The following is a 57,671-nucleotide window of genomic DNA, read 5'->3' as shown; positions in this document are numbered from 1 at the left end:
CTGCGCCTGTCGGCGGCGCAGGGCGACCTGCTCGACGCCCGGCTGACCCGGCTGGGCGCCCTGATGGGCCGCGACTTCCAGGACAACGCCGTGCCGGTGCAGGCGGCGCGCGAGGGGGTGACGCTCGCCGGCTGGATCGGCCTGCCCACCCTGCACCGCCCCACCGCCCGCCATCAGCATCTGTTCGTCAACGGCCGCCCGGTGCGGGACAAGCTGATGGTCGGCGCGGTGCGGGCGGCCTACGCCGATTTCCTGCCGCGCGACCGCCACCCCATGCTGGCTCTGTTCCTCGAGCTCGACCCGCAGGAGGTGGACGTGAACGTCCATCCCGCCAAGGCGGAGGTGCGGTTCCGCGACCAGGGCCTGGTGCGCGGGCTGATCGTCGGCGCGTTGAAGCACGCGCTGGCCGAGGCCGGGCACCGCGCCTCGACCACCGTGGGGCTGGCGACGCTGGGCGCGCTGCGCCCGGAGAGCGGGGTGGACACCGACGGAACCATCCCGCCGCCCTCCCCCCTGCCCTACCGCAGCCCGGGGCACCAGCCGGCGCAGTCCTGGGGCGGAAGCTACGGCTCCGTCGTGCCGCGCGGGCTGGCCGACCGGGCGAGCGCCTTCCAGGCGCCCCATCAGGCGCCGCTGCCCCCCTTGCAGGGCCGCCTCGCCGGCTGGCAGGCGGCTCCCGCCGCGCGCCCGCCGGACTACGCGGCGCAGGCCGCCGCCGTTCCGCCGCTGGACAGCCACCCGCTGGGGGCGGCCCGCGCCCAGGTCCACAACACCTACATCGTCGCCCAGACCACCGAGGGCATCGTCATCGTCGACCAGCACGCCGCCCACGAGCGGCTGGTCTATGAGCGGATGAAGGCTGCCCTTCTGGAAGGCGGCGTGAAGCGGCAGGCCCTGCTGATCCCCGAGCTGGTGGAGCTGGACGAGCCGTCCGCCAACCGCCTTCTGGGCCGCGCCGCAGAACTGGCGGAGCTGGGCCTTGTGGTCGAAGGCTTCGGCCCGGGCTGCGTCCTGGTGCGCGAGGTCCCGGCCCTGCTGGGGCAGAGCGACGTCAAGAGCCTCGTCCGCGACCTCGCCGAGGAGTTGGCGGAGCTGGGTGACGCGCTTTCGTTGAAGGAGCGTCTGGAGCATGTGTGCGGCACCATGGCCTGTCACGGCTCCGTCCGCGCCGGGCGCAGCTTGAGCGTGGAGGAGATGAACGCCCTGCTGCGCCAGATGGAGGCTACCCCCCACAGCGGCCAGTGCAACCACGGCCGCCCCACCTACGTGGAACTGAAGCTGTCCGACATCGAACGGCTGTTCGGGCGCCGGTGAATTTGCCGCCCGCCGGACGCATCAACCTCGGCAGCCACCAACCCGTCGCTCCGAAGAACCGTTGTCTTTCACCCCTTCCTGACCGGCAAGCATGCGACGCACGACGAAGGCGACGGCAATCAGCATCAGGGCGGCCGTGCCGACGACACCAATGAAGGCTTGGTCGAAGGCCACCCGGGCCACACCGATCACCTGCTCGGCCTGGTATGGTGCCAGCCCTTCCGATAGGGCAAGGGCCTCATCAATGCTGTCGCGCGCCTCGGGAGCGATCGCAATCCCGGGCGGCACGAGCATGGCCCGCGTGTAAAGCAGCGACATCAGGCTGCCCAGCAGCGCGATGCCGAGCGTTCCTCCCAGCTCGTAGGAAACCTCCTCGACCGACGCCGCCATTCCGGCCCGGTCCTCGGGGGCCGAGAGCATGATGGCCGAGGACGCCGCCGTCATCGCGGCGCCGCTGCCAAGCCCCATCACCGTGAGGGCCGCGATCCACAGCCCGGCCGGGCCGTCGTGGCTGGCGAGGAAGGCCAGCAGGGCCAAGCCGGTCAACAGGAGTGCGCCCCAAAGCACGCGCGCGGGTCCGAGCCGCGACAGCGCCGCCCCGGTCAGCGGTGCCGCGACCAGAGCGGCAAGCGGGATCGGCAGGATCAGCAGTCCGGCCTCGAGCGGTGAAAGCCCCAGCACAAGCTGGAGACGTTGGCTGAACACCAGCTCCACCCCGATCAGCGCCGCCGCCGCCGCCAGGGCGGTCGCCACGCCCGCGGAAAAGCGCGGATCGGCGAAGAGTGAAAAGTCGATCAGGGGAAAGCGGCTGCGGCGCTGCCGGCGCGTGAACTGCGCCATGGCGAGCAGACCGACGAGCAGCGTCAGCCCGGCCATTCCCCACGAGGGGTCGCGCTTGGCGGTTTCCTTCAGCGCATAGATCAGGCCGCCGAGGCCGATCATGACCTGAACCGAACCGATCAGGTCCCAGGGACGCCCGGCGTCTCCGGGACGGTTGGTCAGCAAAAGGGTGCTGGCGGCGAACGCGGCCACAACCACCGGCACGTTGATCAGGAAGACCGAGCCCCACCAGAAATGCTCCAGCAGCGCCCCTCCCATCACCGGACCGGCCGCGGCGCCGCCGGAGGCGACGGCGGCCCAGATGCCGATGGCGAGCGACCGCTCCTCCGCGTCCGTAAAGGTGAGGCGGATCAGGGACAGCGTCGCCGGCATCATCATCGCCGCGCCGACCGCCAGCACCGTCCGCGCGGCGATCAGGGTTGCCGGCGAAGGCGCGAAGGCAGCGCCGAACGACGCCGCGCCGAACACGAGGAGGCCGGCCGTGAACATCAGCTTGTGCCCGACCCGGTCACCCAGCGTGCCCAACCCGGGCAACAGCCCCGCCATCACCAGGGGGTAGGCGTTCACAATCCAGAGCTTCTGGGAAGCGGTGGCCCCCAGCTCACGGGTGAGCGTCGGCAAGGCGGTGTAGAGCACCGTCATGTCGACGACGATCAGGAACAGGGCGCTGGAAACGGTGGCCAGGATCAGCCATCGCGTGCCGGGGAACATGGGAAGAGTCCTTGGTGGTTACGAGTGTGGAGCGCCGGCGGAAACGACCCAGGTTTTCCCTCAGAGCCCATCATCGAGGAGCGCGCGCAGGTCGCGCCCGAGGCCGCTCCAGTCCTCGTCGCGGAAGTCCATGAAGCCGAAGGCGCGCAGGAGGAAGGCCCCTTCGGTGGCCAGAAGCGCGATCCTGGCCCGGCGCCCTTCCGTGGAACGGGGGTCCAAGCCGCCGAACCGCTCCTCGTACCAGGCCTTGGTGCTGTCGATGTGCCGTTTGGCCTCGATCAACGCCGCCATCATGCCGGCGGCCCGGGCGTGGCCGTCGGCGTCCATCGCCATGGTGGCTTCGACGTGGCCGCGCACCGCCTCGACAGGCGTCGGCGCCGGTCCGACGGCGGCGGTGATCTGGGCGTCGTACTCGCACGCCCAGCGTTCGATCATCGCGGCGATCAGGTCGTCCTTGCTGCCGAAGCGCGACTGCACGCCGCCTTTCGAGACGCCGGCGGCCTTGGCGACGGCATCCATCGTCAAGCCGCTGGTGCCCGCCGTCAGCACGAGGCTTTCAGCGATGTCGAGAACCCTGTTCCGGTCGATCGTCGGCAGACGCCCCACGAAAACCTCCCCAACCAAATATCAATCCATACGGATGAATTGATATAGCAAAGCGCCGATGCGGGCAAGCCGTTCAGGCATGGCGACCCTCCACCCTTCCCGTCAGCCGTCGGTTGCTTCTCGTTTCGGGTGTTTCGCGTTCGCTCCCTGATTGCTTGTCAGGGACGGCTCGATGGAGACACGGTGCCAAGGGTCGGAGTGGCGGGCTCGTCGTCCATCGCGCCGCCCAGCGCCTTGTAAAGCGCAACCGCGTTGCCCAACTCGTCGCGGCGCAGGTCCAGCAAGGCCTGTCGCGCCGTATAAAGCTGGCGTTGGGAATCCAGCAGTTCCAGCCGCCCTTCAACACCCGCGCGGTAGCGCCGGCTGGAAAGCTCGACACGGCGCTCCGCGCTGGTGACCACGCGCGTCTGTGCTTCGATTTGGCGACCGAAAGTCGCCTGCCCCGCCAGACCATCGGCAACCTCGCGAAACGCGATCTGGATGGCGCGCTCGTACTCGGCGACGGCGGCGGACTTGCGAAGTTCGGCCAAACGCAGTTCGGCGTTCAGCCGTCCGCCTTGGAACAAAGGCAGGGTGATCTGCGGCGCGAAGGTCCACGTCCCATGATCGGCACCGAACAGGCCGGCCATGGCCGGGCTGACGTAGCCCAGCGAGGTGGTCAGCGACAGGCGCGGGAAGAACGCCGCCCGCGCCGCGCCAATGTCGGCGTTGGCCGCGATCAGAGCCTGCTCCGCCTGGAGAATGTCAGGCCGGCGAAGCAACAGGTCCGATGACAGGCCCGCCGGAGGGCGAAGCGTGACCGCCTGTCCTTCAAGCGGCAGGGCGTCCGGCAGGTCGGCGGGCGGTTCGGCACCGATCAGGAGTTGCAGCGCGTTGCGAGCTTGCGCCACGGCTCGTGTCCGCGCCTCCAGATCGGCCTGGGCCGTGGCCAACTGCCCTTCGGCCTGGGCCACGTCCAACCCACTGTTCTGGCTGCGCTCCCGCAATCGCTGCGCCAGGTCGAGCGACCGCTGCCAGTCGGCCAGGGTGCGTTCGGCCAGCTGCCGCTGTTCCTGAGCCAGCCGCTCGGCAAAATGAGCGTCCGCAACCGCACCGATCAAAGCGATCCGTGCGGATCGTCGCCCCTGGTCGCTGGCGAGGTAGCGAGCCAGGGCGGCGTCGGACAGCGACCGCACCCGGCCGAACAGATCAATCTCGAACGCGCTCAGCCCGACGGTGAGCCCGTATTGATTTTGTGTGGTTGCCGGCACGGCCGGGCTGGTCTTGGCATTGGCGGCCGTCCGCTGGCGGGTGACGCCACCGGTCGCGTCGATGGCGGGCAGACGTGCGGCGCGCTGGATCCCGTACTGGGCTTGGACCGTCTCGGTGTTCAGGGCCGCCAGCCGCAGGTCGCGGTTGTTGGCAAGCGCCAGTTCGACCAGCCGCCGCAGACGGCGATCACCGAACAGCGTGCGCCATTCAAACTCGACCGCAAGTGCGTGTGTCTCGACCCCGGCGACGGTCGGCAAGGCCGCCGGCACCGGCGGGGCCGGTTTGTCGAGGGCCGGGGTGAGGGAGCAAGCGGACAGCGCGAGGAGGAAGGGGATGGCGAGCGGTCTCATCGTTTTCATTTCTCTTCCACCTGGCGGGGCGCAGGGGCGGCTCGGCGGGCCATCCGCCAGGCTTCAAGGCGTTCCCTCCCGCCCATCACGAACACGAAGAAAACGGGCACGAAGATGATGGCCAGCACGGTTGCGCTGACCATGCCGCCGAACACGCCGGTGCCGATGGCGTGCTGGGTCTCGGCACTGGCGCCCATGGCGATCATCAGCGGCACGACGCCGAGACCGAAGGCCAGGGAGGTCATCAGGATCGGGCGCAGGCGCAGGCGGGCCGCGGCCACGGCGGCCTCCGCAAGACCCATGCCCTCGTCGCGCAGTTGCTTGGCGAACTCGACGATCAGGATGGCGTTCTTGGCCGACAAGCCGATCACGGTGATCATGCCGACCTTGAAGTACACGTCGTTGGGCAGGCCGCGCAGCGTCACCGCGAGCACCGCGCCGAGGAGGCCGAGCGGCACCACCAGCATGACCGACAGCGGAATGGCCCAACTCTCGTACAACGCGGCAAGCACGAGGAACACCACCAGCATCGACAGCGCCATCAGCATCGGGGCCTGGGCGGCGGACTGCCGCTCCTCCAGCGATTGTCCGGTCCAGGCGATGGCGAAGCCGGACGGCAGCTGCGCGGCCAGCCGCTCCATCTCGGCCATGGCGGTGCCGCTGGAAACGCCGGGGGCGGCGCTGCCGGAGATGCGCGCGGCCGGAAAGCCCTGATAGCGAACAAGTTGCAGCGGCGTCTCGCTCCAGACCGGACGGACAATCTCCGACAACGGCACCATCCCGCCGGCCGCGTTGCGCACAAACAGCTTGAGCACGTCGTCGATCTGCATGCGCGCCGATGCGTCGGCCTGGATGATGACCTGCTGCATGCGTCCGGCGTTGGGAAAGTCATTGACGTACGTCGACCCCATCGCCGTGGACAGCGTGTCGCTGACGCTGGTGAACGCCACGCCCAGCGCTTCGGCCTTCTCGCGGTCGATGTCCAGGCGGACGCTGGTCCCGGCGGGCAAACCGTCGGGATAGACGCCGGTCACGGCCCCGCTCTTGGCCGCCAGTTCCAGCAGGCGTGCTTCGGCGGCCTTGAGCGCGGCATACCCCTGGTTGGCGCGGTCCTGCAGACGCAGTGTGAAGCCTGAGCTGGTGCCCAGCTCCTCGATGGCGGGCGGCAGCAGAGTCATCACCGTGCCTTCCGTCGTGCCGGCCATGGCCTGCTGCGCAAGGTCCGCCTCGCTCCGGGGCGTGGCGCCATCGCGCTCGCCCCGGTCCTTGAGCATGGTGAACCCCATCGCGGCGTTCGTGCCGGACCCCGAAAAGCCGAACCCCACGATGGACAGGTTGGACGCGACCGATGGGCGCGAGGCGACATGCTCCTCGAACGTCTTGACGATCTTGAGCGTGCGGTCGGTCGTGGCCTCGGCGGGAAGCTGGATGGAGGTCATGAAGTAGCCCTGATCCTCCTCGGGCAGGAAGGATGACGGCAGTTGCCGGAAGGCCAGCACCAGGACCGCGACGAGTGCCGCGAAGACCAGCATGACGCGCCCGGTGCGCGTCACCAACCCGGCGACACGCCGCTCATATCGCTGCGTCAGGCGGTCGAAACCACGATTGAACCAGCCGAAGAAGCCGCGCTTTTCGTGATGCGCGGGGTCGACCGGCTGGAGGAGCGTCGCGCAGAGTGCCGGCGTCAGGGTGAGCGCCAGGAAGGCGGAGAACAGAATCGCCACCGCCATCGACAGCGTGAACTGCTGGTAGATCACACCGACGGAACCGCTGGCCAGCGCCATGGGAATGAACACGGCGGTCAGGACCAAGGTGATGCCGATCACCGCACCGGTGATCTCCTTCATCGCCTTGACCGTCGCGTCCTTCGGCGCCAGCCCTTCCCGGGCCATGATGCGCTCGACGTTCTCGACCACGACGATGGCGTCGTCGACGATGATGCCGATGGCGAGCACCATCCCGAACATGGTCAGGACGTTGATCGAAAAGCCCGAGACCAGCATCACGGCGAAGGTGCCGAGCAGCGCGATCGGCGCGACGATGGCGGGGATGAGCGTGTAGCGCACGTTCTGGAGGAACAGGTACATCACCAGGAAAACCAGCAGCATCGCCTCGGCCAGCGTCTGGATGACCTTCTCGATCGACATCTTCACGAAGGGTGCGGTGTTGAAGGGAATCGAATGGCTCATGCCCGTGGGCAGGGTCCTGCTCAGCTCCTCCAGGCGGGCCTGCACGCCCTCGGCGGTCCTCACCGCGTTGCCGCCGGGCGTGAGCTGCACGGACGCGGCGGTGGTGGGCTTTCCGTTCTCCCGGTTGATGAAGCTGTACGACTGGGCCCCGAGTTCGACGCGCGCGACATCGCCGAGCGTCACCTTCGAGCCGTCGGAGGCCGCACGGAGCACGACGCCGGCGAATTCCGCCGATGTGGTCAGCTGTCCCTGGATCGTGAGCGGAACGGTCACGGTCTGGCCCGGCAGCGTCGGCGACGCACCGACACTGCCGGGAGCGATCTGGACGTTCTGCTGGCTGATCGCCGCCGTCAGGTCGCTCATGGACAGGCCATGGGCCATCAGCTTGGCCGGATCGACCCAGACGCGCATCGCCTGCTCGGAACCGAACAGCTGGACCCGACCGACGCCGTCGATGCGCCGCAGCTCCTCGACGATGTTGCGCGCCATGTAGTCGCTGAGCGCGGTTTCATCGAAACGGCCGTCATCGGACTTCAGCCCGACGATCATCAGGAAGCCCGACGACGCGGATTCCACGGTCAGGCCATTCTGGCGCACGACCTGCGGCAGCCGCGGCTCAATGGACTTGAGCTTGTTCTGCACATCGACCTGGGCCATCTCCGGGTCGGTGCCGGGTGTGAAGGTGGCGGTGACGGTCGCCGATCCGGAGGCATCCGACGCCGATTCGAAGGTGAGCAGGTTCTTGACGCTCGACAGCTCGCGCTCGATGAGGCTGATCACCCCGTCGTTCATCGTCTGCGGGCTGGCCCCGGGGTAGGTTGCCAAGATGCTGACGGTCGGCGGCGCCACCGAGGGGTAACGGGCGATCGGCAGCTGTGGAATGGCGATCACACCGAACAGGATGATGAACAGGGCGATGACCCAGGCGAACACCGGGCGTTCGATGAAGAATTGAGGCATGATGGAATTGTCCTGTCCGCTCAGCGCATGGTGGTGGCGGTCGGTTTGGAAACCGGCCAGTCACGCGCAGTCACCGGGACACCCTCGGACAGACGTTCCATGCCCTCGACCACGACCCTCCGCCCGGCTTCGAGGCCGGCAGTGACGCGATAGCGGCGGTCCACCAGTTCGCCGAGTTCCACCGGCGTGAGGAAAGCCTGATCGTTCCCGTCGAGCGTCCACACCTGCGGCTGGCCGCCGACGCGCACCACCGCCTGCTGAGGAAGGGTCAGGGCATCGGCGTAGCTCACGCGCGGCACCCGCGCACGAACGAACATCCCCGGAAGCAGGTCGCGCCGCGGGTTGTCGACGAGGATGCGGAGCAGCACGTCGCCCGTGCCGGGATCGACGGAAATGCCCGAGAACAGCACGCGCCCGGTCGCCTCGTACGGTTCGCCGTCGCCGCGCAGAATGGCGACCGGCAGACCATCCCCGGAGTCCGCTTTCCGCAGGGCCATGGCCTTGCGCAGGGGAGCGAGCGAGGACGCCGGCTGACGCACATCCACATAGACCTGATCGATCTGCTGGATGCGCGCCATCGGGTTGCCATCGCTGCCGCCGACCAGCGCCCCCTCGGTCACCAGCGCCTGGTCGATGCGTCCCGGGATCGGCGCCTCCACCGTGGCGAATTTCAGGTCGAGTTCGCGGCGGGCCAGGGTCGCGCGGGCCTGCGCCACGTCGGCCACGGCCTGGTCGCGCTGGAACACCGCATCGTCGTAGACTTGGCGGCTGACGGCATCGGCCTTGACCAGCGGCTGCAGCCTCGCCACCTGCACCCTGGCACGCTCCAGCCCCACCGTTGCCCGCTGCAGCGCGGCGGCGGCCATGTCCATCTCGGACTTGAACGGCGCCGGGTCGATCTGGAACAGCGGCTGGCCGGCAGCCACCTCGCTGCCCTGCTCAAAGCGTCGGCGCAGCACGATGCCGCTCACCTGCGGTCGTATCTCGGCAACCCGCAACGCGGCGACGCGGCCCGGCAGATCGTCGGTCAGCTCCAGCCGGGATGGCGCAACGGTGAGAACGGAAACCTGCGGGGCCGGATTATCCGTAACCGGTTCGGATTGCTCACACCCCATCAGCATCACCGCCACCAGGGCACAGGCGCCACCATGACGGCGCAACTGGTCGATCCTCATCCGCTTTCCTTCAGGCGCAGGCCGATATCGGCAAAAACGCCGGCAATCTGAAGGCGCCTGATTGCGTTTCGTTCGAGGTCGTGTGGAGATTTGATGGAGAGGGAAAAATTGTTGCGAGCCGCCGCGATGCCCATGACGCCTGCGCCCGCACCCTCAGACGCCGGCCCCCGCTCTGCCAAGGCGGCACAGGCGGGTCGTCCGACGTCGAACCCGCCGATGGCTGGACAGCATGCTTGCGGCTTATGGTGCGATTTTCGGCAGCCGGATCTCGAACGTCACACCTTGCGGTTCCGACGCCATCGCCACCGCGACGCCGCCATGGGCCTGCGCGATGGCCTGCACCACCGCCAAGCCCAAACCGCTGCCGCCGCTCTCCCGCGAACGAGACGCGTCGCTCCGCCAGAAGGGATCGAAAATTTTGCTCTCCGCACCGTCCGGCAGGCCGGGGCCATGGTCGCAGACCCGCAAAATGGCATGATCGCGCGTCGCCCTGGTTTCGATGCGCACCTCGCAGGGCGCGGCGTAGCGCCGGACGTTGTCGAGCAGCGCCGTCAGGACCTGACGGATGCGCGCACCGTCGCCGTGGATCATCACGGCCCCCAGATCCGCGTGGATCGACACGCCGGCCTGCTGAAGCATCGGCTTGGTGATCGCCACCACGGAGGCGACTTCACCCGCAAGATCAATCGTTTCGAGCCTCAACTCGAGACGCCCGTTCTGCGCCAGCGTCAAAATCTTCAAATCGTCGACGATCCGGCTCAACCCCTCGACCTGGACGAGAAGGACCTGAAGCGACGGCGTGTCGGGAATGAAGACGCCATCGACGTACCCCTGTATCTGGCCGCGCAGGATGGTCAAGGGCGTGCGCAACTCGTGTGCGATCGCGGCGTGCCAGGCCCGCATCTCCGTTTCGGCCCGGCTCAACTGTCCGGCCATGTGGTTGAAATCCTCGATCAGTTGGCGCGTTTCGGCAAACGACGCCTTCGTCGGCATGGCCCGCGCGCCGAGATCGCCGGCCGCAATCCGCCGGGCCGCCGTCGCGACCGCGTCCAGGGGATGGATGAGCCGACGGGCGAAGCGCATCGCCGCAACGATCGCCCCACCCAATCCGATGGCCCACAGCACGAGGAAGGCGGTCCATTCCGGCGTCGTCGGCCAGTAGCTGTCCGGTTCGGGAACGCCCTCGAACCCCTCGGGTGCCCAGAACCGGAAGAAGACGAGCTCGTAGAACAGGAAGGACCCGGCGCACATGATGATGAGCGCCAGCCCGGTCACGCCCGCCATGGACGCAACCAGCTGCCGGTTCAATGACTTGGCCGATTTCATGAAACGGACGACAGCCGATAGCCGACGCCCCTGATGCTCTCGAAGAAATCCTCGGTTCCGGCGGCGTGAAGCTTGCGCCGGATGTTGCTGGCATGCGTATCGATGGTCCGCTCCAGCGTGTTGCCTTCCGGCAGGCAGGCGTCGATCAGGTCGGCGCGGCTGAAAACGCGCGTGGGCTGCCGCGCCATATGCGCGAGGATGCGGAACTCCGTCGCCGTGAAGTCGATGCGGACCCGGCCGTCGGCGCCTTCGACGGCGACGGCATGAGCCGTCAAGTCGATTTCCAGCGGACCGACCCGCAGCACCGTGACGTCGCTCCGGCCCATCGCCCGCCGCAGAACGGCCTTGACCCTGGCGACCACCTCCAGCGGGTTGAACGGCTTGACGATGTAGTCGTCGGCACCGATCCGCAGCGCCTGAAGCTTGTCGAGATCCTCGTCGAGCGCCGTGATCATGATCACCGGCGTATCGCCGCGACGCCGAATGGCCGCCAGAACCTCGTAGCCGTCGAGCTTGGGGATCTTGACGTCGAGGAGCACGATGTCGGGCCGGAGCTGCTGATGCAGATCCAGCGCGATCTGACCGTTCTCCGCACGGACGGTGCGCAGCCCTTCACGATCGAGATACCCCGTGATGATCCGCGCGACGTCGGGCTCATCCTCCACAACCAAAGCCAGCACGCTCATTCCACTCTCCAAATTCCGACCACTCTGCGATTGCCGGCAAGGCTCATGATAGCGCCGCTTCATGGACGTTCCGTGGAGATCGTGAGGACATCCCCCCTGTCCGCACGCCCATACCCGCACACCCCTGGACCGGGCTCATCCGGATGTCGAAGGACAGCCGCCCAGGGCACGGTAGAGAGCGGCGGCGTTCTCCAGCCGCGCCCTCCTGGCGTCCAGCAGAGTCTGGTCGGCGGCGAACAGGCTGCGTTCGGCGTCCAGAACCTCGAGGTAGCCGACCGCTGAGCCTCCTCCGGATCGGTGGACACCTTTGTTAAGCTCCCGTTGGGAGCGGAGAGGTGGACATGACAACGACACGGCGCTTTTTCACGGACGAGTTCAAGCGAGAGGCCGTGGCCCTGCTGGAAAGCAGTGGCCGGCCCCTGGAACACGTCGCCAAGGCGTTGGGCATCCAGCCGTCGATGCTGCGCACCTAGCGGCGGCGCGTATCCGGGCCAGCGGGGCCGGCGCAGCTCCCCACCAAAAAACTGTGAGCATTTTCTCGGGGCCTCTGAAATGAGGTTCCGGATCATTGAGGACTGCCGCGACGAGTGCTTCACACGGCGATGATCGCGTCGATTTCGACCTGGGCGCCTTTCGGAAGGGCCGAAACTTCGTAGCAGGCACGGGCCGGCTTATGCGTGGAAAACACTTTCGCATATTCATCGTTCAGGGCGGCGAAGGTGGACAGGTCGGTGACCAGAATGGTGAGTTTCAGGGATTTGGCGATGTCCGTGCCGGCAGCCTCGGCAATCGCGGCGATGTTGGCAAGGCATTGGGCCATCTGTTCGACGGGGTCTTCCGACACAAAAGCCCCGGTCGCCGGAACGATGGGAAGCTGGCCCGAAACAAACAGCAGGTCGCCGTGGCGCATGGCTTGACAATAGGGGCCGATGGCAGCCGGGGCGGAGTCGGTATGAATGGGGGTCACGGTCTGTCTCCTTATGGCTCGTTATGGCTCGGGGGCGGGGAAGTGAGATCAGCCATCGCCGCGGCGAATCAGGGACTCGGCGAAAGCGACGAGCTGGTCGACGTCCGCCTCGGTGTTGAAGTAGTGCGGGGCCGCGCGAACCAGCGTGGGCAGATGCCGGCGTTCGGCGTCCAGGCGGGTGCTTTCCGGCGACGAGGTGCTGATGGCGATGCCACGGGCTGCAGCTCTGGAGACGATGCTCTGCGGAGCCAAGGCATCGGAACTGAAGCTGACGATGGCACTGGGGCACTCGCCCAGGTCATGGGTCCGGAAGCTGGGCACGCTTGCCAAGCCATCTCGAAGCCGCTGTGCCAGCCGGCGGCAGCGGCGCCAGATGCGGTCGATGCCGATTCCCATCGCATAATCGGCGGCCTCGCCCATGCCGAGCCGCGCCATGTGGTTGCTTTCCCAGCTTTCGTAGCGCCGGGCGTCGTCGCGCAGCTCATAGCGGTTGCGCTCCACCCACCGGGCGCCGATGTGATCGATGAAGGGGGGCTCGCACCGATCCAGCATCGCGCGGCGGACATACAGGAAGCCCGCGCCACGCGGTCCCCGCAGGAACTTGCGCGACGTCGCGGCCAGAAAGTCGCAGCCGAGTGTCTGGACGTCGATCGGCATCTGACCGACCGCCTGGCAGGCATCCAGAAGATAGGGAATGCCGTGCGCGCGGGCGATCTGGCCGACGGCCGCCGCCGGATTGTTCAATCCGCCATTGGTCGGCACCCACGTCAGCGAAATCAGGCGAACCTTCGGATCGATCATCCGCTCAAGCGCCGCCAGATCGACGACGCCTTGCTCATCCGACGGACACACGCGGATGACGACTCCCCGGCGCCGCTGCATCTGGAGCAGGGTCACATAATTGGCGCCGTATTCCGCCTCGGCGGTGATGACCACATCGCCGGGGGTGAAGTCGAGGGAATGGAAAGCCAGCTGCCACGCGACCGTGGCGTTCTCGACGAGAGCGATCTCGGAGGGTGCTGCGTTGATCAACCGGGCAATCGACCCATAAACACGCTCCAGTCGCTCCTCGGAAGCCGCGAAGGCACCGTATCCGCCCAGCCGGGCTTCCAGGTCCAGGTAGTCGTGCATCCGCTCGACCACGGGGCGTGGCATCAGCGACGCGCCGCAACTCAGGAGGAAGGTTTGCCCGGCGAGCCCTGGCGTCTCGGCGCGGAGCGCGTCCAGTTCCTCGTCTAGGATGTCGGCAGGCAAAGGGGATGCGCCGGCCGGACGGAGATCGTTTCCGGTCATAGTCATTGGACTGCTTTGTAACGGCCGCCGGGGAAAGGCACCGCCCTCCCCCGGTGGTCTTGAACATGTGCCGCACCCGCCCGTGGGCGGCCTTAGCGAACCTCGGCCCAGATGTGCTCACGGACCACGGCGTCCTTCAGGGTGACGCCGTAACCCGGCCCGTCCGGAATCTGCAGAGCGCCGTTCTTCAGGCGGCCCTCGAAGGGCTCCGTCGCCACTTCGATCCAGCCGGGAATGCGGGCCCAGTAGGGGAAGTGTTCCTGCACGTAGAAGTTCGGGATCACGGCGCTGAGATGGGTGGCGATGCTGGCCGCAACGGAACTGCCGCAGACATGGGGTTGCACCTTGACGCCGTAGGCATCGGCCATGGCGGCAATCTTATGGGTTTCAGCGAACCCGCCGGTGTTGCCGATGTCCGGCTGCAGAATGCCGACGGCCCGACGCTCCAGCAGATCGCGGAAGCCGTACCGCAGATATTGCCGCTCGCCGGTGGCGATCGGAATGTTCGTCTTGGCGGCGACCTGTTCCAGCGCACCCAGGTCTCCCGGATCGCAGATCTCCTCGATGAAGGCGATATCCAGGTCTTCCAGACCATGGACGAAGCGGATGGTGTCGCTCACCGAGAAACCACCGGCCAGATCGAGCATGAGCGTGACGTCGGCGCCCACGGTGCCCCGGACCTGCGCGACGATATCCAGGGCGGTGTTTACCGCTTCGCGGTCATCCGCGTAGCGGTTGACCGTGTGCCGAAGGGTCCCGTTGGGCTGAATCCGCGCCAAGGGGTACATTTTCAGGGCCTTGTGCCCGTCCTTCACGGCCGCTTCCGCTTGGCGCAGCAGATCGGTAACGGAGGTCGCGCCGAAGTACCAGCCATTGGCGTAGTAGGCGAGCGTGTCACGCATCCGTCCGCCGAACAGCTCGTGGACCGGAACGTTCAGCGCCCGCGCCCGAATGTCCCACAGAGCCTGCTCGATGGCACTGAGGCCGGCTCCGGCAATGCCCCCCGGATTCTTCAGCCAGAAGGACTGATCGTACATCTCGCCGATCAGGCTGTTGATGCGGGTCGGATCGGCGCCGATCACGAACCGTGCGCACAGGTCCTGGATCATGCCCGCGGCGCCGGTCCGGCCGCAGCCATAAGCCGTGGCGACCTCGCCGAGGCCGGATATTCCCTCATCGGTATCGAGCTTGACGATGACGGGTTTGAGGCCCTCGCTGTTGATGACGTAGATCGTGGCTTTGGTGATCTTCATGATGACGCTGTCCGGTGAATGGGATGGGATAAAGGCTCAGGCGCCGAGTTCATCGCGCAGGGACCGGTGGAGCGCGGAAGCCTCCTCCAGCCATCCGAGGCGCATTTCGGCAACCGAGGAGCGCAGCAGCCGGGTGTAGGGATGACGGGGAGCCCCGAGGACCTGCGCCGTGGGGCCTTGTTCGACGACTTCGCCGTTGCGCAGGACCATGATCTTGTCCGACATCGCCGCCACGGCGGAAAGGTCGTGGCTGATGAACAGGATGCCGATGTTCAGCTCGCGCTTGAGTTCGTTGATCAGGTCGAGGACCGATGCCGCGACGATGTTGTCGAGCGCCGAGGTGATTTCGTCGCAGATCAGCACGTCCGGTCGGGCGGCGAGAGAGCGGGCCAGGTTGACGCGCTGCTTTTCACCGCCGGACATCTGGCTCGGCTTGCGGTCGACGTAGTCGGCGGGCAGATGGACCTGTTCCAGAAGTTCGCGTATCCGCTCGGCGCGGCGCTCTTTGGAACGTTCTCCGAAGAACGTCAACACCTGCCCGAGGATGCGGCCCACGGTGTGGTGGCGGTTCAGGGACGTGTCGGCCGACTGGAAGGTGATCTGGACGGCCCGGCGCATGGGGAGTGGACGCTTGAGCACATCCCGTTCCATAAGCCGCCCGTTGACCAGGACGTCGCCCTGGCTGGGTTGGACCAAGCCGGCGATGGCACGGGCCATGGTGCTCTTGCCCGACCCGGACTCGCCGACCACCGCCATCATCTCGCCGCCGTTCAGGGTCAGCGACGCACCGCTGAGCGCCTTCACCGCAAAACCGCCGGTGCCGTAGCACACGGCCAGATCGCGAACCTCCAGAAGCGGCGGCCGGTCGGTCCTGTCGGACGGGGACACCGCTGCCGCGGTGGTGGCGGCGGCGGCGGTGTCCGCCATGGTCCCGGATCCGGCATCGAAACCGCGATGCATCTCCAGGAGCCGCTGCGTGTAGGGGTGTTGGGGATGATGGAGGATTTGCTCGACCGTGCCGCGCTCGACCACCTCGCCGTTGCGCATCACCAGGATGTGGGTGGCGACCTGGACCACCTGGGCGATGTCGTGGCCGACCAGGATGGCGGCGGTCCCGCTGGCGCGGATCCCGGTGTCCAGGGCCTTCAGCACCTCCACCTGGGTGGTGGCGTCAAGGGCGCTGGTCGGTTCGTCGCAGACCAGAATCTCGGGCATTTCATGCAGGCCCATGGCGATCATGAACCGCTGCAATTGCCCGCCGGAAACCTCATGGGGAAATCGGTTGTAAAAGGCTTCGCCGGTGGGCAGGTCAAGCGTCCGATAGACTTCCCGTGCGCGGGCGTGGGCCGCGTCGGGGGACATGGTGTGATGGATGCGGCTGCTTTCCGTGACCTGGCGGTCCAGCCGGATGCGCGGGTTGAAGGAGACCGCGGCGCTCTGGGCGATGTAGGCCAGCTTGCGGCCGCGCAGGCGCGCCAGTGCCCGCCGGCTCATCCGCAGCAGATCCTGGCCTTGGAAGAGCACCTGTCCGGAGACGTGGCGGACGCCCGGCCGCATGTGCCCCAGGGCGGTCAGCGCCAGGGTCGTTTTCCCGGACCCGGATGCCCCGATGAGCGCCAGGATCTGGCCATGTTCCAGGGTCAGCGAGACGTCCCGCAGAATGGGTTTCCCGCTGTCCGCGGACAGGTTCAGGTTCTGTATACGGAGAAGCGTCATACCCCGCCTCCCTTCTTTTCACGTTCCTGCAGGCCGTCGACGAACAGGTTCAACAGGACGGAGACGACCGCGATGGAGAGAGCCGGATAGATCGGTGCCCAGGAACCAATCTGCAGGCCGTCCAGATTTTCGCGGACCAGCCCGCCCCAGTCCGCCATCGGCGGTTGCACGCCAAGGCCAAGGAAGCTCAGGCCGCTCATGAAGAGGATCGCGAAGCTCAGCCGCAGGGCGAAATCCGCGGTCAATGGCATGACCACATGCGGCAGCATCTCGCCGAACAGAAGCCACCGATTGCCCTCGCCGCGGGCACGGGCCACGGTGATGAAGTCCTGTGCGATCAGATCTTGCCCAAGCGCACGGGAGATCCGGAACACACCGGCCGCATAGACCACGGCCGTCAGCACCACGATGGCGACGAGGGACGGGCCGGTCACGGCGAGCACGACGAGACCGGCAATGATCTTGGGAACGGACAGAACCACGTCGACGATGCGGCTGACGACCGCATCGAACCATCCGCCGCGCAGCGCCGCCAGCAGACCCAGCGTGTCGCCGATCAGGTGGGCAAGAATGGTGCTGAGCAAGGCCATGCCAAGGGTGACGCGGCCCGAGCTGAGCAGCCGCGCCAGCAGATCGCGGCCGAGGAAGTCGGTGCCCAACCAGTACTCGCCGGACGGCGGAACGAAGCCGTCGCTGCTCAGGAAGGCGTTGGGGTCGTGCAGCGGCAACAGCGGTGCCGCCAGAACGACGAAGGCGACCAGCAGCAGGAGAGCGACGACAACCGACAGCAGCGTCGGCCGGAACAGGCTTTTGAGCCGGGAGGGTGTCTGGTGCGGCATCATGAGGAAGCCCCCGATTCCTTGCGGCTGTCGAACAGCTTGGCGACGATGTCGGCGACCATGATCAGGCCGATGTAGGCGGCCGAGAAAATCATTGCGCAGGCCTGGACCACCGGCAGGTCGCGCGCCTGAACCGAATCCGCCATGAGCCGGGCGAGGCCGGGGAAGGCGAAGATGGTTTCGACGATCACCACGCCGCTGATGAGGTAGGCGACATTCATCGCGATGATGTTGATCAGCGGTCCGATGGCGTTGCGCAAGGCGTGCACCGTGATCACGCGGACCGATCCGGCGCCTTTCAGCCGGGCCGTCTCGACATAAGGCTGCGTCAGGATGTTGCCGACCACGGCGCGGGTCATCCGGGCGAGCTGCGCGGTGACGATGATGGTCATGGTGGCCAACGGCAACAGCATGGATTTGATCAGGGTCAGGACCCCCGAGCCGGGCGTCACGTAGGAGATCGCCGGTAGCCAGCGCAGATGGATCGAGAAGACGAGCACACCCAGCGTGGCGACCAGGAATTCCGGCGTCGCGCACAGGCCGACGATGACGATGGTTCCGACCCGGTCCAGACGGGTGCCCTTGTGGACAGCCAGGACCATGCCGATCAGCAAAGCCAGAGGAACCGAGACCAGCGTGGTCAGCCCGGCCAGCGTCAACGTGTTGGACAGGCGTTCGGACAACATCACGCTGACGGGTTGGCGGGAGGTCATCGAAACGCCCCAGTCGCCCTGAAATATGCCCCACAGCCAAGCCAGATAGCGAACCGGCGCGGGCTGATCCAATCCCAGCTCGGCCCGCAACGCAGCCACGTTCTCGGGGCTGGCCGACTGTCCGAGCATGATTTGCGCCACATCGCCGGGCAACATCTCGCAGCCGACGAAAATGAGCAGGGAGATGACCAGCAGCAGGACGAAGCCTGCTGCCAGCCGCTTGACGATGAATCTGATCACGGCGAGACCTAGTGCTTACGAAAGCCAGACCTGATCGGAGAACCGGAAGCCGGAGAAGTTTCCGATCTGGTTGGGTGTAAGCCCCTGGATACGGCTTGAAACACCGTCGAGATAGCTCAGGAAGACCGGCATCGTCACCGCACCGCAGCTGTGCAGGATCTCCTGGATCTCATGGTACATGGCGATGCGCTTGTCCACATCCAGAGTGGTCCGAACCCCGTCGATGAGAGAGTCCAGCCGCGGATTGCCGTAGTGGGAGAAGTTCCACTGCGAGCCGCTCTTCCAGGTCACGTTGAGCAGCAGATGCGGCGTCGGACGAGGGAAGAAGTTGGTTGCGAAAAAGCGGCGCTTGCCGGCGACGGCGGTCCAGTAGCTCTCCGACGGCTCGCGCCGCAGGGTCAGGTTGAGGCCTGCCTGGGCGGCGGAGCGCTGCAGAAGCTGGGCGATTTCGACGCTGTAGACCACCCCGTCGCTGACCGAAAGTTCGAGCGGGGTCCTCCCGATGCCCGATTTCTTCAAGTAATGCTTGGCTTTGTCGAGGTCCAGTTCACGCTGTGGCAGGTTGGCGTTGTAATAGGGGCTCATCTTGCCGATCGGATGATCATTGGCGACGGAGCCGTGGCCCTTGAGCACGGTTTCGACGATCTTCGGGCGGTCGAACATGTTGGCGATGGCCAACCCGAGGTTGGGGTCGAAGTTGGTGGCGGCGTCAAACTGATACCCGGCGTAGCGGGTGCTCGGCGTCTCGAAGATCTTCGTGGACGGGTTTGCCGCGACTTGATCGATGCCCGCGCCTTTCAGGTCCGCGGCCATGTCGATGTCGCCGGACAGCAAGGCGCTGACCCGTGCGTTGGCATCGGTGATCGAGATCATCTCGATCTCGTCCAGGTAAGGCTGACCGTCCTTCCAGAAGTTGGTGTTGCGAGTCAGCACGGTGCGAATGCCGGGCTGGAACTCCGCCATGACGAAGGGGCCCGTGCCGATCGGCTTGGAAAAGTCCTCGGTGCCGTCCTTCACCACGCAGAACTGCAGCAGGCCGAGCAGAACGGGCAACTCGACATCCGCCTCAGCCAGGCGGACCAGAATGGTGTCGTCACCTTCCGCGGTCACCGCGGCGATGTTGGCGACCAGGGGCTTCGCCGACGAGGCCTTGGCTTCGTTCTTGTGGCGCATGATGGAGAACGCAATGTCCTGAAGCGACAGGGGCTGGCCATCGCTGAATTCCACGCCCTTGCGGATCTTGAAGCGCCATTCGGTGGCCGACGGGTTGGCTTCCCAGGACAAGGCCAGTTCCGGTTGCGCCTGGCCCGAGCCATCGACGCGGGTCAGCGTGTTGAAGACGGCGGACCCGCGGATGTAGTCGTTGGCGTTGGTGAAACGCGCGCTGTCGAAGGTATCGTTGGTGCTCTGCTGGGCAAGGGCCAGCCGGACGCGGCCACCCTTCTTCGGCACCATCGCGGAGGGGCTGTTCGTTGTCCCGGCCGCTTGGGCGATGACGGGAATCCCCCCGAGCACGGCTGTCCCCATAGCGGTTCCGAACAAGGTGTGGAAATCACGCCGGCTGATTTTTGAAAAATTCATTCTCTGTTCTCCCTGTTACTTCCTCCGTGTATGGAACAGGGCGACAAGCGTGGGAAGCGAGTTCGTAACAGACTGATAATAAATGATTTGTTTGCTTTGGTGGGGTGCTGTATACCGGCTGCATGGGGGTAATCATAACCAAGGCGCATGATATGAAGAGGGTTTTGCCGCCAACGAACCTCTTTCTGGCTTTTGAGGCGGCTGCGCGGCACCGGAATTTTTCGCGCGCAGCGGAAGAATTGGGAATTAGCCAACCTGCTGTCAGCCGGGCTGTGGCGTCCCTGGAGGAGGCCATCGGTGTGAAGCTGTTCTTGCGGTCAGGGCCGCGCGTGCGTCTGACCACGCGCGGCGCCGAGCTGAGCGGGTTGATGTCCAACAGCTTCGACGCCATCGAAAAACTGATTGCGTCGTGGAAGGACAAGGAGGGCGGGCGGAAGCCGGTGCTCTTGTCCATCTCTTCATCGATGGCCGCACACTGGCTGATTCCGCGGCTGTTCGACTTCCGGCTGGCGTTCCCCGACGTGGACCTGCGCTTCGAGCTGATCGCCGGAGGTGTTGGGCAGAGTCCGGTTCGGGCTGATCTGGGCTTGCGCCGCTTTCCAGAAACGGCCAAGGCTCCTCCGGAGAGTCACTTCCTGGATGAGATCATCCAGCCGGTGGCCGCGTTGGACTACATAAAGCGCATGGGAACGCTCGACCAACCGCGGCGCAACCGGACGCACACCTTGATCACCCTCAGCGATCACTGGTGCGACTGGGATACGTTCGCCCGCCTCGCTGGCTTGGAATTGCCTCCGAACCACAAGACGATGGTTTTCTCCGATTATTCGGTGGCCCTTCAGTCGGCCTTGAACGGGCAAGGGATCGTCCTGGGATGGCTGTCGGTGACGTCCCGATTGCTTCGCTACCGCTCACTTCTGGCGGCGTCGGACAAGGGTCTCAACACCCGCGCGACCTTCAACTTCATACTTGGTGATCAAACGCCGGCGGGTGGTGTTGCGGGAGATGTGCGCGAGTGGTTGTGCGCAGAGGTCGGGAAGGACGTAGCGAAGATCGGTAAAGGAGGACGGCTGCACTCCTTCGAGTGCCATGTTCTAGCCTCCTGATGGGAGTTCTATGCGGGAGATTGAACCGCGCCGGGTTTTTCGGACCTTATGAGGGTCGCGACAGACCAAGTAAACGTCTCTCCACCAGCCCGCAGCGTTGGCGGCGGACCAACCGCCATGCGCATTCCGCGTCCCGCACGAGCCCTTGCTCCCTGGCGCGGTCGAGCAGATGCTTCACTGACGAGCGGCTCCAGCCCCGCCACCATCTGCACGAGGTCGTCGCTGTCGACCCGCTTGGGCGCCGGGTCGAGGACATCCTGACGGACCAGCCCCACCGCGGCCAGCCGGCGCACGGCGCGGATCAGGCTGTTGGACGTCCATGGCATGCGATCCCACGGTCGCGTTCCGTCCCTGCCCCGTCAGCGTCCGCGCGACTTGGTCCCACGGTGCCTTCGGCCGCAAGGCTTCGACAGTCGGCAGGAACTCCTGAGCCCGGGCAATGACCAGCTCGTCGCGGGCGGTCTCGCGGCCCTGCCGCGCCTTTTCCAGCGCCGCAGGGTCCCGTCGGCGCAGGCCAGGATTGCCAGGTTCCTTGCCCTTGGCCACCGCGGCCTTGAGCCCGGCGATCCAACGCTCGCGGATCAGCGCCCGCTCCAGTTCGGCGGCAGCCCCCGACGGCGCGAGAGCGCGCGTCCCCCATCACTGTGGATCGAGTGACGTCCAGCCGCCGATACGCGCGTAAACGGAATCGCGCAGTTGCGCGATCTCACGGTTGAGCTTTGCCAGGGCCGCGGGTGACTCCCCGGAAGCGCGGAGCAACGCATCGCCCAGGCAACCGGCCTTGGAGCGCAGATCCATTCCTTTGGCCGTCAGCGACACGATCACCTGCCTCTCGTTGGTCGGGTTGCGCGTGCGATGGATCAGATCCGCAGCCTCGAGGCGTTTGAGCAGAGGCGTCAGCGTGCTGGATTCAAGAGCAAGCTGCTGCGCGATGCCCCCCACCGTCTGTCCGTCCTCCCGCCACAGGACGTTGAGGACGAGATATTGCGGATAGGTGAGGCCAAGGGCGTCCAGCAGCGGCTTGTAGGCCCGCTGGATGGCGATGCCGGCCGAGTAGATCGCGAAGCAGAGCTGCTCCTCCAGCGGCACCGGCGGGTTGTTCTCGTCCGACATAGGCTGGCTCCCTTCGCAACGCGTCCTCCGCCGACATATATCGCGATAAATTTTTCTGGACAAGAGCGGGGCACCAGCGATACAAACACTTATCGCGATAACTGTTATCGCCATCAAGCGGAGGCAAACATGAGGAACACGCTTCAGGCCCTGATCCTGGCCGCTTCGGTCGTCACCCTGCCGCTGTCTGCCGCGCAGGCGCAGCCGACCGGCCATTCCGTCGAACGGGCGGTTGTCAGGAACATCGTCCTTGTCCATGGCGCCTTTGCCGACGGATCGGGATGGCGGAAGGTCTATGAGGATCTGACCAACCGCGGATACCGGGTCACGGTTGTCCAGAATCCGCTCACCTCCTTCGAAGACGATGTGGCGGCCACGCGGCGGGCGCTCGACAGGCAGGACGGTCCCGCCGTTCTGGTCGGCCACAGCTGGGGCGGTACCGTCATCACCGAAGCCGGTGTCCATCCCAAGGTGCGTGGTCTGGTCTATGTCTCCGCCCTGTCGCCCGACGCCGGCGAGACCACCGCGCAGCAATATGACGGCTATACGACACCGCCCGAGTTCGTCATCGAGACGAGCGAGGACGGCTTCGGCTTCATCAAGCCCGACACTTTCGCCGCCGGCTTTGCGGCGGACGCGACGAAGGCCGACGTCGATTTCCTGACGGCGTCGCAAGTTCCGATCAATATGGCGAGCTTCGGCGTGACGCTCCGGCACGCCGCCTGGCGGACCAAGCCCAGCTGGGCGGTGATCGCGACGGAGGACAAGGCGTTCGATCAGCGGATGCTCCAGGACATGGCGCGACGCATCGGTGCGAAGGTCACGAACGTCCCGGCCAGCCATGCCGTCTACGTCACGCAGGCGGAGGTCGTCGCGACGGTGATCGACGAAGCGGCCCAGCAGTCGGGCGCGGTTTCGCCCTAGGCCCCGGTCCCGTCGGACCATTTTCTCCGCTCACCACAAGGTCCATGCCATGAACCATTCCATCTCCGGCGGTTCCGAGGAGTTCAACCGGCGCGTCCGTGACAACCGGACGCAACGACTCGCCAACCTCAAGCCGGCCTATGACTTCATCGTCTGCGGTGCCGGCGCATCGGGATCCGTGATCGCACGCCGCTTGGCTGAGAATGCCGGCTGTTCCGTCCTCCTCATCGAAGCGGGGGGCAGCGACGAGGATGAGGCGGTGCTGAATCCGTCGTTGTGGCCCACCAACCTCGGCAGCCGGCGCGACTGGGGGTTCCAGGCGGAGCCGAACCCGCATCTGAACGGCCGCGCGCTTCCCATGTCCATGGGGAAGGGGCTCGGCGGCGGGTCGAGCATCAACGTCATGGTGTGGGCAAGGGGCCATCGCGCCGACTGGGATTATTTCGCGGAACGATCCGGCGATGCCGGCTGGAACCATGAGGCGGTTCTCGGCATCTACCGACGCATCGAGAACTGGCAGGGTGCGCCGGACCCGCGTTACCGCGGCAGTTCCGGGCCGGTGTGGGTGCAGCCCGCACAGAACCCGAGTCCGATCGCCGACGCCCTGCTCAGCGCGGCCGGGTCCCTCGGCATCCCGCGCTACGACAGCCCCAATGGCCGGATGATGGAAACCGCGGGGGGCGTGGCCTACACCGACATGCTCGTGCGGGACGGACGGCGCAACTCGCTCTACCGCGCCTATGTCCACCCTGTGGCCGATCGACCGAACCTCACGATCCTGACCGATGCGCTCGTGCGCCGCGTGCTCCTCGACGGGACGAAGGCGGCCGGCGTCGAGGTCGAACGGGGCGGCGCGATTCTGTCGTTCACGGCAGGCTCGGAGGTCATCCTGTCCACCGGCGCCATCAACACGCCCAAGCTGCTCATGCTGTCGGGGATCGGCGACCGGAGCCAACTTGAACGGCACGGCATTCCGGTTGTACGCCACCTGCCTGGTGTCGGCCGTGGCCTGCAGGATCATGTGTCGTTCGGCTGCACCTGGGAGTATCGGGAGCCGATCGCCCCACGCGCCAGCGGCAGCGAGGCGACCCTCTACTGGAAAAGCCGCCCCGACCTGGAAGCGCCGGACCTTCTGTTCTGCCAGGTCGAGTTCCCCGTTCCCAGCGAGCGCACGGCGGCGCGCGGCGTCCCCGCCCATGGGTGGACGATGTTCGCAGGGCTGGCGCAGCCCCACAGCCGTGGCGAGGTGCGGCTGCGGTCGGCGGACCCGGCCGCAGCACCTCTGGTCGATCCCAACATGCTGTCCGATCCGCGGGACCTGGAGACGGCACGCGCCTGCGTGCGGCTGTGCCGCGAGATCGGGAACGATGCGGCTTTCGCGCCCTATGTCCGGCGCGAGGCCATCCCCGGGGCGGGAGCGGCGATCGACGATCAATTCCTCCGGGACGCGGCGGTGACCTATTGGCACCAATGTGGGACGGCTCGGATGGGCATGGATGACCGGTCGGTCGTCGACGCGTCGCTGGCGGTTCACGGCATCGACCGGCTGCGCGTCGCAGACGGCTCGATCCTCCCGAGGGTGACGACGGGCAACACGCAAGCGCCGTGCGCGATCGTGGGCGAGCGAGCGACTGACATCTTGCGACGGCGGCACAGCTTGTAGACGCTTTCCATCAAACCGGGGGGTGCTGGACAGCGCGCAGAGTGCCGGTTCGGCGGCAGGTCAGGGCCGCCTTCGTCCGGCGCATGGGATGCGGCCTGCCGGTCTCTGGGGCGAGACCGATCTTCGTTGACCCAACGATCAACCAAAGCGGGCATGTTGGCGCATTCGCCGACTGAAGGCGGATACGGTTATCAAGAGCATCACGCCTTCCAGGAGCCGAGCAGCACCTCCAGAAAGCGCGCCGCCATCGGTGAGAGGATGGCGCCGTGTCGTCGGACGACGCCGATCGTCCGGGAAATCCTCGGGTGGCTCAGCGGGATGGTCCGGATGATCGGGTGGCCGGAGGCCGGGGTGGCGAGCTTGGGCAGCACCGCGACGCCGAGGCCCGCCTCCACGAGCCCGAGCGAACTGGCGAGATGCGTGATCTCGTAGGACCAGCTGAGCTTCAGGCCGTGCTGCGCCAGGGCGTTGTCGATCAGCGCCCGGTTGCCGCTGGTGCGGCCCACGGTGATGACCCGATGGGCGGTCAGCTCCTCCCACGTGGCGGCTTCCTGGGAGGCCAGCGGATGATCGTGCCGGCAGGCGACGACGAACGGGTCCTCGGCCAGCGGCGTGAAGTCGATGTCCGGGTGTGACGTGCCGATGAAGTTGATGCCGAAATCGGCCTCGCCGCGGGCCACCGCCTCCAGCCCCTCGTTGGCGCCGAGGTCGAGGATGCGGATGCGGATGCGCGGGAAGGCCACGCTGAAGCGGCTGATCGCGTTCGGCAGGAAGTAGAACACCGCCGTCGGGACGGAGGCGATGGTGATCTGCCCGCCGCTCCGCGCCCCCAGGTCGCTGATCCCCAGCAGCGATGTTTCGAACTCGTCCAGGAAGCGCCGGACCTTGGGGATGAAGTCGCGCCCGACCATGGTCAGGGCGACGTGGCGGGTCGAGCGCTCGAACAGGGCGACGCCCAGCGTGTCCTCCAGCTTCTGGATGCGGCGGCTGAGCGCCGGCTGCGAGAGGTTCAGCAATTCGGCGGCGCGGTTGAAGCTGCCCAGTTCGGCCACCGCCACGAAGGCTTTCAGATCGACCAGTTCGAAGTTCATGCTCCCCTCCCCGCGACGGTACCAATTGATGCGTGAAACGCAATAATACCCCGAATCATTGCATTTAACAAATACGGTTCCGAGGCTGAATATCTGTCCATCGGCTTTCTTCGCCGCGACGGCGAGACCAAGAGACAGCAAGCGCCATGAACCACCTGACCAGCCGCCAGATCGGCATTCCCTGCGTGATGATGCGCGGCGGGACCTCCCGCGGGCCCTTCTTCCTGGCATCCGACCTTCCGGCGGCGCCGGCCGAGCGCGACGCCCTTCTGCTCTCCGTCATGGGGGCGGGGAACGACCTGGGAATCGACGGAATCGGCGGCGGCAATCCCTTGACCAGCAAGGTCGCCATCGTCGGCCCCACCACCCTGGCCGGCGCGGACGTGGACTATCTGTTCGCCCAGGTGCGGGTGCAGGAAGGGATCGTCGACACCTCGCCCAACTGCGGCAACATGCTCGCCGCCGTCGCCCCCTTCGCCATCGAGGCCGGGCTGGTTCCGGCGACGGACGGCGTGACGGTGGTGCGCATCCACAACGTCAACACCGGCAAGCTGATCGAAGCGCGCGTCCAGACCCCCGACGCCCGGGTGACCTACGAGGGCGAGGCCGCCATCGACGGCGTGCCCGGCACCGCGGCGCCCATCCATCTCGCCTTCCTCGACGCGGCGGGCGCCAACACCGGCCGGCTGCTGCCCACCGGGGCGCCGGTCGACCGGATCATCGGGATCGATGGGATCGGCGGGATCGGCGGGATCGATGGAATCGACGGAATTGGCGGGGTCGAGGTTTCCTGCATCGACGCCGCCATCCCGGTGATGCTGGTCCGCGCCGCCGACCTCGGCAAGACGGGGCATGAGCCGATGGACAGCTACCGGCTCGATCGCGGCTTCATGGCCCGGCTGGAGGCGCTGCGCGTCGAGGCGGGCCGCCGCATGGGCTTCGCCAACGCCGCCGGCATGGTGATCCCCAAGCCGGTCCTGCTGGCGCCGCCGACGCGCGGCGGCACACTGGCCGTGCGCTATTTCATGCCGCACGACTGCCATCGGGCGATGGCCATCACCGGGGCCGTCGCCACCGCGACCGCCTGCACGATCCCGGGAACCGTGGCCTCCGCGCTGGCCGGCGCATCGGCTGGACGGCTGGCCCTGCCCGGCGACGTCACCTTCGAGCATCCGGCCGGCCGGCTGACCGTCCACCTCGATCCGGGCGCCGGTCGATCCGCCCCCACCGCCAGCATCCTGCGCACGTCACGACGCCTGTTCGAAGGAACCGTGTTCGCCCGGCCATTGGACCCGCCGCGGGCCGCCATGGCCGCCTGACCCATAACGCACCGAGGAGGAAACGCCATGCGCCTACAAACGGGAGAACAAACCCCGGCGCCGACCGAGCCCAAAGCCATCCACCCCAAAGCCATCTACCCCAAAGCCATCTACCCCAAAGCCATCTACAAGGCCCTCTACTTCCAGGTCGTCGTCGGCCTGACCCTGGGCATTCTGGCCGGTCACTTCTGGCCGGACTTCGGCGCCTCGCTGAAGCCGCTCGGCGACGGGTTCGTCAAGCTGGTCAAGATGATGATCGCGCCCGTCGTCTTCTGCACCATCGTCAGCGGCATCACCAGCCTCAACGACACCCGCGAGATCGGCAAGACGCTGGTCAAGTCGATGGCGCTGTTCTACGCGCTGACGGTGGCGGCGCTGCTCATCGGGCTGGCCGCGGTGATGATCATCGAACCCGGCGTCGGCATGCACGTCTCGCCGTCGTCGCTCGACCCCGCGGTGGCGGCGCGCTACGCCAAGCAGGCGGCTCCGGTCGGCTTCACCGACTTCGTGCTGCACATCATCCCGCATTCCTTCTTCGGCGCCTTCGCCGAGGGCGAGGTGCTGCCGGTTCTGCTCATCTCCGTCCTGGTCGGCTTCGGGCTGACGCGGGTCGGCAAGGCCGGCGAGCCGGTGGTCCAGGGCATCGAATCCTTCTCCCACGTCCTGTTCGCCGCCTTCGGCTTCATCATGAAGCTGGCCCCGATCGGCGCCTTCGGCGCGATGGCCTTCACCGTCGGCAAATACGGCATCGACTCCATCGGCTCGCTCGGCTTGCTGATCCTCACCTTCTACGTCGCCTGCGGCTTCTTCCTGGTGGTCGTCATCGGCACGCTGGCGCGGCTGCATGGGTTCAGCCTGTGGAAGGTGCTGCGCTACTTCCGTGAAGAACTGCTGATCGTGCTCGGCACCTCCTCCTCCGAACCGGTCCTGCCGCGCGTGCTGCAGAAGCTGGAGGCGCTGGGTTGCAAGAAGGGCGTCTCCGGCCTCGTGCTGCCCATGGGCTATTCCTTCAACCTGGACGGCACGGCGATCTACCTGACGCTGGCCTCCTTGTTCATCGCCCAGGCCTGCGACATCCACCTGTCGGCCGGCCAGATCGTCGCCATGCTCGGCGTCATGCTGCTGACCTCGAAGGGTGCGGCGGGCGTCACCGGCAGCGGCTTCGTCGCCCTGGTCGCCACGCTGACGGTGATGCCGGACCTTCCCGTGGCGGGCGTCGCGCTGCTCGTCGGCATCGACCGCTTCATGTCCGAGGCCCGCGCCCTGACCAGCATCATCAGCAACTGCGTCGCCAGCATCGTCGTCTCGATCTGGGAGAACGCCTGCGACCGCGAGGTTCTGCAGCGGGAGCTGAACCAGAGCTACGCCAGCACCGAGCGGACCCTGGAGGAGAAGGGCGACATCGCCGTCCTGCCGCTGAACGTCCGGACCCCCGCCCAGCCGTCGCACTGATCCGCCGCAGGCCGCTCCCACGCATCGAGGACGCCACCATGACCGCCCCCGCCATGACCCTTTCCGCCATGACCGTTTCCACCACGGACGCGAAGGACTGGATCGGCCGGACCGAGACCGTGTCCGACACCGTCACCCCGACCCCCTACGCCGCGCTGTCGGCCACGCTGGACCGGCCCGCCGAGCGCCCCGCCGCCGGCACCCCGCTCCCGCCGCTGTGGCACTGGCTGTACTTCCTGCCGCTTCACCGCCAGTCGGAGATCGGACCGGACGGTCATGCCAGGCGCGGCGGCTTCCTGCCCCCGGTGCCGCTGCCCCGCCGGATGTGGGCCGGCAGCCAGTTCGAGTTCCACAGCCCCCTGCGCGTCGGCGACGCCCTGACCCGGACCTCGACCATCCATGACGTGACCGAGAAGTCCGGGCGCACCGGTCCGCTGGTCTTCGTCAAGGTCCGCCACGAGATCCGCCGCGCCGGCGAGACCGCGGTCGCGCTGACCGAGTTCCACGACATCGTCTACCGTGAGGCGGCCAATCCGGACGACGCGCCGCCCGAGCCCCGGCCGGCGCCGGCCGACGCGGCCTGGGAGACGCGCTGGGTTCCCGACGACGTGCTGCTGTTCCGCTACTCGGCGCTGACCTTCAACGGCCACCGCATCCACTACGACCGGCGCTACGTGACGGGGGTGGAGGGCTATCCCGGGCTGATCGTGCATGGCCCGCTGATCGCCACCCTGCTGCTCGACCTGCTGCGCCACCGGCTGCCGGAGGCCGAGGTCGCCTCCTTCCGCTTCAAGGCGGTGCGGCCGACCTTCGACATCAACCCCTTCTCGGTGTGCGGCACGCCCCAAGACCATGGACGGGGTCCCGACGGCGGAACGGTCCACCTCTGGGCCAAGGACCATGACGGCTGGCTGACCATGGACGCCACCGCGGTCCTGAAGTGAGGGAGAGCATCATGAAACCCCTGGCCGGCATCACCGTCGTCACCCTGGAACACGCCATCGCCGCCCCCTTCGCGACGCGGCAGCTCGCCGATCTCGGCGCCCGCGTCATCAAGGTGGAGCGCCCCGGCGTCGGCGACTTCGCCCGCGGCTACGACGAGCGGGTGCGCGGCGTCGCCTCGCACTTCGTGTGGACCAACCGCTCGAAGGAAAGCCTGACGCTCGACGTCAAGCATCCGGAGGCGCAGGCGATCCTCAAGCGCCTGATCCGCGAGCAGGCCGACGTGGTGGTGCAGAACCTCGCGCCCGGCGCGGCCGCCCGCCTCGGCCTGTCCTACGAGGCGCTGTCCATCGGGAAGCCGGACATCATCGTCTGCGACATCTCCGGCTACGGCGGCGACGGCCCCTACCGCGACAAGAAGGCCTACGACCTGCTGATCCAGGGCGAGTCCGGATTCCTGTCGGTGACCGGCACGCCGGAGACGCCCGCCAAGGCCGGCCCGTCCATCGCCGACATCTCCGCCGGCATGTACGCCTACAGCAACATTCTGGCCGCGCTCCTGCAACGCCTGCAGACGGGGCGCGGCTGCCGCATCGACGTCTCCATGCTGGAATCGCTGGTGGAGTGGATGAGCTACCCGCTCTACTACGCCTTCGACGGCGCGCCGCCGCCCGCCCGCACCGGCGCCAGCCACGCCACCATCTACCCCTACGGCCCGTTTCCGGCCGGCGACGGCAAGACGGTGCTGCTCGGCCTGCAGAACGAGCGCGAATGGGTGGCCTTCTGCGAGACGGTGCTGCAACGCCCCGAACTGGCGGAGGAGGAGCGCTTCTCAAGCAACTCCCGCCGCAACGCGGCGCGCGACGAGCTGCGCGGGATCATCGTGGCGGCCTTCGCCGGCCTGACCGCCGAGCAGGTGGTCGCCCGGCTGGATCAGGCCGCCATCGCCAACGCCCAGGCCAACGCCATGCAGGACGTCTGGAACCACCCGCAACTGGCGGCCCGCGACCGCTGGCGCACGGTGGAGACCCAGAACGGGCCGGTGCCGGCCCTGCTGCCGCCGGGCATGGCAAGCAACGGGGATGCGCGCATGGACCCGGTGCCGGCGCTCGGCCAGCACACCGACCGCATCCTTGCCGAGCTGGGTTACGCGCCCGGCGACATCGCCCGGCTGCGCGACGCGAAGGCGGTCTGAGCCGGGACCCGAACGCAAAACCATTTTTGGGAGGACCAGCACCATGCCGTCCACGATCATCGACTCCGCCATCTTCGGCGACATCTTCAGCACCCCGGCCATGCGCGCCGTCTGGTCGGACGAGAACCGAACCCGCAAGTACCTGGACATCGAGGCCGCACTCGCCCGCGTCCAGGGCCGCCTGGGCATCATCCCGCAGGAGGCCGCCGACGAGATCGTCGCCAACTGTTCGCTCGACAGGATCGACACGGCGACGCTGAAGGCGCAGACGGAGCGCATCGGCTACCCCGTGCTGGGCGTCGTCTCGCAGCTCAACGCGCTCTGCCGCGACCGGCTCGGCGAATTCTGCCACTGGGGCGCCACCACGCAGGACATCACCGACACCGCCACGGTCCTGCAGATGCGCGAAGCGCTGGCCATCGTGGACGAGGACCTTGCGGGCCTGTCGGCGGCCCTGGCGACCCTCGCCAAGCGCCACCGGGACACGCCGATGATCGGCCGCAGCAACCTCCAGCAGGCGGTGCCGGTGACCTTCGGCTACAAGATGGCCGGGCTGCTGTCGGCGGTCGAACGCCATCGGGAGCGGCTGGCGCAGCTCCGCCCGCGCGTGCTGATGGGCGAGTTCGCCGGAGCGTCCGGCACGCTGGCCTCCCTGGAGCACGGCGCCATGGAGACCCAGGCCGGGCTGATGGAGGAGCTGGGCCTCGCCCAGCCGGTGATCGCCTGGCACACCATCCGCGACACCATCGCCGAGGTGGGCTGCTTCCTGGGTCTGGTCGGCGGCACGCTCGGCAAGCTGTCGATGGACGTGAAGCTGATGATGCAGACGGAGGTCGGCGAGGTTTACGAGCCCTTCGCCCATGGCCGCGGGTCGAGCAGCACCATGCCGCAGAAGCGCAACCCGATCTCCAGCTGCTACATCCACGCGTCGATCTCCGTGCTGCGCCAGCACGCGGCGGCCCTGCTCGACGCCATGGTCGCCGACCACGAGCGGTCGACCGGCCCTTGGGAGATCGAGTGGATCGTCCTGCCGGAGGCGTTCTGCCTGCTGGCCGGCGCCTTGAAACAGGCGCGGTTCGTGGCGAGCGGCCTTGAGGTGGATGCCGAACGGATGCGCGCGAACCTGGAGATGACCAACGGGCTGGTGGCGTCCGAGGCGGTGATGATGGGGCTCGGCCGCCACATCGGCCGCGAATACGCCCACGACCTCGTCTACGACCTCTGCCGCGAGGCGGTGCGGCAGAACCGGCCGCTGCTCGACCTGCTGGCCGAAACGCCGGAGATCAGCGCCTGCCTCAGCCGTGCCGAACTGGCCAGGCTCTGCGATCCGGCCAATTACCTCGGGCAGTCCGGGGTCATGGTCGATCGTGTGCTGGCCCGCATGAACGGCTGATCGGGCCGTTCAGGACAGGCTCAGGTGAGCCAAGCGCAGGCTGTTGGTGGTCTCTGCCTGGGCGACCTCGGCTCCGGCATCGCGCCTGTTGTCCAGGCGCGGGCCTGATCCACAGGGCATGTCGACGGCGCCTTCGGGCGCCGTCTCTTGGACGGCCCGCCCGCCTATTCCGCCGCAACGTCGCCCGGCTCGTTTCCCCCGCTCCATTCCCGAATGAGGCCGTAGGCCACGGCGAGCAGCGTCGGGCCGAGAAAGATGCCGATCAGGCCGAACGCGACGAGACCGCCGATGATGCCCAGGAAAATGATGATGAAGGGCAGATCGCTGCTCCGGCCGATCAGGATCGGGCGCAGGATGTTGTCGAGGCTGCCGACCAGCAGGCCGACCCAGGCCACCAGAAAGATCGCCATGGCGGTGCGGCCCTGGCTGGCCAGCCAGATCGCGGCGGGCAGCCAGATCAGCGCCGGTCCCATCGGCACCAGCGTCAGGAAGAAGGTGATGAAGCCGAGGAGCAGGGCGCCGGGAAGCCCCGCGATCCAGTAACCCACGGTGGCGATGATGGCTTGCACCAGCGCGGTGCCGAGCACGCCATGGACGACGCCGTTGATCGTCTCGGCCGCGACGTCGAGGGATTTCCGCGCGCGGTCGCCGGCGATCCGCCCCACGATGCTGCGCAGCCGGCGCACGGCGGTGCGGCCGTCCCGATAGAGGAAGAAGGCGATCAGGATGCTCAGCGCGATCAGCGACGTCCCCGAGAGAAGATGCCCGCCGCTCGCCAGCACCCCGTCGCGGATCTGGCCGAGATAGGGCTGGAGCGTCGTGCGCAGATTGGACTCGCCGCTCGCCAGCACGCTCCACATCTCCCGCAGCCGGTCCCCGAGGATCGGGAGGCCGACCAGCCAGTCCGGCAGGGGCGGAAGCCCCCGGTCCATGGCCGTGTGAAGCGTTTCGAAGACCCGGACGACATTTTCCGACAGCTTTATTCCAAGCGCGACGAGGGGCCCGACGAGGATCGTCATGATCGCCAGCGTCATGATCGCCGCCGCCAGCGTCGTGCGCCCGCCGAGCGCGCGCTCGATGCGCCGGTGCAGCGGCCAGGTGCTGAAGGACAGGATGACGGCCCAGAGGATCGCCGCGATGAAGGGGCGCAGCACGACGAAGCAGCCGATCAGCAGGACCAGCATCATGGACAGGACGAGCGCCTTGCGGACATAGCTCATCTCGTACCGCTCCGGGGCCTCCGCGGCGTCGGCGCGCGGCATGAACCGGTCGTGAATGAAGTCCGCCACGGTTTCCGTTCCCTTCAGCTTGTGTTCCCGTCAAGACGCGGGTGGTCACACACCGCTCGTCACTCCCTTGGTCGGCGCCGGGCCCGGCGGGTGCATGGCCTCGTCGTAGCGGGGCTTGGCGCGTTCCTCCGCCGCCGGTTCGCGGATCCGGAACCAGGCGACGTAGAGCGCCGGCAGGAAGAGCAGCGTCAGCAGGGTCGCCACGATCAGGCCGCCGATGATCGCGTAGGCCATGGGACCCCAGAAGACCTCCGGGGCGATGGGGATCATGCCCAGGCTGGCCGCCGCCGCCGTCAGCAGGATCGGCCGCACGCGGTGCATGGTGGCGTTGATGACGGCGTCCCAGGGATGCTCCCCCGCCTCCAGATGCTCGTCGATCTGGGCGATCATGATGACCGAGTTGCGGACGATCATGCCGATCAGCGCGACCACGCCCAGGATGGCGACGAAGCCCAGCGGCGTGCCGGTCGGCAGCAGCGCCGCGACGACGCCGATCAGGCCGAGCGGCGCCACGCTGATGACCAGGAACAGCTTCTGGAAGCTCTGGAGCTGGATCATGAGGATGGTCAGCATGACGAAGACCATGATCGGGAAGACGGCGGTGATCGAGGCCATGCCCTTGGCGCTGTTCTCCACCGTGCCGCCCGCTTCGACGGTGTAGCCGGGCGGCAGGCTGCGCCGCAGCTCGTCCACCGCCGGGGCCAGCTGCTGCACCACCGTCGCGGCCTGCAACGGCGGGACCAGATCGGCCTGGACGGTGATGGTGGGCAGGCGCGTCCGCCGCCAGACCACCGGCTGCTCCAGGTCGTAGCGCATGGTCGCGACCTCGCCCAGCGGCACGGTGCGTCCATCCGGAATGGCGATCTGGAGGTTGCGCAGCGTCTCGATGGAGCTGCGCTCCGCGTTGGTCGCCTGGGCCACCACGTCGATCAGGTAGATGTCGTCGCGCACCTGGGTGAAGGCGGCACCCGACACCGTGGCGTTCAGCGCCTGGTTGAGCGACTTGGAGCTGATCCCCAGCAGGCGGGCCTTGTCCTGGTCGACATCGACCCGCACCACCTTCGACGGCTCGTTCCAGTCGTAGTTGACCAGCAGCGTGTAGGGGTTGGTGCCGATGGTGTCGGCCATCCGGGCGGCGATGGCCCGCACCTCGCCCACGTCGGGTCCGGAGACGCGGTACTGGATCGGCCAGCCGACCGGCGGCCCCATCTCCAGCGGGCTGACCCGCGTGTTCAGGTCGGAGAAGTCCTCGTTCAGCACCTTCTCCAGCCGGGCGCGGACGGCCTCGCGGACCTTGTAGCCCTTGGTCACCACCACGGCCTGGGCGAAGTAGTCGTTGGCCAGCTGCACGTCGAGCGGCAGGTAGAAGCGCACCGCGCCCTGGCCGATGTAGAAGCTCCACCGCTCGACGTCCGGATCGGCCGCCAGCACCTTCTCGAAGCGATCCACCACCTCCTCGGTCGACCGGATCGAGGCCGTCTGCGGCAGGGTCAGGTTGACCAGCAGTTCCGGGCGGTCGGAGGCGGGGAAGAACTGCTGCTGGACGAAGCGCAGGCCGAAGACCGACAGGCCGAACAGCAGCAGCGTGGCGACGATCACCACATAGCGCGCCCGCATGGCCAGGCGCAGGCTGCCCCGGAACATCCGCATCAGGCGCCCCGGTTCGCTGCCGTGCTTCGATTTCATGGTCTTGGGCAGAACGTTCACCCCGATGAGTGGCGCGAACAGGACCGCGACGATCCAGGAGAACAGCAGCGCCATCGCCACCACGGCGAACAGCGTGAAGCAATATTCCGCCGCGCCGCCCTGGGCGAAGCCGATGGGGATGAAGCCGGCCACGGTGATCAGCGTGCCGGTCAGCATGGGAAAGGCCGTGGAGGTGTAGGCGAAGGTCGCCGCCTTATCGAGGCTGAAGCCCTCCTCCAGCTTGGTGATCATCATCTCCACGGTGATCATCGCGTCGTCGACCAGCAGGCCCAGCGCGATGATCAGCGCGCCCAGCGAGATGCGCTGGAGCGTGATGTCGAAGAACTCCATGCCGATGAAGGTCATGCCCAGCACCAGCGGGATGGAGGTCGCCACCACCAGCCCGGCGCGCAGGCCCAGGCTGATGAAGCTGACCACCAGGACGATGACGACCGCCTCCTTCAGCGCCTTGGTGAAGCCGGCGACCGACTCCTCGACCACCACCGACTGGTTGGCGACGAGGTGGACGCCGATGCCCACCGGCAGGTTCGCCTCGACCTGCCGCATCCGCTCGCGGATGCCCTCGCCGAAGGTCAGCACGTTGCCGCCGGCCGCCATGGAGATGATCATTCCGATGGACGGCTCCCCGTTGTAGCGGAACAGCGGCGACGGCGGGTCGGCGTAGCCGCGCCGGATGTCCGCCAGATCGGCCAGCCGGTAGAACTTGTCGTTGGCCCGGAGGCTGATGGCGCGCAGGCTGTCCTCCGACGTGAAGGCGCCGCTGACCCGGACCGAGATCTTCTCGTCGCCCGCCTGCACCACGCCGGCCGGGGCCACGGCGTTCTGGGCCTGAAGCTCGGCGATGACCTCTTCACGGTCGATCCCCATCGCGGCCAGCTTGCGCGTCGAGAAATCGAGGTAGATCCGCTCGTTCTGGACGCCGACGAACTGGATCTTGCCGACGTCCGGCACGCGCATCAGGTCGGCCCGCGCGGTCTCCGCATAGTCCTTCAGCTCGCGGTAGCTGAAGCCGTCGGCGGTGAAGGCGAAGACGGTGCCGAAGGTGTCGCCGAACTCGTCGTTGAAGGCCGGCCCCTGCACGCCCTGCGGCAGGGTGGGCTTCATGTCGGCGATCTTCTTGCGGACCTGATACCACAGGTCGGGCACCGCCTCGGCCGGCGTGTAGTCCTTCAGGTTGACGTAGACGACCGAGATGCCGGGCTTGGTGTAGCTCTTGACGTAGTCGAGATAGGGGATCTCCTCCAGCTTCTTCTCGATCGGGTCGGTCACCAGCTTCATGGTGTCCTCGATGGTGGCGCCGGGCCAGTTGGCCTGGACCACCATGGTCTTGATCGTGAAGGCCGGGTCCTCCTCGCGGCCGAGGCGCATGTAGGCCATGCCGCCCGCCACCGTCAGCGAGATGATCAGGTACCACACGAAGGAGCGGTGGCGCAGGGCCCACTCGGAGAGATTGAAGCCGGTCATGGTGCCGCCGCCGTTTCGATTTTCTGGTTGAACCGGACCCGCTGGCCTTCGCTCAGGCTGTGCACGCCGGCGGTGACCACGACGTCGCCGCGGGTCAGGCCCTCGGTGACGATGACTGGGCCATCGGTCTCCCTGGCACCATCCCTGGGCCGGATCACGACCGGCTGGCGCCGGACGGTCTGGGCCTTCGGGTCGACGAGCCAGACGAAGCTTCGCCCCGCCTCCTCGAACAGCGCCGTTGCCGGCAGCTCGACCACCGGGGCGGGCGGCTGCTTCAGGCGTCCGACGACGGTCGCGCCGAGGCGCAGGGCGTCGGGCGGGTTGTCCAGCGCGATCCGGACGGTGTGGGTCCGGGTGACGGGATCGGCCTGGGGCGAGATTTCGCGGACGCGGCCCACCGCCGCGATGTCCGGCGCGCCGGCCAGCGAGACCTCGATCACCGGGTCCTTCGGCGCCGCCCGGATGCCGGTTTCGGCGACGTTGAAGACGGCTTCGCGCTCCTCCGGCTGGGCGACGCGGACGACCATCTGGCCGGCTTCGACCACCTGTCCGGGCTCGGCCCCGATGGTGGTCACCACGCCGTCCCGGTCCGCCTTCAGCTCCGTGTAGCCGACCCGGTCGCGGGCCGATTGCAGCGCCGCCTGCGTCGCGACGACCTTGGCGTCGGCCGTGCGCATCGCCAGCAGCGCCGCGTCGTACTGGGCCTGGGGGGCGTTGCCGTTGGCCAGCAGTTCCCGCTTGCGGCCCTCCTCGTTGCGCGCCTGCACCTGATCGGCCTTGGCGGAGGCGAGGTTCGCCTCGGCGGTGCGCAGCGCGTTGCGCTGGTCCTGGTCGTCCAGCCGCGCCAGCACGTCGGCGGCCTTGACCAGACTGCCCACGTCGACCTTGCGCTCGATCAGCTTTCCGGCGATGCGGAAGCCAAGGTCGGCGTCGGCCCGCGCCTCGATGGTTCCGGTGGCGGAACCGCCCATCCGGAAGGTCACCGGCTCCACGGTGACGGTCCGCACCGGGCGGATCACCGGCGCCGCGTCGGCGTGATGGCCACCCTGCGGCTGACAGGCCGCCAGAACCGGGGCCAGCGCCAGCAGCGCGACGAGAAGCGGCTTCGCGGGTGGCCGCCACATGGCTGGGGGCCGCATGGTTGGTCGCGCGATGCGGGTCATGCGCCGCTCCCCGGCTTGATGGTGACCTTCTGGTCCGGCCGCAGCTTCTGGACGCCGCCGACCACCACCAGATCGCCGTCGGCGAGGCCGCTGGAGACGGTGACCGTGCCGGTGTCGTATTGCAGGACGGAGACGGGGCGCAGGCTCACCGTGTCGGCCGGCCGCGCCACGACCCAGACCGCCGGCTCCCCGTTTCCCGTCTGGAACAGGGCCGAGGACGGCAGATTGACCACCGGCCGCGCCGGCAGCTTGGCCCGCCCGACGACGGAGGAGCCCAGCAGGAAGGCGTCGGGGGCGTTGGGCAGGGAGACCTTCACGGTGTAGGTCCGGGTCACCGGATCGACCCCCGGAGACACCTCGCGGATCGTTCCCTCGGTGACGGTCTTGGCGTCGTTGACGAGCCGCACCTCGACCGGCGGCAGGCCCTCGCGTCCATCCAGCCGGATGCTGGCGCCGGGCACCTGGAAGACCGCCTCCCGCTCATTCGGGTCGGCCAGCCGCAGCACCGTCTGTCCGACGCCGACCACCTGGCCGGGCTCCGCCGCCTTCGCCGTGATGACGCCGTCGCGGTCGGCCCGCAGTTCGGTGTAGGACAGCGTGTCCCGGGCCGAACGGAGCTGCGCCTCGGCGGAGTTCAGTTCGGCCTGCGCCTGCTGGAAGCGCTTCTGGGCGTTGTCGTACTGGACCCGGGTGGTGAAGCCGTTGGCGAGCAGGGAGCGCTGCCGCTCCTCCTGCGTCCGGCTCTGCTCGACGGCGGCCTGCGCCGCCGCCACGTCAGATTCGGCGGACCGCACGGCGTTGGTCTGGTCCTGGTTGTCCAGCCGCGCCAGCAGCTGGCCGGACGTGACCGCCTGCCCCACCTCCACCAGCCGTTCGACCACCTTGCCGCTGACGCGGAAGCCGAGGTTGCTCTCGTGGCGGGCCTGGATCTCGCCGGTCAGCGCGGCGGTGCGGTCGAACTGGCTGACCTGCGCGGGCAGCGCGCGGATCAGCGTCGCCTCGGCCGGCGGCGGCGCCGGCTGCTCGCAGCCGGGAAGCAGGAGGCCGGCGACGATCGCCGCTCGGGATGACCAAGACGATGACCAGGACATGGGGCCTCTCTCCTTCTCGGGACCGCTCATGGGCGCCCTCACCCCTTCACCGGCTGCTCGATCCGCTGCCGGTGCGCGTAGAGCGCCGCCACGGCGCAGGAGGCCATGCGCGTCATCACGCTGTCGGCCCGGCTGGTCAGCACGACGGGCACCCGCGCCCCCAGCACGATGCCGGCGGCATCGGCGTTCGCCAGGAAGGTCAGGTTCTTGGCGAGCATGTTGCCCGCCTCCAGATCCGGCACGACGAGAATGTCGGCCTGCCCGGCGACCGGGGACGCGATGCCCTTGATCCTCGCCGCTTCGGGGCTGATGGCGTTGTCGAGCGCCAGCGGCCCGTCCAGCACCCCGCCGGTGATCTGCCCCCGGTCGGCCATCTTGCACAGCGCGCCGGCCTCCACGGTGGAGGGAATCTTCGGGTTGATGGTCTCGACCGCCGACAGGATCGCCACCTTCGGCTGGGGATTTCCCAGCGCCCGCGCCAGATCGATGGCGTTCTGGATGATGTCGCGCTTGTCCTCCAGGGTCGGCGCGATGTTCACCGCGGCGTCGGTGATGAACAGCGGCTTGGCGTAGGTCGGCACGTCCATGATGAAGACGTGGCTGATGCGCCGTTCCGTCCGCAGCCCGCTGTCCTTCCTCGCCACCTCGCGCAGCAGCTCGTCCGTGTGCAGGCTTCCCTTCATGAGGAGTTGCGCACGCCCCTGGCGCACCAGCTCCACCGCCGTGGCGGCGGCGGCGTGGCTGTGGGGCACGTCCACGATCTCGTACGGGGCGATGTCGAGGCCGGACTCGTCCGCCACGGCCCGGATGCGCGCGGCCGGACCGATCAGGATCGGGGTGATGAAGCCCTGGCGGGCCGCGTCGACGGCGCCGCCCAGGGACGAGGCGTCGCAGGGATGCGCCACCGCCGTGGAGACGGGGGGGATTTCGCGGCAGGCGGCGACCAGCCGCTCGTACTTTTCATGCCGATGGGCGGGCGGTGGCGGGCTGCCGGCCATGACGCGCCCTCCTCACCAGCGCAGATACAGCCCGACGTCCCCCGGCATACCGCCGGGATAGTCCAGGATCTGCGCCCGCAGCTTGTAGCCCTTCGCCCTCAAACTCTTGTCGAAGACCTCGTAGGCTTCGCGGGCGAAGCCGGTCAGCGAATTCGGCCAGTCCGGCTCGAAATTGTTGATCGCCCGGCCACCGTCGGTGCAGTAGCTGCTCGGGAAGCGCGCCACCTGGATTTCCTTCACGCCGCGCGACGCGGCGTCGCGCACCGCGCGGGTGAACCGCTCCTTGGCGTCGGGGCGGATGTGCTGGTTCATGAAGGCTTCGCGGACGGTGTCCTGTTCCTTCATGTGCTTCTTTTCCCGCTCCAGGGCTTCCTGGAGCAGGGCCATCTCGTGCTCCTCGGCGAGCTTCCGGAGTTCGTCGGGCGAGATCAGGTCGTCGCCGATGTCGGGGACGGCCGTGGCCGCCTTGCTCTGATCAATGTTGCTCATGACGCGTTCCCCTTGTTGCTTGTCAGCCTCGTCCGGCGGCACCGCGGCTCATTTGGCCTTCGCGGCGCCCATCACCCTGCGCGGCGTGTCCGCCCGGCTGATGTCGGAGGCGGCCTTGGCCAGCGACGTTCCGTCGGCCCCGGGCAGCACGCGCAGGGGCGGCTCGCGCTCGGCCTCGATGCGCTCCTCCTTGTCGTGCAGAAGGGCGTTCACCTGCCGCAGACGGGCGCGCTGGTCTGGGGTCAGCGGCCCGGAGGCCTCCAGGACGCGCTCCGCCAGCGCCATCACCTCCTTGCGCTCCTTCTCGCCGGGCAGCAGCTTGGGCAGCGCGCTCATCGCCGCGTCTTCGTCCATCAGCATCAGGAAGACCTGTTCGCGGAAGACCGCGCGGACGGCGTCCACGGACAGGTGCTGGGTGCCGGGATGCTCGTCGCGGATTTTCCGCAGCATCTGGAAGGCGCGCTCGTCGAGGGCGCCTTCGCCGCGCCGCGCGTGGATCAGAACGCGGAACAGCGCCTCCCGCACCCCGCCCTCCTCCACGCGGGCCATGATCTCGGCCATCCGCTTCTCGACCAGGGCTTCGAACGCCTCGTCGCGGACGTGCGGCGGCCGCGCGTCCTCGCCCGGCGCGGCCAGACCGACCAGAGCCTGAAGGAGCGGTGCGTTGTAGAGGCCCAGGAACAGACGTTCGACGGCGCCGTCCCGCGCGTCCCGCCAGCGGTCGAGCCCCTGCGCGATCTCGTCCGAGACGCGGTTCTGCGCGCTCAGGTACGGGTTGTCCGGGCTGACCGGGCGGCGGTGCTCGCGCACCCAGTCGGCCATGGGGCCGACCGGCGCCATGAAGGGGTTGAGGTGCGAGAACAGGTAATACTGGCTGCGCGCCGGGTTCATCATCCGCAGCCATTCGGCGAAGGGCTCGTTGACGGCCGCCTGGATGGAGGGTCGGGCGAAGGTGGCGTACAGGCCCTTGTTGATGTCGGAGATGCGGGCCACCGCGGCGAAGCACCGGTCGTCCTCCGGCGTGTTGCCGCCGAGCCCGCGGATGTCGTCGAGCGTGCGCGGCTCGAACCGCGTCACGTAGCCGCCCGCGACCAGGTCGGCGCCGGGGACGTTCGGGTCCTTCGGCTGAAGGGTCATCTCGTAGAGACCGGGCGGCAGCAGGTCGATGAATTCGATGTTCTCGACGAACTCCGACGTTTCCTTCCGTGCGACGCGGCCGGACACGAAGATGCCCAGATGCCCGATGTCGTGATGGAGGTTGTAGACGATGGTCTGCTCGTGGGTCCGGATGTCCTCGATGTCGCTGTAGAGGTCGAGGATCCAGCCCAGCGCCTGTTGCGGCGGCGTGATGTTGTCGCCGAAAGACGCGAAGACGAGGATGGGCGAGCGGATGTTCCGCAAATCCAGCCGGCGCCCGTTCCGGACGATGCCGCCGCTGGTCATCTTGTTGCCGACGAACAGCTCGTCGGTGATGGCCTCGATCTCCTCGCCGTTCATCAGGAAGAAACCGCTCCACCACTTTTCGAAGTCGAGATAGCGGTCCGCTTCCGTGTCGATGGAGGCGTACAGCTTGTACGCTTTCTTCCAATAGGTGTTGGCCGGGTCCAGCTTCTCGAAGTTGCCGACCAGATGCGCCCCGTCGAAGCGGCCGTTGCCGAGATCGCTGGCCAAGGCGGCGAGCCAGGAGCCGCCATACAGCCCGCCGAGATAGCGCATCGGGTTCCGCCCCGTCACGCCGGCCCAGTAGGACAGTGGGGAGCCCGCGATGATGATCGGCCCCATCAGGTCGGGCCGGACCGCGCTCAGCGCCATCACCGCCCAACCGGCCTGGCAATTGCCGATGACGCACGGCTTGCCGCCCGCGCCGTCGTGCAGTTTTCCGACATGCTCGATGAAGAAGGCCTCGGCTTCGCCCACATCGGCCAGGGTCTGGCCCGGCACCGGATCGGGATGGAAACCGATGAAATAGCAGGGATGGCCGGCGCGCAGAACGGTGCCGATCTGGCTGTCCGGCTTGAACCCGCCGATGCCCGGCCCGTGGCCGGCGCGCGGATCGACGATCACGAACGGTCGCTTGGACGGGTCGGTGCCGACGGAGGGGTCCGGCAGGATGCGAAGCAGCGTGTAGTTGCACGGCCGCTTCAGCTTCCGCCCCTCCATCACGACCTCGTACGGGAAGGTCAGGACGGGCGGCTTTCCCTTGTCGGCGTGCTCGATGAACTGGTCGCCGCGGCGCCGCAGGACATCCAGGAACAGGACCCAGCGCTGCATGGCGTCGACGCCATACTCGAAGGCGTCCTGGATCGGGTTGAAACCAGGGAATGGGTTGAAGCCAGGGAACGGGTTGGGAAAAGCCGGCGCTGGCGTACCGTCCGCACCCTCCCTGGCCGCCGTCTCCGCAACCGGCTTTGTTCCAGCCGGTCTTGCCGAGGGTCCGTCCCCCGCGGCGTCGACGAAGGGACCCAAAAAGGGAAATGCCGAAGTCCAGGCGGAAAACCACGTCGTCAGAAGCGGTTGTTCAGTCAGGGGATGCTTCCGCCGAGTTCTCATCACACGCTCTCTCTGGCTGTACGCGCATGCGCCGGCTGTGCGTTCACTGTGCCGACCGGTTTCTTCGCCTCCGCGAAGGCGTCGCAACGCCGGCCCTGTGGACAACGACCCTTTATGAAGGGACCCTTTATGAAGGCGAAGGGGTCGAGGTTCCGGCTTTGACGCGGGGAGGGGAACTCTGCACCAAGCCACCCGCCACGTTGAAGCATGCAACTGTTGGCCTTGTTACCGTATCAAGCCACGTTCCCTTGTCGGTTCATGCCCGGAGATTGGGTTGGGCACGGTCTCTCGGCATGAGATTTGGCCGGATCGCCCAAGAACGGATTTCGATTTCTTGCACATTAAATGAGGATCAAACCCTTGACGCCTTATTAAATTTCTCGTTAGTTTAATAACTATTGTCTAAAATGCTCCTAATTGAATTGATCACTCACAGCGCAAGTTCTTTCCGTTGTTTTTAACGGAGAACGGCCGTCTCTACATGGCCGTTACGGCGGGCGTTACCGTAGCAGACTGCGCAGGGGCTTAATCGAGTGCTATTTTTCAAGGCGATGACTTTTGCGAGTTAAACTTTTCCCCGACCTCCGCACCCTGCCCCACCGACCGGCTGCCCATCCGACCGGCTGTCCATCGAGTGCGCGCCGGACCAGCCGGTTCGTCGGGGAGCCGTCTCCTCGTCCATCAAAAGCCGCCCATAAAAAGCGCTGGGAGCAAACCATGAAACACCCAATCAAGGTCGCTCTGGCCGTCGCCCTGTCGGCAACGGCAATCACCGCCGTGAACGCGCAGACGGGGCCGACCCCCACGGAAACCAATTTTCAGGTCCGGACCACGGGCGACCTCGTGCGGCTGTGCGAAGCCACGCCGAACGACCCGACCGGCATCGCGGCGCTCCATTTCTGCCACGGCTTCGCCGTCGGCGCCTATCAATACCATCAGGTCGTGGCGGCCGCCGAAGGCAAGCGCCAGCTGGTGTGCGCGCCGACGCCTCCGCCATCGCGCAACGACGCCGTTTCCGCTTTCGTCTCCTGGGCGAAGCAGAATCCCAGGCTGATGGACACGCCGCCGGTGGATGGGCTGTTCCGCTTCCTGTCCCAGCGCTACCCCTGCCGCACCTGATCCGCCGGCATCCGCTTCCTCCGCCGCGGTCCACGGCCTTCGTTCAAAGGCCATCCAGGATGGGAAAGACCATGAAACTCACACAGTTCCTCCGCGTCGCCGTCGTCGCGCTTCCCCTCGCGGCTTGCGCCGACATGTCACCAACCCAGCAGCGCGCGCTCACCGGCACGACCGGAGGGGCCGCGGGCGGAGCGCTGATCGGCGCCATAGCCGGCAACGCCGGCATGGGTGCGGCCATCGGCGCGGGCGCCGGTTTGGCCGGCGGCCTGCTCTACGACTATCACAAGCGGACCGAGGCCTCGGCCTACCAGCGCGGCGTCCAGCAGGGGTCCACCCAGCGAAGCGGCACTCAATGACCGCGCCGCGGCCTCATCGACGCGACAGCACCAGGACGGAGACGCCCGCCCTGGTGCTGTCGCGAAAGGCCGTGAGAATGCGAACCGATCCGACGGTCCGTGCCATCACCACACTGCAAACGCTCAGTAGCCGGGAGGCGGGCTGACGGTGACGTAGGTGACGCTGCCGTCCACATAGCTGCGGTTGTACCAGGTTCCTCCGCAGCCGTAGTAGCTGACGCCGCCATAGGGCACGACGGTGGGCGTGCAGGGAAGCACGGTCACATAGGTCGGCCGCGCCGTGGCGGCACCGGCGATGTAACCCGCGGTCGCCCCGACCGCCGCCCCCGCCAGAGCCCACCCCCAGTCATCATCATCGTCATGATAGTAATGACCGTCCCAGTCGTTGGCGATGTTCTGCGCGGCGTTGGACCGCGCCTCCGTGCGTTCGGTCTGGCCCTGCTGGCGGGCTTCCGTCCGCTCCGTCTGGCCCTGCTGCCGTTGCCCCTGCCGTTCGGTCCGCTCCTGCTGGCCTGATACGCGCGTGTCGGCCCGGGCCTCCGTGCGCGTCTGCTGCGTCTCGGCGCGCTGCGCGGAACGCTCCGTGGCGCCGGACTGCCGGGACGTGGTCTGCGCGGCGGCCGTCCGCTGGCTCGACCGCTGGGTGGCGCCGGCCTGACGGGCTCCCACGCCCGCCGTGGATCGCTGAGCCGTGGATCGTTGAGCGGAAAAGCCGCCCCCCGCCGCCGGACCGGATCGGGAAAAGCCCCCGCCCCCACGGCCGCCGCCGCGGGCATAGGCATCCGCGACCGATCCGACCACCAGCAGCAGGGATGCGGCGATGGAAAAGGCAATCCGTGAAGTTGGCGTGTTCATTTCGGCGCTCCTTCCGAACTGCCGGTCGCGGTCCGGCGGACACGGATCATGACCGGGATGCGTTCCGCGCCTTCCGGAGGATGGAAGGCGAGCTGCGCCGGCTGGACATCCGGGTTGAGGTTCCAATCGGAGAAGTCGGCCCGGTATTGCGGCTCGCCCTCGTCACCCTGGTAGGTGATGGTCACGCGCTGCGGCAGAGGCGGGCCTTCGGAGGCGATCCAGATCTGGAAGTCGACATCCTCGGTCTGCCCCACCAGGTGATCGGTCGGCACATCCGTGAGCGTGTCCCGCTCCACATAGTCGAGCGTTTGGAGGCGCCGCTCCAGTTCATCCGGCAGGGTGCTGACCAGCAGCAGAGCCAGCGGCAGCCTCACCCGGAGGTCCTGGACGAGATAGCGCACGGCGTCGTCCACCGTGCCGGCCCGTTCGATCTGGCCATAGACGTTCTCGTCCGCATTGAACACGGAGATCGCCTTTCCATCGAACGTCACCAGCGACCGCCGCCCGTCGCTTTCCTGCGCTTCGACCCGCAGCCCGTCGGGACGGTTCAGGGTGACGGCGCGTCGCTCGCCGAACGTGATCTTCTCGCCCGTGTCCTGAACCACGTCGTAACTGGCCCGGATGGTCACGGTGAAGCGCTGGGCCTGGGCGAGCGTGTCGGCCATGCGCGTCAGAACGGTCATCGCTTCGCCGTCGATCGGCGGGTCGTCGGGCGCGTCCTGGTCGGGCGCGTCCTGTTCGACCGCTTGCGGCGGGCTGTCGGATGGCGGCGCCTCGGCCCCGAATGCCGGTCCGACCAGGGCGCACGCGCAGAGCACCGGGCACAGCGCCGACCGTATCAACCACCTGGGTCCGTTCATCGACATCCCTCCTGACCCGCCTCCCGACCCGCCTCCTGACCCGGATGCCGCGCCGGCGGCATTGATGAAAGGCCATTGATGAAAGGCCTGGGGTCATTGAGCCGCCATTGAGCCGCGTGGAGCGGAGCCATTGAAAGTAGCAGCCACGGTCGATGCAGGCCGCTACGGTATCGCTGCCCGCGTTGTCGGTGCGCCCGGAGCCGGTCAAGCCCTGTTGGGCTGAACACGGTGATTGCGCCAAGTACGCTACCGTAACATCCATTACGGTAACCGGAACCGCGCAAGCCGTCCGATGCATACGCTCGTCACCGGGCTCGGCGTGTTCCGAACAGCTGGTCCAACGGCAGGGATCAGCGAAATCCAGGCTACCGTAGAATACTCGTCAGAGACGGCGTCTCGGGCTACAGGATCTTGGGCTAGAGGATCTCGGGCTACAGGACTTGGCTGTGGACAACAACGCACCACACCGGACAGCCCCGGATCCGCACTTCAACTTCGCGCTTCGAAGGCGGCGCCGGCACATGCCGGGCAACACAGGAGGACAGCATGAAGCGTCGTGCAACCTTGCCAACGGTCACCGCCACCGCGGTGGGCATTCTCTGCGGCGCGCTCCTGGCGGCGGTCACCGTTCCGCATCCGGCGTCGGCGCAGGGCAGGCCGGTTCTGACCAACGTCATTCCGGAAAGTGCCGCCGTCACCCTTCACGCGAAGATCACAGGCATCGATGCGGACAAGCGGAAGGTCACGTTGGGCGGACGGTCGGGCACGCCGGTCACCGTCATGGCCGGGCCGGCGGTGCGCTTGGAGATGCTGAAGGTGGGAGACACCGTCGACGCGCAGTTCTACCGCTCCGTGGCCTTCATGGTGTCGCAACCTGGCACCCCCGTGCCCGAGGACGAGGTCCAGCAGGCGGTCGCACGCCCGGTCGAGGCTCCGGGCGGCATCGGTGTGCAGGTGACACGGCTCAGCGGGCTGGTCGTCGGCATCGACCTCGGTGCGAACAGCATCGACCTCGTCAATCCCAACGGCGGCGAGGTCTACACCGTCAACGTGACGGACCCCGCCCGTCAGGCGAGGCTCCCCTCGCTGAAGGTCGGCGACACGATCACCGCCGTCGTCAGCGAGGCTCTTGCGGTGTCGATCGAGCCGGCGCGCAAGAGCTGGTTCTGAACGGCGGTCGTCGCGAGCGCATTCGAAGGGTGTGGGCCAAAAGCACGGGCGGAGGGCATGGGAGTGCACGCAATCCAAGATGCCCGGCCGATGGCGATGGGCGGCACGAAAGGCTGCCGGAAGAGGCGCCCGCCTTTTCCGGGAGGCGTCACCGTCGCGGTCCTGCTGGCCGCGACGCTCCTTGCCGAGGGTTGCGCGTCGGCGGTCAGTGTCGAGCGCGTGGACCACGTCACCGTCCATCGGCAGCTCACGCACAATGTCCTGTCGGCGCACGCCCTCAGCGATCCGACCCACAATGTGCTGCGCCGGTGGTCCCTGGTGGATCGCTTCCTGGTGCAGCCGGAAAACGCCATGGCCGACCTCCGCGCGGTGATCGTGCAGGGGCATGGCGGCGCCGACGAGATCTTCGCCCTGGCCGAGATGTCGTTCCTGCACGCCGAGGATCGGGGCGGCCCACCCTATTATCTGGCGTCCGCCCTCTACGCCTACGCCTTTCTCTTCCCGGGGGGCATGGACCAGCCGCCCAGCCCCTATGATCCCCGGTTCCGGCTTGCCACCGACCTGTACAACCGTGGCCTGACATCCGGGCTGGCGACGGAGGGCGGAACCGGCATCGCCATCCGGGAGGCGCGCCACCCGCTCCCGTTCGGTGAGTTGGATGTCGCCCTCGATCCCCGGGAACTGGCGTGGGGCGGGCGCCAGTTGACGGGTTTCTTTCCGGTTGCCGAGCTGGAGGTTCATGGCCTCGACGCCCGCTATCGCCAACCCGGCATCGGTGCCCCCTTGGCGGCGGGAACCACGCAGGGCACCCTGGCGAAGGGCTTCCAGGTCGCCCCACGCGTCAAGACGCCCGTGACCGCTCTGCTGCGCATCCCCGATCCCCGGCGCCAGCTCTCGAACGGGCAGGTGCGCGCGCAACTCGAACTCTACCCCTCGTCCGAAACCGAAACGGTGCTGATCGACCGCCAGCCGGTGCCGCTGGAGGTCGAGCACACCGCCACGCTGGCCTATATGCTGGACGGCATGCCGGTCTGGGAATTCGAGTTCGGCGGCTTCCTGCGCGGCGGCCTGCTGGACAAGATGCCGTCCCGCCTCGTCGCGATGGAACCCTACCGGTCCGGCCGCATTCCCGTCGTCTTCGTCCACGGGACGGCGTCGAGCCCGGTGCGCTGGGCCGAGATGCTGAACGATCTGAGAAGCGACCCCCGCATCCGCGACCGCTTCCAGTTCTGGTTCTTCAGTTACGAGACGGGCAATCCCGTTCCCTATTCCGCCCTGCTGTTGCGCGACGCGCTGCAGGAGGCTGTGTCCACCCTGGACCCGTCCGGACGGGAACCGGCGCTGCACGAGATGGTCGTCATCGGGCACAGCCAGGGCGGCCTGCTGACCAAGATGACGGCGGTGAACACGGGTGCCCGCCTGTGGAATGCGGCGTTCCACAAGCCGCCGGACCAGCTTCAGCTCGACCCGGAAACGCGCGACCTGCTGACACACGCCTTGTTCGTGAAGCCGGTTCCGTCGGTCAAGCGACTCGTCTTCATCGCCACGCCGCACGGCGGCAGCTACGTCGCCGGCAACCGCATCAGCCATCTGGTCGCAAGCCTCGTGCGATTGCCGGGGCGCCTCCTGAGCGCGAGCTTGGAAATCGGCCGGCTGGACGACGCCAGCACCACGCTTGCCGGACAGACGGGGTTCGGAAGCGTCCATGCCATGACCCCAGGCAGCCTGCTGGTCCAGACCTTGGCGCGCACGCCCATCGCCGAAGGGGTCAAGGCGCACTCGATCATCGCCGTGCGCGGCGACGGGCCGGTCGAAACCGGCGACGATGGCGTCGTGGAGTACCGGAGCGCCCACATCGACGGGGTCGAGTCCGAATATGTCGTGCGTTCCGGCCACTCGACGCAATCCGATCCGCGCACGATCGAGGAGGTGCGCCGCATCCTTCTCCTCCACTGGGATGAGTCCTGCACGAAACGCAACGCGTGTGGACCGCTGGGCGCCGCCGCCCCACGCGTCGCGAGCCGGCCCCGATGATGATCAGTTCCATGGCGGCTCATTCGGGGGCGGCTCATTCGGGAGCCGCTCATTCGCGGACAGCGCCGGCCGAGGATGACCGCCCGGCGTCACCCTGCGGGCCATGACAACTCCGGAATGACCTTTGACGGATAGTTGGGGTCCTCGTAGCCGTCCGGGTCCTGGCGCTTGGGCAGCTTCACGGTTTCCCTGGGCAGCTCTTCGTAGGGGATGTGGTCAAGCATGTGACGGATGATGTTCAAACGCGCCCGCTTCTTGTCGTCCGACCGCGCGACGAACCATGGGGCCCAGGAGGTGTCGGTTTCTGCGAACATGTCGTCGCGGGCGCGCGAATAGTCGTACCAGTGGCTGTAGGATTTCAAATCCATCGGCGACAGCTTCCAAACCTTCCGCCCATCGTCGATCCGGGCCTGCAGTCGGCGCGTTTGCTCCTTTGGGCTGACTTCGAGCCAGTATTTCAGCAGAATCACCCCGGACTCAATGATGGCCTTCTCCACGCTGGGGACGGCGTCAAGGAAACGCTTTGCCTGATCCTCGGTGCAAAAGCCCATCACCCGCTCGACTCCGGCGCGGTTGTACCAGCTCCGGTCGAAGATGACGAATTCCCCGGCAGCCGGCAGATGCGGGATGTAGCGCTGGATGTACATTTGCGACTTTTCGCGCTCGGTCGGCGTGGGCAGGGCGATGACGCGGAACACGCGCGGGCTCACGCGCTCCGTGATGGCCTTGATGGTTCCGCCCTTGCCAGCGGTGTCGCGCCCTTCGAAGACAACACAGACCTTCATGCCTTTATGAACGATCCATTGCTGCAGCTTCACCAATTCGACGTGAAGCTCTGCGAGTGCGCTTTCGTACTCCCGTCGCTTGAGCTTTGGTTGTTCATACTCGACGCTTTGAAGGGCTTTCCGTTTTTTTGCCATGCTCATCATCCTCGCGGACGGGTGTTCGATATGATTGGTGACGGGATTGGCGGTTCATTGACGGATGCGGCGACAAGCTCGGCGGATGGTCATACACCATCGTTCCGGTTCTGGAGTTCGAGCAGAATTTCCTGCTCAAGATCCGCGATGAGAGCGCGGCACGCGTCGGTGCGTTTCAAGCCTCGCCCGCTGCTTGAAGCCTCCCATCCGCGCAGAACTTCGATGGCTTCTCCATAGTCCTCGCAGAGACTGCGAAAAAACCGATTGTCCGCGCATTGTTGTTTGATCATCCCCTCCAAATCCGGGAACCGCTCCACGACGTGCCGCAGCTTATCCAACATGGGCTGGTCTCCCCGGTTCTGGACGAGCGCCGGGGTGCCTGCCTTGTTCCGGACTTTGCTCCTGGACAAGCTGCACCGGAATACCCGCTGTCTTGAAGCGTGAAACGGTTGGCTTTGATACCGTAACAGGTGTGCAGCACGCCTTTGTGCGCTGCACGAAAAGGTAAGAGAAGATTTCGGGCGAATTAATGGAGCGAGGGCCTGGGTGTAAATCGCCTATACCATCAGCGTGTGTTCCAGCCGCCGATTCTCCGGATTAAAATGCGTCCAGCCGATAATACGGCATGACGTTATGCAATGATCATGCAGACCATTATTTTTGGAAACTTTTCGTACACTCGCACAGGTTTATTGATGTTGCGCCTCCCGCCTTATGATCAGGCCATTCACAGCTTATGGTGATTGGCTGGTGAAGGACATACCGGCAGGGATCGAAGGTTGCAGCAGCCGCCTGCCCCGTCGACACGGCTGCCGGATGGACTCAACGGAAGGAGGGCGTCGTGCTTCACACCTCCGACGGACCGCAGAGCACGGATTTGCCCGCGTCCACCATCACGGCACCTCTTATTGAAGCGGCGCTGGCGCGCGTGCTGGCCAGCCGCAGCCTGCGCGGTTCCGCCCGCGGCCGGCGCTTTCTGCAGTTCATCGTGCAGGAGGCTCTGGCCGGGCGCGCCAACCGCATCAAGGCCTACACCATCGCCATGGACGTGTTCGACCGTGACGCCAGCTTCGACCCGCTGCTCGATCCGGTGGTCCGCATCCAGGCCGGCCGCCTTCGCCGCGCCCTGGAGCACTATTATCTGACCGAAGGCGCCGCCGACCCCCTGCGCATCGCCATTCCCAAGGGTGGCTACGTTCCCCAATTCTCCCTGGTGCCGGTCATGGCCGGGACCGACCTTCCGGACGAAGCCTCCGGTCCGGCACCGACGCCAACCGGTGAAAGGCTGAATCCGCCCCGCGCGCCGCTGATGATCGGGCACCAGATCGCCCGTCCGCTCCGCTGGTTGGCCGCCGCGGCCGTCGTCATGCTGCTGGCGGTGGCCGGTCTGGGGCTGTACGCCGGCTGGCGCGGCATCGCTCCGGCCCCGTCGAAGACCGTCTTGGAGCACGCCACGGCGTCGGCCGCGGCACAGAGAGCGGTGCGCGGTCCGGCCCTGCTGGTTCTGCCCTTCGCCAACGGCTCCGGCGACCCCGCCCTCGACCTCGTCGCCGACGGCATCACCGAGGATCTCGTCGCCGCGCTCGTCCGCTTCGAGGATTTCCTGGTCTTCGGCGCCGACACCAGCTTCCGCTACCCTTCGGCACCGGCCCTGCGCGAGGCCGTGCCGGCCACCCGCGTCGATTACCTGCTCAAGGGCAGCGTCGCTCAGACCGGCGACTACATCCAGGTCACGGCCACGCTGATCGCCGCCAAGGACCATCGTTACCTGTGGTCGGACAGTTTCCGTCGCTCCGTCACGCCGGCCAAGCTGCTGGATCTGCGCCATGACATCGCCGTTCAGGTCGCCCGCACCCTGGCGCAGTCGGACGGTGTGATCGAGCGCGAGGAAGCGCGGTTGAACAGCCAGCACGCGCCACAGGATCTGTCGTCCTACGCCTGCCTTCTGCGCGCCCGCCAGTACTGGCGTCAGCTCAGCGCCTCCCTCCACGCCGAGGTGCGGGATTGCCTCGAGCGGACCACCAGGAGCGACCCCGGCTATCCGGAAGCCTGGGCGGCGCTCGCCATGGTCACCATCGACGAGGCCCGGCTCGGCTTCAACCCCCGTTCGACGCGCGTCGATCCGATCGATGACGGGCTGCGGTTGGCCGAGCGCGCGGTGATGCTGGCTCCGGACAGCGCCCTGGCCCATCAGGCGCTTGGGCTTGCCTGGTGGCTGCGCCGGGAGCCGCAGCGCAGCATCGAGGCGTACGAGCAGGCGCTCGCGCTCAACCCGAACGACAGCGCGACACTCGCCGACCTGGGGCGCTGCTACAGCTTGACCGGCGAATGGGAGCGCGGGATCCCGCTGATCCGCGAAGCCTTCACCCGCAACCCGGCGCAGCCGAGCTGGTACCGCATTGTGATCGCCACCTATCACTACGTGCACGGTCGCTACGCTGACGCGCTTGAGGAGATGCGGCGGGCCAATCTGGGGCGGGAGGTCATACTCGGCCATGTCGCGCTGGCGATGATCCACGGCCAGACCGGAAACCGGGCCGAGGCGGCGAAGGCGGTCTCCGAGATTTTACGGCTGGACCCGAACTTCCCGGTCAAAGCGATTTCGGAATTCGAGCGCCGCAACATCCACCCGGACATCATCGTCCGGATCGTCGATGGGCTGCGCAAGGCCGGACTTGCCATTCCGCCGCCGCAGACGGCAGACGGCGAGAGGCTTTGACGGCGAGAGGCTTTGAGCGCCGCGATTCAACCCGGTGTCGCCGTGGCATTCCCGGAAGCCGTGGGATTCGCAGTCCGTCACCGCGACAGGGCCTGCCGCATCGCCTCCGCCGTGGCGAGGTCGGCCGGGAAGAACGCCTCGATGGCCAGTTCGGACAAGGTGACGTCCACCGCCGTGCCGAACACCGTCGTGGTGCTGAAGAAGCTCAGCGTCCCGGCCTCCGTCCTGAGCCGCAGAGGAACCACCACGCCATCATGCGACGACAGCGGCTCGCCCCGGCTGCGCGGAGCCTGCCCGTCGGGCGCCGGGTAGCCGGTCAACTCGCCGAGCAGCGCGGCCAGCACGGGATCGGCGCTGACGTCGATCTGGCGGGTCAGCCGGTGCAGGATATGGCTCCGCCACTGGGCGAAGTTTTCGATCCGCGGCGCCAGCCCGGAGGGATGGAGGCTGAGGCGCAGCACGTTCATCGGAGGCTGGAGAAGATCCGGCGCGGCCCCGGTGAGCAGCGGGGCGACCGCCCGGTTGGCCGCGACCAGGGTCCAGTGCCGGTCCACGGCCAGCGCCGGGTGGGGCTCGTGCCCGGTCAGCACGAGATCGACCGCCTGACGGGCCGCCCGCATCTCCGGATCGTCCAACCCGTGTTCGGAAAAGACCGGCGCGAAGCCCGCGGCGGCGAGCAGCGCGTTGCGGTCGCGCAGCGGAATGTCCATCCGCTCCGCCAGATGGAGCAGCATGGTCCGGCTGGGCTGCGAGCGGCCCGTTTCCAGGAAGCTGACGTGCCGGGTCGAGATGTCGGCTTCGCAGGCAAGGTCGAGTTGGCTGAAGCCGCGCCGCTTGCGCCACGCGCGCAGCAACTCGCCGACCGGCTGGCGCGGCACGGTCCTGGGGGGCGGCCGGTGCCGGGCGGCTGTTTGCGGCATGGTTCCGGCCTCCCCTCCGGTGTCGTCGGTGTGTCGCGATCGATGATGATACCCGGCGCCGCCGATCATGCATCCAGAAAGGCCATCAGATCGCGGTTGAAGCGGTCCATATGCGTCAGGAACAGACCGTGCGGCGCCCCTTCATAGATGCTCAACGTCGCGTTCGGCATCAGCTCGGCGGTTTTCCTCCCGGTGATGCCGAGCGGGCTGGACACGTCCAAATCGCCATGAATCAGCAAGGTCGGCACGGCGATGGCCGGAAGCTCCCGTCGGAAGTCCGTGGACGTCGTCACCCGATGGCAGTCGAGAAGCGCCTTCATCGAGGCCTGCAAGGCCATCGATTTCACCCAGGCCATCATGCCGGGCGAACTGTCCGCCGTCATGAAGGGGCGAATGTTGTCCTCCAGCCATCCCGGAAAGTCCCGCATCAGCCAATCCGAGCGGAAGGACTCGAAGACGGCGGGATCGATTCCGTCAGGGTTGTCATCGGTGCGGGACAGTGCCGGGGTCACCGTGCCGACCAGAACCGCGCGGGACACGCGGCGGTCGCCGTGCCGGCTCAGATAGCGGATGATCTCGCCGCAGGACATGGAATGGCCGACCAACGTGACGCCCTCCAGGTCCAGCGTGTCGAGCAGGGTGGCGAGGTCGTCGGCCAGCCGGTCGAAGTCGAAACCGCTTCCCGGGTCACTCGACCGGCCATGGCCGCGGCGGTCGTACGCAACGCAGCGGTGGCCGTGCTCGGCCAGCGCCAGCATCTGATAGGCCCAGGAGTCGGAGTTCAGCGACCAGCTGGACAGGAAGACGACGGGTTTCCCCCGCCCCCAATCCCGGTGGAAGAGCCTCACCCCGTCGTCCGTGAGGATGAAGCCGGGCCGGATCGGGTCGGCCGCCGCTTTCGAAGACATGCTCATGATCGGTGCTCCTGCGTTCCGGGCGCTGTGGGATGGCAAGCCGATGCGTCAGGCACCGTCCGGAACCCGGTCCAGAAAGCCGCTCACCGAGCGGATGCGTCCATCGGCGGCCAACTGGACGAAGTCGGTGCCGCCGGCCACGGGATCGCCCCCCGCCGGAACGAGGGACCAGGAGAGGCGCACCCGGTCGTTGTGGCCGTCGGGCGTGCCGTGCAGGACGAAACGGCTGTTCGGGAACCGCTGCTGCACGGCGCCGATCAGCGCGCTGATGCCGGTGTGGCCATTCGCCTGCATCATCGGGTCGATGTAATGCGCGTCATCGCTCCAATGTTCGGCGACCAGCGCCAGCCGGCGGTTCGGGTCGGTCTCGTTCCAGGCACCGATGAAGCGCTGGGCGACATGGGCGGCGTTCGTCATGGCGGAACTCCTTCGTGGGGCTGCCCGGATCGGCCGGACACCCACAGCATCGTCATTCCGCGATCCGGCTGCGATTACGTGGGAGGTAAGGGAAAAGCCTTTGACCGGGTCATCGAGCGACCGGGTCATCGAGCGACCGCGTCATCGAGCGTGCGCCGGCTGGATCATCGGAGCGCCGCATCGCGGCACGCCGGCAACGGTCATGGATGGCGGGGCAAGGCGTTCTCGTTGCGCATGTTGCTGCGACGTGGTCGCAATTTCGCCGTTGGGCGAATAGGTTGCACCGGCGCATGGGAACGTCGGCCTCTGGCCTGCGCAGGAATGATGGCGGCGGAAGACAATGTTCACTCTCAAGAAAAACGAGCAATTCGCGCAGGAGATCAAAAAAAGCCGATTCCTCGCCTCGGCGGGCCCGGTCAGCACTGAGGAAGAGGCGCGTGATTTCATTGCCGCGTGCAGCCGGCGGGACGCGGGTCACAATTGCTGGGCCTTCCGGATCGGCGACCTCTTCCGGTCCAGCGACGATGGCGAACCCGGGGGCACGGCGGGACGTCCGATTCTTCAGGCCATCGACGGCCAGAACCTGGATCGGGTGGCGGTGGTGGTCAGCCGCTGGTTCGGTGGCGTGCTTCTCGGTGCGGGCGGGCTGGTGCGCGCCTATGGCGGCACCGCGTCGGCCTGCCTCCAAGCCGCAGACCGCCAGCCGATCATCAGCTATGCCGTCCTGTCCGTCACGTGCGCTTTCGCCGACGAGGCCAGGATCAGGACGGGAGTTGGCGCCTTCACCGCGGCCCTTGCCGAGACCAACGGCTTTACGGCCGACGGTGTGCAGCTTCAAATCAAGGTTCCGTGCGAGCGGTTGGACGATGTCATCCGCATGATCACGGATGTTTCCCGCGGTCAGGCCAAGATCCAAAAGCCGCCGGAGTAGCGAAACGGGACGCTCGCCCCTTCGATCGGACGGGTTTCGCGGGGCCGGATCGGGCCGGGCGATGGTTCAAGCCGCTCGAACATGTGCTGGTGGCGGACGATCAACCGCGAAGCCGGTGTCGAGCGCAGAAGGCGGTATTCATAAATCGGCGGCCCTGCATGCGATGAGGACGATGCCTGCGGTTGTGAGGATGTGTTTCCCCTACAGCCTCAGAGCCCGAGATGGGGAGCAATCATTTCTTTCCCAATTCCGAAACATCGACACCGTTCCGCGTGGAAAATACCTGTGATCATTGGAAACCGCCACTTACTGTCAACTGATCCATCCCAGGTTCAGGCTGTCAGCTGTTCCAGCGGTTCCCGACGGGTTCCCGACGAAACGTGGTCGTCAGCACCGCGATCGCGAGACGGCCGCTCCAACAAAAGCAGTCACTGAGCAAACCGTCATCCAGCAGGGTCACGCGCCATGCCGATCAACGCCTTGAATGCGGCCGAAGGATTTCGCCTGTTGGGATAGTAGAGACACAAGGGTGCCAGCGATGGCGTCCAATCTTCCAAGACCCGAACGAGGCGCCCGGCCGCGATGTCTTCACGAACATCGGACTCCATAAAGTAGCCGATGCCGACGTGATTGAGGACAGTGATGCGCGCGAGGCTCGCCTCATCCAGCGTGATAGGACCTTGAACGTCGATCTGGACGGGCTGACCGTCCTTTTCGAATTGCCAGCGATGCAGCCCGCCATTCGGCAACCGGATGCGAAGGCAGGAATGGCGCAGCAGCTCGGTGGGCACGCGAGGCTTGTCGTTGGCTTCGAAATACGCTGGCGACGCAACCACGGCAAAGCTGCGGGGAGGACTTACGGGAATGGCAATCATGTCGCTCGGCACCAGGTCGGCGCTCCTCAGGCCAAGATCGAACCCTTCGGCAACGATGTCCACGATCCGGCCCTCGGTGACGAGATCGATGTGAATGTGTGGATAGCGCCGCAAGAACTTCAACAGGAGCGGACCCAGCACCTCCCGCGCACCTGTCGCGAACGCATTGATCCGAAGGGTTCCGGATGGAGTTTCCTGCTGCGAGCGGGCGGCGCCCATCGCATCGTGCAGGGTCTGCACGGCGGGCCCGACATGATCGACGAAGTTTCGTCCAGCGTCCGTCAGGGAAACACTGCGGGTGGTGCGATTGAACAGCCGGACGCCGAGTTGGCGCTCCAGCTTCCCGATGACGTTGCTCAGTGCGGTAGTCGACAGGCCAAGTTCCAGCGCCGCTGCCCGGAACGATCCACGCCGCGCAATGGCGAGAACAGCATCAAATTCGATCAGGCCGTGTTTCGGCATTGTCCCGCTTTTCGCAATACCGCATGCCAATTTACCCTGATTATCGTGATTGATGTTTGGCTCTAATACCAAGACTCGTGGATCATGACCGATGCGCCCAGTCGCGCAGCCCGATGGACATGATGGTCCAGGGCTGCGCGACGATGGTGTTCCAGGCGAA

Annotated in this window: 46 protein-coding genes and 2 pseudogenes (1 of these 48 running past the window's edge); 16 read left to right on the top strand and 32 right to left on the bottom strand. The window is 67.1% G+C overall.

The features are described 5' to 3' along the window. A protein-coding gene (mutL, locus tag FHW79_RS19455) for a DNA mismatch repair endonuclease MutL (protein ID WP_183180481.1) crosses the window boundary here: on the top strand, window positions 1–1,314 show its 3' portion. It extends 582 nt beyond the left edge of the window; only the last 1,314 of its 1,896 coding nucleotides appear in the window; the start codon falls outside the window, past its left edge; the stop codon is at window positions 1,312–1,314. A gap of 21 nt (window positions 1,315–1,335) precedes the next feature. Here mutL and FHW79_RS19450 read toward each other — a convergent pair whose 3' ends face one another. The 8 genes from FHW79_RS19450 to FHW79_RS19415 form a co-directional block, all read right to left on the bottom strand. Beyond that, window positions 1,336–2,865 carry an MFS transporter gene (locus tag FHW79_RS19450; protein WP_183180480.1) on the bottom strand — a complete coding sequence of 510 codons (1,530 nt, stop codon included), beginning with the start codon at window positions 2,863–2,865 and terminating at the stop codon, window positions 1,336–1,338. Window positions 2,866–2,925: 60 nt separating this feature from the next. After that, window positions 2,926–3,471: a TetR/AcrR family transcriptional regulator gene (locus FHW79_RS19445; RefSeq protein ID WP_183180479.1), complete on the bottom strand. Its 546-nt coding sequence runs from the start codon at window positions 3,469–3,471 to the stop codon at window positions 2,926–2,928. 158 nt (window positions 3,472–3,629) lie between these two features. Next, a complete protein-coding gene (locus tag FHW79_RS19440) occupies window positions 3,630–5,072 on the bottom strand; it encodes an efflux transporter outer membrane subunit (protein ID WP_183180478.1) in 1,443 nt (480 codons plus the stop codon). A 5-nt stretch (window positions 5,073–5,077) separates the two neighbouring features. Continuing rightward, a complete protein-coding gene (locus FHW79_RS19435; protein ID WP_183180477.1) occupies window positions 5,078–8,221 on the bottom strand; it encodes a multidrug efflux RND transporter permease subunit in 3,144 nt (1,047 codons plus the stop codon). Between the two features lie 20 nt (window positions 8,222–8,241). Then, window positions 8,242–9,396, bottom strand: a complete 1,155-nt coding sequence (locus FHW79_RS19430; protein ID WP_183180476.1) for an efflux RND transporter periplasmic adaptor subunit — start codon at window positions 9,394–9,396, stop codon at window positions 8,242–8,244. Beyond that, window positions 9,393–9,530: a hypothetical protein gene (locus tag FHW79_RS19425; RefSeq protein ID WP_183180475.1), complete on the bottom strand. Its 138-nt coding sequence runs from the start codon at window positions 9,528–9,530 to the stop codon at window positions 9,393–9,395. Before FHW79_RS19425 ends, FHW79_RS19430 begins: the two co-directional genes overlap by 4 nt. Window positions 9,531–9,636: 106 nt before the next feature. Further along, complete coding sequence (locus FHW79_RS19420; protein ID WP_183180474.1) at window positions 9,637–10,722, bottom strand: ATP-binding protein; 1,086 nt, start codon at window positions 10,720–10,722, stop codon at window positions 9,637–9,639. Further along, window positions 10,719–11,408, bottom strand: a complete 690-nt coding sequence (locus FHW79_RS19415; protein WP_183180473.1) for a response regulator — start codon at window positions 11,406–11,408, stop codon at window positions 10,719–10,721. The genes FHW79_RS19420 and FHW79_RS19415 overlap by 4 nt, the downstream gene beginning before the upstream one ends. Before the next feature lie 341 nt (window positions 11,409–11,749). On the opposite strand from FHW79_RS19415, the pseudogene FHW79_RS19410 reads away from it, so the two are divergent. Next, window positions 11,750–11,878 (top strand): annotated as a pseudogene (locus tag FHW79_RS19410) (transposase); the annotation flags it as partial. 122 nt (window positions 11,879–12,000) lie between these two features. Here FHW79_RS19410 and FHW79_RS19405 read toward each other — a convergent pair. From FHW79_RS19405 to FHW79_RS19375, 7 genes are all read right to left on the bottom strand, one after another. Continuing rightward, window positions 12,001–12,375 carry a Rid family detoxifying hydrolase gene (locus tag FHW79_RS19405; protein ID WP_014239636.1) on the bottom strand — a complete coding sequence of 125 codons (375 nt, stop codon included), beginning with the start codon at window positions 12,373–12,375 and terminating at the stop codon, window positions 12,001–12,003. A gap of 48 nt (window positions 12,376–12,423) precedes the next feature. Further along, window positions 12,424–13,668: an aminotransferase class V-fold PLP-dependent enzyme gene (locus tag FHW79_RS19400; RefSeq protein ID WP_211108393.1), complete on the bottom strand. Its 1,245-nt coding sequence runs from the start codon at window positions 13,666–13,668 to the stop codon at window positions 12,424–12,426. 92 nt (window positions 13,669–13,760) lie between these two features. Then, window positions 13,761–14,921, bottom strand: coding sequence for a mandelate racemase/muconate lactonizing enzyme family protein (locus FHW79_RS19395; RefSeq protein WP_183180472.1), 1,161 nt, complete (start codon window positions 14,919–14,921; stop codon window positions 13,761–13,763). A gap of 36 nt (window positions 14,922–14,957) precedes the next feature. Beyond that, window positions 14,958–16,637 carry an ABC transporter ATP-binding protein gene (locus FHW79_RS19390; RefSeq protein ID WP_183180471.1) on the bottom strand — a complete coding sequence of 560 codons (1,680 nt, stop codon included), beginning with the start codon at window positions 16,635–16,637 and terminating at the stop codon, window positions 14,958–14,960. Then, complete coding sequence (locus FHW79_RS19385; RefSeq protein ID WP_183180470.1) at window positions 16,634–17,479, bottom strand: ABC transporter permease; 846 nt, start codon at window positions 17,477–17,479, stop codon at window positions 16,634–16,636. Before FHW79_RS19385 ends, FHW79_RS19390 begins: the two co-directional genes overlap by 4 nt. Next, window positions 17,476–18,429 (bottom strand): ABC transporter permease, encoded by a 954-nt coding sequence (locus FHW79_RS33545; protein ID WP_183180469.1) that lies wholly within the window; start codon window positions 18,427–18,429, stop codon window positions 17,476–17,478. The genes FHW79_RS19385 and FHW79_RS33545 overlap by 4 nt, the downstream gene beginning before the upstream one ends. 15 nt (window positions 18,430–18,444) lie before the next feature. Continuing rightward, on the bottom strand, window positions 18,445–19,884 hold the full coding sequence (locus FHW79_RS19375; RefSeq protein WP_183180468.1) for an ABC transporter substrate-binding protein: 1,440 nt from the start codon (window positions 19,882–19,884) through the stop codon (window positions 18,445–18,447). Window positions 19,885–20,162: 278 nt separating this feature from the next. Here FHW79_RS19375 and FHW79_RS19370 point away from each other — a divergent pair, with 278 nt between their 5' ends. Next, window positions 20,163–21,116, top strand: coding sequence for a LysR family transcriptional regulator (locus FHW79_RS19370; protein ID WP_183180467.1), 954 nt, complete (start codon window positions 20,163–20,165; stop codon window positions 21,114–21,116). Window positions 21,117–21,755: 639 nt separating this feature from the next. On the opposite strand, the gene FHW79_RS19365 is transcribed toward FHW79_RS19370, so the two are convergent. Next, window positions 21,756–22,229, bottom strand: coding sequence for a MarR family transcriptional regulator (locus FHW79_RS19365; RefSeq protein ID WP_183180466.1), 474 nt, complete (start codon window positions 22,227–22,229; stop codon window positions 21,756–21,758). Between the two features lie 129 nt (window positions 22,230–22,358). Between FHW79_RS19365 and FHW79_RS19360 the strand changes: the two genes are divergently transcribed. Both FHW79_RS19360 and FHW79_RS19355 read left to right on the top strand, forming a co-directional pair. Further along, window positions 22,359–23,153, top strand: a complete 795-nt coding sequence (locus tag FHW79_RS19360) for an alpha/beta hydrolase (protein ID WP_183180465.1) — start codon at window positions 22,359–22,361, stop codon at window positions 23,151–23,153. A 49-nt stretch (window positions 23,154–23,202) separates the two neighbouring features. Further along, the gene (locus FHW79_RS19355) at window positions 23,203–24,816 is read left to right on the top strand and encodes a GMC family oxidoreductase N-terminal domain-containing protein (protein WP_183180464.1); all 1,614 of its coding nucleotides are present in this window, start codon (window positions 23,203–23,205) and stop codon (window positions 24,814–24,816) included. Between the two features lie 200 nt (window positions 24,817–25,016). Here FHW79_RS19355 and FHW79_RS19350 read toward each other — a convergent pair whose 3' ends face one another. Next, window positions 25,017–25,907 carry a LysR family transcriptional regulator gene (locus tag FHW79_RS19350; RefSeq protein WP_183180463.1) on the bottom strand — a complete coding sequence of 297 codons (891 nt, stop codon included), beginning with the start codon at window positions 25,905–25,907 and terminating at the stop codon, window positions 25,017–25,019. Between the two features lie 146 nt (window positions 25,908–26,053). Here FHW79_RS19350 and FHW79_RS19345 point away from each other — a divergent pair, with 146 nt between their 5' ends. The 5 genes from FHW79_RS19345 to pcaB are packed head-to-tail and all read left to right on the top strand — an operon-like array spanning window position 26,054 to window position 32,208. Next, on the top strand, window positions 26,054–27,226 hold the full coding sequence (locus FHW79_RS19345) for a 4-oxalomesaconate tautomerase (RefSeq protein WP_183180462.1): 1,173 nt from the start codon (window positions 26,054–26,056) through the stop codon (window positions 27,224–27,226). 27 nt (window positions 27,227–27,253) lie between these two features. Further along, the gene (gene dctA / locus FHW79_RS19340) at window positions 27,254–28,678 is read left to right on the top strand and encodes a C4-dicarboxylate transporter DctA (RefSeq protein WP_183180461.1); all 1,425 of its coding nucleotides are present in this window, start codon (window positions 27,254–27,256) and stop codon (window positions 28,676–28,678) included. Window positions 28,679–28,716: 38 nt separating this feature from the next. Then, window positions 28,717–29,622, top strand: a complete 906-nt coding sequence (locus FHW79_RS19335) for a MaoC family dehydratase N-terminal domain-containing protein (RefSeq protein WP_247884506.1) — start codon at window positions 28,717–28,719, stop codon at window positions 29,620–29,622. Window positions 29,623–29,633: 11 nt separating this feature from the next. Further along, complete coding sequence (locus FHW79_RS19330) at window positions 29,634–30,815, top strand: CaiB/BaiF CoA-transferase family protein (RefSeq protein WP_183180460.1); 1,182 nt, start codon at window positions 29,634–29,636, stop codon at window positions 30,813–30,815. A gap of 43 nt (window positions 30,816–30,858) precedes the next feature. Then, a complete protein-coding gene (gene pcaB / locus FHW79_RS19325) occupies window positions 30,859–32,208 on the top strand; it encodes a 3-carboxy-cis,cis-muconate cycloisomerase (protein ID WP_183180459.1) in 1,350 nt (449 codons plus the stop codon). Window positions 32,209–32,372: 164 nt separating this feature from the next. Here the strand turns inward: pcaB and FHW79_RS19320 are convergent, their stop codons facing one another. The 7 genes and pseudogenes from FHW79_RS19320 to FHW79_RS19290 form a co-directional block, all read right to left on the bottom strand. Next, a complete protein-coding gene (locus tag FHW79_RS19320) occupies window positions 32,373–33,497 on the bottom strand; it encodes an AI-2E family transporter (RefSeq protein WP_211108392.1) in 1,125 nt (374 codons plus the stop codon). 45 nt (window positions 33,498–33,542) lie between these two features. Beyond that, window positions 33,543–36,668: an efflux RND transporter permease subunit gene (locus tag FHW79_RS19315; RefSeq protein WP_183180458.1), complete on the bottom strand. Its 3,126-nt coding sequence runs from the start codon at window positions 36,666–36,668 to the stop codon at window positions 33,543–33,545. Further along, a complete protein-coding gene (locus FHW79_RS19310) occupies window positions 36,665–37,831 on the bottom strand; it encodes an efflux RND transporter periplasmic adaptor subunit (RefSeq protein WP_211108391.1) in 1,167 nt (388 codons plus the stop codon). The genes FHW79_RS19315 and FHW79_RS19310 overlap by 4 nt, the downstream gene beginning before the upstream one ends. Beyond that, entirely contained in the window at window positions 37,828–38,922 is a 1,095-nt protein-coding gene (locus FHW79_RS19305) for an efflux RND transporter periplasmic adaptor subunit (RefSeq protein WP_183180457.1), read from the bottom strand. Before FHW79_RS19305 ends, FHW79_RS19310 begins: the two co-directional genes overlap by 4 nt. 38 nt (window positions 38,923–38,960) lie before the next feature. Beyond that, a pseudogene (locus tag FHW79_RS19300) lies at window positions 38,961–39,890 on the bottom strand (bifunctional enoyl-CoA hydratase/phosphate acetyltransferase); the annotation flags it as partial. A gap of 42 nt (window positions 39,891–39,932) precedes the next feature. Next, window positions 39,933–40,409, bottom strand: coding sequence for a hypothetical protein (locus FHW79_RS19295; protein WP_183180455.1), 477 nt, complete (start codon window positions 40,407–40,409; stop codon window positions 39,933–39,935). 48 nt (window positions 40,410–40,457) lie between these two features. Continuing rightward, window positions 40,458–42,680: a DUF3141 domain-containing protein gene (locus FHW79_RS19290; protein ID WP_247884505.1), complete on the bottom strand. Its 2,223-nt coding sequence runs from the start codon at window positions 42,678–42,680 to the stop codon at window positions 40,458–40,460. Window positions 42,681–43,676: 996 nt separating this feature from the next. On the opposite strand from FHW79_RS19290, the gene FHW79_RS19285 reads away from it, so the two are divergent. Together FHW79_RS19285 and FHW79_RS19280 are read left to right on the top strand one after the other, a co-directional pair. Continuing rightward, a complete protein-coding gene (locus FHW79_RS19285) occupies window positions 43,677–44,078 on the top strand; it encodes a Rap1a/Tai family immunity protein (RefSeq protein WP_183180454.1) in 402 nt (133 codons plus the stop codon). A gap of 71 nt (window positions 44,079–44,149) precedes the next feature. Next, window positions 44,150–44,434 carry a glycine zipper family protein gene (locus tag FHW79_RS19280; RefSeq protein WP_183180453.1) on the top strand — a complete coding sequence of 95 codons (285 nt, stop codon included), beginning with the start codon at window positions 44,150–44,152 and terminating at the stop codon, window positions 44,432–44,434. Between the two features lie 123 nt (window positions 44,435–44,557). Here the strand turns inward: FHW79_RS19280 and FHW79_RS19275 are convergent, their stop codons facing one another. Further along, window positions 44,558–45,289: a hypothetical protein gene (locus tag FHW79_RS19275; RefSeq protein WP_211108390.1), complete on the bottom strand. Its 732-nt coding sequence runs from the start codon at window positions 45,287–45,289 to the stop codon at window positions 44,558–44,560. Beyond that, window positions 45,286–46,149, bottom strand: a complete 864-nt coding sequence (locus FHW79_RS19270; RefSeq protein WP_183180451.1) for a DUF2092 domain-containing protein — start codon at window positions 46,147–46,149, stop codon at window positions 45,286–45,288. Before FHW79_RS19270 ends, FHW79_RS19275 begins: the two co-directional genes overlap by 4 nt. Before the next feature lie 546 nt (window positions 46,150–46,695). On the opposite strand from FHW79_RS19270, the gene FHW79_RS19265 reads away from it, so the two are divergent. Together FHW79_RS19265 and FHW79_RS19260 are read left to right on the top strand one after the other, a co-directional pair. Then, window positions 46,696–47,319, top strand: a complete 624-nt coding sequence (locus FHW79_RS19265; protein ID WP_183180450.1) for a hypothetical protein — start codon at window positions 46,696–46,698, stop codon at window positions 47,317–47,319. Between the two features lie 63 nt (window positions 47,320–47,382). Further along, window positions 47,383–49,353, top strand: coding sequence for an alpha/beta hydrolase (locus FHW79_RS19260; protein WP_183180449.1), 1,971 nt, complete (start codon window positions 47,383–47,385; stop codon window positions 49,351–49,353). A gap of 89 nt (window positions 49,354–49,442) precedes the next feature. Here the strand turns inward: FHW79_RS19260 and ppk2 are convergent, their stop codons facing one another. Together ppk2 and FHW79_RS19250 are read right to left on the bottom strand one after the other, a co-directional pair. After that, on the bottom strand, window positions 49,443–50,273 hold the full coding sequence (gene ppk2, locus FHW79_RS19255; protein WP_183180448.1) for a polyphosphate kinase 2: 831 nt from the start codon (window positions 50,271–50,273) through the stop codon (window positions 49,443–49,445). Window positions 50,274–50,362: 89 nt separating this feature from the next. Then, entirely contained in the window at window positions 50,363–50,614 is a 252-nt protein-coding gene (locus FHW79_RS19250) for a hypothetical protein (protein ID WP_183180447.1), read from the bottom strand. A gap of 500 nt (window positions 50,615–51,114) precedes the next feature. Here FHW79_RS19250 and FHW79_RS33540 point away from each other — a divergent pair, with 500 nt between their 5' ends. Further along, complete coding sequence (locus FHW79_RS33540; protein ID WP_183180446.1) at window positions 51,115–52,992, top strand: tetratricopeptide repeat protein; 1,878 nt, start codon at window positions 51,115–51,117, stop codon at window positions 52,990–52,992. Between the two features lie 77 nt (window positions 52,993–53,069). Here the strand turns inward: FHW79_RS33540 and FHW79_RS19240 are convergent, their stop codons facing one another. The 3 genes from FHW79_RS19240 to FHW79_RS19230 form a co-directional block, all read right to left on the bottom strand. Next, window positions 53,070–53,912, bottom strand: a complete 843-nt coding sequence (locus tag FHW79_RS19240; protein ID WP_183180445.1) for a helix-turn-helix transcriptional regulator — start codon at window positions 53,910–53,912, stop codon at window positions 53,070–53,072. Window positions 53,913–53,977: 65 nt separating this feature from the next. Next, on the bottom strand, window positions 53,978–54,826 hold the full coding sequence (locus FHW79_RS19235) for an alpha/beta hydrolase (RefSeq protein WP_183180444.1): 849 nt from the start codon (window positions 54,824–54,826) through the stop codon (window positions 53,978–53,980). Window positions 54,827–54,874: 48 nt separating this feature from the next. Next, entirely contained in the window at window positions 54,875–55,243 is a 369-nt protein-coding gene (locus FHW79_RS19230; protein WP_183180443.1) for a nuclear transport factor 2 family protein, read from the bottom strand. Between the two features lie 340 nt (window positions 55,244–55,583). On the opposite strand from FHW79_RS19230, the gene FHW79_RS19225 reads away from it, so the two are divergent. Beyond that, on the top strand, window positions 55,584–56,174 hold the full coding sequence (locus FHW79_RS19225) for a YigZ family protein (protein WP_183180442.1): 591 nt from the start codon (window positions 55,584–55,586) through the stop codon (window positions 56,172–56,174). 443 nt (window positions 56,175–56,617) lie between these two features. Here FHW79_RS19225 and FHW79_RS19220 read toward each other — a convergent pair whose 3' ends face one another. Continuing rightward, on the bottom strand, window positions 56,618–57,511 hold the full coding sequence (locus FHW79_RS19220) for a LysR family transcriptional regulator (RefSeq protein ID WP_183180441.1): 894 nt from the start codon (window positions 57,509–57,511) through the stop codon (window positions 56,618–56,620). Window positions 57,512–57,671 lie beyond the last annotated feature (160 nt).

The sequence above is a fragment of the Azospirillum sp. OGB3 genome, assembly GCF_014192915.1.
Classification (GTDB): Bacteria; Pseudomonadota; Alphaproteobacteria; order Azospirillales; family Azospirillaceae; genus Azospirillum.
Note: the sequence above shows the minus strand (reverse complement) of the source record. Positions and strands in the feature narration are given on the sequence as shown.

Bases quoted from the DNA above. Each gene is read 5' to 3' on its own strand.
- dctA (WP_183180461.1), top strand. From the start codon at position 27,254: ATGCGCCTACAAACGGGAGAACAAACCCCGGCGCCGACCGAGCCCAAA.
- FHW79_RS19305 (WP_183180457.1), bottom strand. From the start codon at position 38,922: ATGTCCTGGTCATCGTCTTGGTCATCCCGAGCGGCGATCGTCGCCGGC.
- FHW79_RS19420 (WP_183180474.1), bottom strand. From the start codon at position 10,722: ATGAAATCGGCCAAGTCATTGAACCGGCAGCTGGTTGCGTCCATGGCG.
- FHW79_RS19365 (WP_183180466.1), bottom strand. From the start codon at position 22,229: ATGTCGGACGAGAACAACCCGCCGGTGCCGCTGGAGGAGCAGCTCTGC.
- FHW79_RS19285 (WP_183180454.1), top strand. From the start codon at position 43,677: ATGAAACACCCAATCAAGGTCGCTCTGGCCGTCGCCCTGTCGGCAACG.
- FHW79_RS19220 (WP_183180441.1), bottom strand. From the start codon at position 57,511: ATGCCGAAACACGGCCTGATCGAATTTGATGCTGTTCTCGCCATTGCG.
- FHW79_RS19230 (WP_183180443.1), bottom strand. From the start codon at position 55,243: ATGACGAACGCCGCCCATGTCGCCCAGCGCTTCATCGGTGCCTGGAAC.
- FHW79_RS19265 (WP_183180450.1), top strand. From the start codon at position 46,696: ATGAAGCGTCGTGCAACCTTGCCAACGGTCACCGCCACCGCGGTGGGC.
- FHW79_RS19345 (WP_183180462.1), top strand. From the start codon at position 26,054: ATGAACCACCTGACCAGCCGCCAGATCGGCATTCCCTGCGTGATGATG.
- FHW79_RS19225 (WP_183180442.1), top strand. From the start codon at position 55,584: ATGTTCACTCTCAAGAAAAACGAGCAATTCGCGCAGGAGATCAAAAAA.
- FHW79_RS19235 (WP_183180444.1), bottom strand. From the start codon at position 54,826: ATGAGCATGTCTTCGAAAGCGGCGGCCGACCCGATCCGGCCCGGCTTC.
- FHW79_RS19440 (WP_183180478.1), bottom strand. From the start codon at position 5,072: ATGAGACCGCTCGCCATCCCCTTCCTCCTCGCGCTGTCCGCTTGCTCC.
- FHW79_RS19395 (WP_183180472.1), bottom strand. From the start codon at position 14,921: ATGAAGATCACCAAAGCCACGATCTACGTCATCAACAGCGAGGGCCTC.
- FHW79_RS19450 (WP_183180480.1), bottom strand. From the start codon at position 2,865: ATGTTCCCCGGCACGCGATGGCTGATCCTGGCCACCGTTTCCAGCGCC.
- FHW79_RS19355 (WP_183180464.1), top strand. From the start codon at position 23,203: ATGAACCATTCCATCTCCGGCGGTTCCGAGGAGTTCAACCGGCGCGTC.
- FHW79_RS19240 (WP_183180445.1), bottom strand. From the start codon at position 53,912: ATGCCGCAAACAGCCGCCCGGCACCGGCCGCCCCCCAGGACCGTGCCG.
- FHW79_RS19370 (WP_183180467.1), top strand. From the start codon at position 20,163: ATGAAGAGGGTTTTGCCGCCAACGAACCTCTTTCTGGCTTTTGAGGCG.
- FHW79_RS19335 (WP_247884506.1), top strand. From the start codon at position 28,717: ATGACCGCCCCCGCCATGACCCTTTCCGCCATGACCGTTTCCACCACG.
- FHW79_RS19270 (WP_183180451.1), bottom strand. From the start codon at position 46,149: ATGAACGGACCCAGGTGGTTGATACGGTCGGCGCTGTGCCCGGTGCTC.
- FHW79_RS19400 (WP_211108393.1), bottom strand. From the start codon at position 13,668: ATGACCGGAAACGATCTCCGTCCGGCCGGCGCATCCCCTTTGCCTGCC.
- ppk2 (WP_183180448.1), bottom strand. From the start codon at position 50,273: ATGGCAAAAAAACGGAAAGCCCTTCAAAGCGTCGAGTATGAACAACCA.
- FHW79_RS19375 (WP_183180468.1), bottom strand. From the start codon at position 19,884: ATGGTGCCGAAGAAGGGTGGCCGCGTCCGGCTGGCCCTTGCCCAGCAG.
- FHW79_RS19310 (WP_211108391.1), bottom strand. From the start codon at position 37,831: ATGACCCGCATCGCGCGACCAACCATGCGGCCCCCAGCCATGTGGCGG.
- FHW79_RS19360 (WP_183180465.1), top strand. From the start codon at position 22,359: ATGAGGAACACGCTTCAGGCCCTGATCCTGGCCGCTTCGGTCGTCACC.
- FHW79_RS19330 (WP_183180460.1), top strand. From the start codon at position 29,634: ATGAAACCCCTGGCCGGCATCACCGTCGTCACCCTGGAACACGCCATC.
- FHW79_RS19390 (WP_183180471.1), bottom strand. From the start codon at position 16,637: ATGACGCTTCTCCGTATACAGAACCTGAACCTGTCCGCGGACAGCGGG.
- FHW79_RS19435 (WP_183180477.1), bottom strand. From the start codon at position 8,221: ATGCCTCAATTCTTCATCGAACGCCCGGTGTTCGCCTGGGTCATCGCC.
- FHW79_RS19275 (WP_211108390.1), bottom strand. From the start codon at position 45,289: ATGAACACGCCAACTTCACGGATTGCCTTTTCCATCGCCGCATCCCTG.
- FHW79_RS19350 (WP_183180463.1), bottom strand. From the start codon at position 25,907: ATGAACTTCGAACTGGTCGATCTGAAAGCCTTCGTGGCGGTGGCCGAA.
- FHW79_RS19280 (WP_183180453.1), top strand. From the start codon at position 44,150: ATGAAACTCACACAGTTCCTCCGCGTCGCCGTCGTCGCGCTTCCCCTC.
- FHW79_RS19315 (WP_183180458.1), bottom strand. From the start codon at position 36,668: ATGACCGGCTTCAATCTCTCCGAGTGGGCCCTGCGCCACCGCTCCTTC.
- FHW79_RS19295 (WP_183180455.1), bottom strand. From the start codon at position 40,409: ATGAGCAACATTGATCAGAGCAAGGCGGCCACGGCCGTCCCCGACATC.
- FHW79_RS19415 (WP_183180473.1), bottom strand. From the start codon at position 11,408: ATGAGCGTGCTGGCTTTGGTTGTGGAGGATGAGCCCGACGTCGCGCGG.
- FHW79_RS19430 (WP_183180476.1), bottom strand. From the start codon at position 9,396: ATGAGGATCGACCAGTTGCGCCGTCATGGTGGCGCCTGTGCCCTGGTG.
- FHW79_RS19385 (WP_183180470.1), bottom strand. From the start codon at position 17,479: ATGATGCCGCACCAGACACCCTCCCGGCTCAAAAGCCTGTTCCGGCCG.
- FHW79_RS19425 (WP_183180475.1), bottom strand. From the start codon at position 9,530: ATGGGCATCGCGGCGGCTCGCAACAATTTTTCCCTCTCCATCAAATCT.
- pcaB (WP_183180459.1), top strand. From the start codon at position 30,859: ATGCCGTCCACGATCATCGACTCCGCCATCTTCGGCGACATCTTCAGC.
- FHW79_RS19290 (WP_247884505.1), bottom strand. From the start codon at position 42,680: ATGCAGCGCTGGGTCCTGTTCCTGGATGTCCTGCGGCGCCGCGGCGAC.
- FHW79_RS19250 (WP_183180447.1), bottom strand. From the start codon at position 50,614: ATGTTGGATAAGCTGCGGCACGTCGTGGAGCGGTTCCCGGATTTGGAG.